Annotated in this window: 42 protein-coding genes; 18 read left to right on the forward strand and 24 right to left on the reverse strand. The window is 65.5% G+C overall.

Annotated elements, in window-relative coordinates; translation table 11 throughout:
- Positions 1–188 precede the first annotated feature (188 nt).
- A complete protein-coding gene (locus tag AC1RVW_RS01860; protein WP_493197690.1) occupies positions 189–2,210 on the forward strand; it encodes a helix-turn-helix domain-containing protein in 2,022 nt (673 codons plus the stop codon).
- A 21-nt stretch (positions 2,211–2,231) separates the two neighbouring features.
- Here the strand turns inward: AC1RVW_RS01860 and AC1RVW_RS01865 are convergent, their stop codons facing one another.
- Positions 2,232–3,197, reverse strand: coding sequence for a LysR family transcriptional regulator (locus AC1RVW_RS01865; RefSeq protein ID WP_106938486.1), 966 nt, complete (start codon positions 3,195–3,197; stop codon positions 2,232–2,234).
- Between the two features lie 88 nt (positions 3,198–3,285).
- On the opposite strand from AC1RVW_RS01865, the gene AC1RVW_RS01870 reads away from it, so the two are divergent.
- Genes AC1RVW_RS01870 through AC1RVW_RS01880 form a run of 3 tightly spaced genes read left to right on the forward strand, consistent with a single transcriptional unit; the run spans position 3,286 to position 6,760 of the window.
- Positions 3,286–4,494: a CaiB/BaiF CoA transferase family protein gene (locus tag AC1RVW_RS01870; protein WP_106937811.1), complete on the forward strand. Its 1,209-nt coding sequence runs from the start codon at positions 3,286–3,288 to the stop codon at positions 4,492–4,494.
- On the forward strand, positions 4,491–5,750 hold the full coding sequence (locus AC1RVW_RS01875; RefSeq protein WP_493197693.1) for a DUF1254 domain-containing protein: 1,260 nt from the start codon (positions 4,491–4,493) through the stop codon (positions 5,748–5,750). The genes AC1RVW_RS01870 and AC1RVW_RS01875 overlap by 4 nt, the downstream gene beginning before the upstream one ends.
- A 32-nt stretch (positions 5,751–5,782) precedes the next feature.
- On the forward strand, positions 5,783–6,760 hold the full coding sequence (locus tag AC1RVW_RS01880; protein ID WP_493197695.1) for a Bug family tripartite tricarboxylate transporter substrate binding protein: 978 nt from the start codon (positions 5,783–5,785) through the stop codon (positions 6,758–6,760).
- Positions 6,761–6,829: 69 nt separating this feature from the next.
- Here AC1RVW_RS01880 and AC1RVW_RS01885 read toward each other — a convergent pair whose 3' ends face one another.
- From AC1RVW_RS01885 to AC1RVW_RS01910, 6 genes are all read right to left on the reverse strand, one after another.
- Positions 6,830–7,717, reverse strand: a complete 888-nt coding sequence (locus AC1RVW_RS01885; RefSeq protein ID WP_493197697.1) for a LysR family transcriptional regulator — start codon at positions 7,715–7,717, stop codon at positions 6,830–6,832.
- A gap of 98 nt (positions 7,718–7,815) precedes the next feature.
- Positions 7,816–9,273 carry an efflux transporter outer membrane subunit gene (locus AC1RVW_RS01890; protein ID WP_106937807.1) on the reverse strand — a complete coding sequence of 486 codons (1,458 nt, stop codon included), beginning with the start codon at positions 9,271–9,273 and terminating at the stop codon, positions 7,816–7,818.
- Positions 9,270–10,253 (reverse strand): HlyD family secretion protein, encoded by a 984-nt coding sequence (locus AC1RVW_RS01895; protein WP_106937806.1) that lies wholly within the window; start codon positions 10,251–10,253, stop codon positions 9,270–9,272. Before AC1RVW_RS01895 ends, AC1RVW_RS01890 begins: the two co-directional genes overlap by 4 nt.
- A 20-nt stretch (positions 10,254–10,273) precedes the next feature.
- Positions 10,274–10,486, reverse strand: a complete 213-nt coding sequence (locus AC1RVW_RS01900; protein ID WP_081270312.1) for a DUF1656 domain-containing protein — start codon at positions 10,484–10,486, stop codon at positions 10,274–10,276.
- Positions 10,483–12,501, reverse strand: a complete 2,019-nt coding sequence (locus AC1RVW_RS01905; RefSeq protein WP_106937804.1) for an FUSC family protein — start codon at positions 12,499–12,501, stop codon at positions 10,483–10,485. Before AC1RVW_RS01905 ends, AC1RVW_RS01900 begins: the two co-directional genes overlap by 4 nt.
- Positions 12,498–12,635: a hypothetical protein gene (locus AC1RVW_RS01910; protein WP_155742628.1), complete on the reverse strand. Its 138-nt coding sequence runs from the start codon at positions 12,633–12,635 to the stop codon at positions 12,498–12,500. Before AC1RVW_RS01910 ends, AC1RVW_RS01905 begins: the two co-directional genes overlap by 4 nt.
- A 209-nt stretch (positions 12,636–12,844) precedes the next feature.
- On the opposite strand from AC1RVW_RS01910, the gene AC1RVW_RS01915 reads away from it, so the two are divergent.
- The gene (locus AC1RVW_RS01915; RefSeq protein WP_285414770.1) at positions 12,845–13,582 is read left to right on the forward strand and encodes a helix-turn-helix domain-containing protein; all 738 of its coding nucleotides are present in this window, start codon (positions 12,845–12,847) and stop codon (positions 13,580–13,582) included.
- A gap of 56 nt (positions 13,583–13,638) precedes the next feature.
- Here AC1RVW_RS01915 and AC1RVW_RS01920 read toward each other — a convergent pair whose 3' ends face one another.
- Both AC1RVW_RS01920 and AC1RVW_RS01925 read right to left on the reverse strand, forming a co-directional pair.
- Positions 13,639–14,418 (reverse strand): SDR family oxidoreductase, encoded by a 780-nt coding sequence (locus AC1RVW_RS01920; protein WP_106937802.1) that lies wholly within the window; start codon positions 14,416–14,418, stop codon positions 13,639–13,641.
- 26 nt (positions 14,419–14,444) lie between these two features.
- The gene (locus AC1RVW_RS01925; RefSeq protein WP_106937801.1) at positions 14,445–15,590 is read right to left on the reverse strand and encodes a PrpF domain-containing protein; all 1,146 of its coding nucleotides are present in this window, start codon (positions 15,588–15,590) and stop codon (positions 14,445–14,447) included.
- A 187-nt stretch (positions 15,591–15,777) separates the two neighbouring features.
- Here AC1RVW_RS01925 and AC1RVW_RS01930 point away from each other — a divergent pair, with 187 nt between their 5' ends.
- The 6 genes from AC1RVW_RS01930 to AC1RVW_RS01955 all read left to right on the forward strand — a co-directional run bounded on the left by AC1RVW_RS01930 (position 15,778) and on the right by AC1RVW_RS01955 (position 21,166).
- Positions 15,778–16,137, forward strand: coding sequence for a Zn-ribbon domain-containing OB-fold protein (locus tag AC1RVW_RS01930; RefSeq protein WP_081270307.1), 360 nt, complete (start codon positions 15,778–15,780; stop codon positions 16,135–16,137).
- A gap of 1 nt (position 16,138) precedes the next feature.
- A complete protein-coding gene (locus AC1RVW_RS01935) occupies positions 16,139–17,275 on the forward strand; it encodes a thiolase family protein (protein ID WP_106937800.1) in 1,137 nt (378 codons plus the stop codon).
- A 10-nt stretch (positions 17,276–17,285) separates the two neighbouring features.
- Positions 17,286–18,065 (forward strand): SDR family NAD(P)-dependent oxidoreductase, encoded by a 780-nt coding sequence (locus AC1RVW_RS01940; RefSeq protein WP_081270305.1) that lies wholly within the window; start codon positions 17,286–17,288, stop codon positions 18,063–18,065.
- A 20-nt stretch (positions 18,066–18,085) separates the two neighbouring features.
- The gene (locus tag AC1RVW_RS01945) at positions 18,086–19,276 is read left to right on the forward strand and encodes a CaiB/BaiF CoA transferase family protein (RefSeq protein ID WP_081270304.1); all 1,191 of its coding nucleotides are present in this window, start codon (positions 18,086–18,088) and stop codon (positions 19,274–19,276) included.
- A gap of 9 nt (positions 19,277–19,285) precedes the next feature.
- Positions 19,286–20,062, forward strand: coding sequence for an enoyl-CoA hydratase/isomerase family protein (locus AC1RVW_RS01950; RefSeq protein WP_081270303.1), 777 nt, complete (start codon positions 19,286–19,288; stop codon positions 20,060–20,062).
- A gap of 120 nt (positions 20,063–20,182) precedes the next feature.
- Positions 20,183–21,166: a Bug family tripartite tricarboxylate transporter substrate binding protein gene (locus AC1RVW_RS01955; protein ID WP_493197702.1), complete on the forward strand. Its 984-nt coding sequence runs from the start codon at positions 20,183–20,185 to the stop codon at positions 21,164–21,166.
- A gap of 113 nt (positions 21,167–21,279) precedes the next feature.
- Here AC1RVW_RS01955 and AC1RVW_RS01960 read toward each other — a convergent pair whose 3' ends face one another.
- On the reverse strand, positions 21,280–22,176 hold the full coding sequence (locus AC1RVW_RS01960; RefSeq protein ID WP_285414776.1) for an oxidoreductase: 897 nt from the start codon (positions 22,174–22,176) through the stop codon (positions 21,280–21,282).
- A gap of 86 nt (positions 22,177–22,262) precedes the next feature.
- Here AC1RVW_RS01960 and AC1RVW_RS01965 point away from each other — a divergent pair, with 86 nt between their 5' ends.
- Both AC1RVW_RS01965 and AC1RVW_RS01970 read left to right on the forward strand, forming a co-directional pair.
- On the forward strand, positions 22,263–23,141 hold the full coding sequence (locus AC1RVW_RS01965) for a MurR/RpiR family transcriptional regulator (protein ID WP_493197704.1): 879 nt from the start codon (positions 22,263–22,265) through the stop codon (positions 23,139–23,141).
- Complete coding sequence (locus AC1RVW_RS01970) at positions 23,141–24,001, forward strand: EamA family transporter (protein WP_285414777.1); 861 nt, start codon at positions 23,141–23,143, stop codon at positions 23,999–24,001. The genes AC1RVW_RS01965 and AC1RVW_RS01970 overlap by 1 nt, the downstream gene beginning before the upstream one ends.
- A gap of 138 nt (positions 24,002–24,139) precedes the next feature.
- Here the strand turns inward: AC1RVW_RS01970 and AC1RVW_RS01975 are convergent, their stop codons facing one another.
- The 14 genes from AC1RVW_RS01975 to AC1RVW_RS02040 all read right to left on the reverse strand — a co-directional run bounded on the left by AC1RVW_RS01975 (position 24,140) and on the right by AC1RVW_RS02040 (position 37,262).
- Positions 24,140–24,976, reverse strand: a complete 837-nt coding sequence (locus tag AC1RVW_RS01975; protein ID WP_234383115.1) for a LysR substrate-binding domain-containing protein — start codon at positions 24,974–24,976, stop codon at positions 24,140–24,142.
- A gap of 63 nt (positions 24,977–25,039) precedes the next feature.
- The gene (locus AC1RVW_RS01980; protein WP_081270297.1) at positions 25,040–26,281 is read right to left on the reverse strand and encodes an MFS transporter; all 1,242 of its coding nucleotides are present in this window, start codon (positions 26,279–26,281) and stop codon (positions 25,040–25,042) included.
- Positions 26,282–26,506: 225 nt separating this feature from the next.
- Positions 26,507–27,229 (reverse strand): ABC transporter ATP-binding protein, encoded by a 723-nt coding sequence (locus tag AC1RVW_RS01985; RefSeq protein WP_081270296.1) that lies wholly within the window; start codon positions 27,227–27,229, stop codon positions 26,507–26,509.
- Entirely contained in the window at positions 27,210–27,974 is a 765-nt protein-coding gene (locus AC1RVW_RS01990; protein WP_081270295.1) for an ABC transporter ATP-binding protein, read from the reverse strand. The genes AC1RVW_RS01985 and AC1RVW_RS01990 overlap by 20 nt, the downstream gene beginning before the upstream one ends.
- Positions 27,971–28,957: a branched-chain amino acid ABC transporter permease gene (locus tag AC1RVW_RS01995; RefSeq protein WP_493197708.1), complete on the reverse strand. Its 987-nt coding sequence runs from the start codon at positions 28,955–28,957 to the stop codon at positions 27,971–27,973. Before AC1RVW_RS01995 ends, AC1RVW_RS01990 begins: the two co-directional genes overlap by 4 nt.
- A 23-nt stretch (positions 28,958–28,980) precedes the next feature.
- Positions 28,981–29,850 (reverse strand): branched-chain amino acid ABC transporter permease, encoded by an 870-nt coding sequence (locus AC1RVW_RS02000; protein WP_493197710.1) that lies wholly within the window; start codon positions 29,848–29,850, stop codon positions 28,981–28,983.
- Between the two features lie 15 nt (positions 29,851–29,865).
- On the reverse strand, positions 29,866–31,044 hold the full coding sequence (locus tag AC1RVW_RS02005) for an ABC transporter substrate-binding protein (protein ID WP_493197712.1): 1,179 nt from the start codon (positions 31,042–31,044) through the stop codon (positions 29,866–29,868).
- Positions 31,045–31,125: 81 nt separating this feature from the next.
- Positions 31,126–31,767 carry an isochorismatase family protein gene (locus tag AC1RVW_RS02010; RefSeq protein ID WP_285414779.1) on the reverse strand — a complete coding sequence of 214 codons (642 nt, stop codon included), beginning with the start codon at positions 31,765–31,767 and terminating at the stop codon, positions 31,126–31,128.
- The gene (locus AC1RVW_RS02015; protein ID WP_081270290.1) at positions 31,764–32,807 is read right to left on the reverse strand and encodes a 2,5-dihydroxypyridine 5,6-dioxygenase NicX family protein; all 1,044 of its coding nucleotides are present in this window, start codon (positions 32,805–32,807) and stop codon (positions 31,764–31,766) included. The genes AC1RVW_RS02010 and AC1RVW_RS02015 overlap by 4 nt, the downstream gene beginning before the upstream one ends.
- 22 nt (positions 32,808–32,829) lie before the next feature.
- Entirely contained in the window at positions 32,830–33,825 is a 996-nt protein-coding gene (locus AC1RVW_RS02020) for an amidohydrolase family protein (protein ID WP_493197715.1), read from the reverse strand.
- A gap of 17 nt (positions 33,826–33,842) precedes the next feature.
- On the reverse strand, positions 33,843–34,358 hold the full coding sequence (locus AC1RVW_RS02025; RefSeq protein WP_081270288.1) for an aromatic-ring-hydroxylating dioxygenase subunit beta: 516 nt from the start codon (positions 34,356–34,358) through the stop codon (positions 33,843–33,845).
- Complete coding sequence (locus tag AC1RVW_RS02030) at positions 34,355–35,665, reverse strand: aromatic ring-hydroxylating oxygenase subunit alpha (RefSeq protein WP_081270287.1); 1,311 nt, start codon at positions 35,663–35,665, stop codon at positions 34,355–34,357. Before AC1RVW_RS02030 ends, AC1RVW_RS02025 begins: the two co-directional genes overlap by 4 nt.
- Before the next feature lie 29 nt (positions 35,666–35,694).
- A complete protein-coding gene (locus AC1RVW_RS02035) occupies positions 35,695–36,948 on the reverse strand; it encodes an NAD(P)/FAD-dependent oxidoreductase (RefSeq protein ID WP_493197717.1) in 1,254 nt (417 codons plus the stop codon).
- Positions 36,945–37,262 carry a non-heme iron oxygenase ferredoxin subunit gene (locus tag AC1RVW_RS02040; protein ID WP_081270285.1) on the reverse strand — a complete coding sequence of 106 codons (318 nt, stop codon included), beginning with the start codon at positions 37,260–37,262 and terminating at the stop codon, positions 36,945–36,947. The genes AC1RVW_RS02035 and AC1RVW_RS02040 overlap by 4 nt, the downstream gene beginning before the upstream one ends.
- A 354-nt stretch (positions 37,263–37,616) precedes the next feature.
- Here AC1RVW_RS02040 and AC1RVW_RS02045 point away from each other — a divergent pair, with 354 nt between their 5' ends.
- The 5 genes from AC1RVW_RS02045 (at position 37,617) to AC1RVW_RS02065 (ending at position 43,509) form a co-directional block, all read left to right on the forward strand.
- Complete coding sequence (locus AC1RVW_RS02045; protein WP_081270284.1) at positions 37,617–39,998, forward strand: xanthine dehydrogenase family protein molybdopterin-binding subunit; 2,382 nt, start codon at positions 37,617–37,619, stop codon at positions 39,996–39,998.
- Positions 39,995–40,846 carry an FAD binding domain-containing protein gene (locus AC1RVW_RS02050; RefSeq protein ID WP_493197720.1) on the forward strand — a complete coding sequence of 284 codons (852 nt, stop codon included), beginning with the start codon at positions 39,995–39,997 and terminating at the stop codon, positions 40,844–40,846. Before AC1RVW_RS02045 ends, AC1RVW_RS02050 begins: the two co-directional genes overlap by 4 nt.
- A gap of 5 nt (positions 40,847–40,851) precedes the next feature.
- Positions 40,852–42,075 (forward strand): xanthine dehydrogenase family Fe-S subunit, encoded by a 1,224-nt coding sequence (locus AC1RVW_RS02055; RefSeq protein WP_493197722.1) that lies wholly within the window; start codon positions 40,852–40,854, stop codon positions 42,073–42,075.
- On the forward strand, positions 42,072–42,878 hold the full coding sequence (locus tag AC1RVW_RS02060) for an alpha/beta fold hydrolase (protein WP_493197724.1): 807 nt from the start codon (positions 42,072–42,074) through the stop codon (positions 42,876–42,878). Before AC1RVW_RS02055 ends, AC1RVW_RS02060 begins: the two co-directional genes overlap by 4 nt.
- Positions 42,879–42,960: 82 nt before the next feature.
- Positions 42,961–43,509: a MarR family winged helix-turn-helix transcriptional regulator gene (locus AC1RVW_RS02065; protein WP_081270349.1), complete on the forward strand. Its 549-nt coding sequence runs from the start codon at positions 42,961–42,963 to the stop codon at positions 43,507–43,509.
- Positions 43,510–43,653 lie beyond the last annotated feature (144 nt).

A 43,653-nucleotide genomic window follows, 5' to 3' on the forward strand; every position in this document is an offset into this window, starting at 1 on the left:
GTGTGTCGCGGCCTTCCCGCTTGCTGCACGCAGTGTCCGCAACGGCGCTGCGCGGCACTATGTGCGCCGCGCACATCGATGCGGCTGCGCCGATGTGATCGCGTGGTGCCGCCCGTCCTCACAGCCCGCAGGGGCAGGGCTGCAACCCATGGGCATGGCGGCAGCGTTCTGCTAGCCTTCGCGGCCCTATGTCCTTACTGTCTCCCGAACGAGCCCGCGCGCCGGGGTCGCCGGCCGATGCAAGCGTCCATGCCGACGAGATCGCCGCCGAGCTGCTGGGCCTGCTGCACCGCAACGCGCCGGCCGAGGAATTCGCGGCGCGGCTTGCCGGCGTCGAGGCGCTGCCCGACGCGGTGCAGCGCAAGCCGGGCCTGGTCGAGCTGGTGCGCATGGCCATGGCGCTGCGCAACCGGCTCGAGGTGCACGAGCAGCGCGAGCGCGGCATGCTCGCCGTGATCGAATCCGCGCAGGACCTGTCGAGCCGCCTCGACCTGAACGGGCTGCTCAAGGCGATCGTCGGGCGCGCGCGCCACCTCATGGGCTCGCACCTGTGCTGGCTGACCATCTACGACGCCGCCAGCGGCGAGTTCCAGGTGGTCGTGGCCGACGGCGCCATCTCCGAGCGCACGGGCAAGATGACCGCGGCCCGCAACCTGGGCGTTGCGGGCATCGTGATGTCCACCCGCCTGCCGTTCTTCACGCCCGACTACCTGCACGACAACCGCTTCGCGCACGACCCGGTGCTGGACGACACCTTCCGCGCCGAAGGCGTGGCTGCGCTCGTCGGCGCGCCGCTGATGTGCGACGACAACGTGATCGGGCTGCTGTTCGTGGCCGACCGCTACCACCGCACGCACACCGCCATCAATGTGTCGATCCTGTGCACGCTCGCCACCCATGCGGCCGTGGCCATCAACAACGCCAAGGCGTTCGCGGAGGCCGCGGCGGCGCTCGAACATGCCGACCTGGCCCGCGGCGAACTGGAGCGGCACGTGCGCGACGTGCAGGGCGCGGCCGAGGCGCACGAGCAGCTCACGTCGCTGCTGGCCAAGGGCGCTTCGCTCGGCGCGCTGTGCCAATCGGTCGCGCAGCTGCTCGACGGCAGCGTGCTGGTGCTCGACGAGGCGTGCGAGGTCATCGGCCGTGGACGCGCCCCCGGCTATGCGGGCACCGCCGCCGACGCCTACGCGCCCCATGACGCGCACAGCGCGGCACTGGCGCGGGCGCTGCGCGAGAGCCGGCAGGCGGGGCGTTCCGTGGTGGCGTATTCCACGCAGGGCGAGCTGTGCCGCGTGATCGCAGTGCTCGGCGGCAGCGAGGTGCTGGGTGCCGTGCTGCTGTTCAGGCGCGAGGAGCTGCGCGACGTGAGCCTGCGCACCTTCGAGCGCAGCTCGAGCGTCATCGGCATCGTGCTGCTGTCGCAGGAGCGCGTGGAGGCGGGCAAGAGCCGCGAGGTGTCGGCACTGCTGCGCACGCTGGTCTCGCCGCGCCAGGACGAGCCCGCATTGACGCGCGACCGCGCGGAGCGCTTCGGCCTGGACCTGTCGCAACCGCTCTCCCTGACGGTGGTGGAAATGGCGCAGCCCCGGCCCGGCTTCTGGTCGCGGCGCCTGCGCGCGGGCGCGCCCGCCTGGGACCACGTGACGGACGAGATCGACGGTGCGCTGGTCCTCGCATGCGCCGCCACCAGAGCGCAGGACGCCGTGGAGGCGCTGTCGGCTTTCGCGCGCCGCGAGCTCGGCGACGCCTACCGCGGCGTGCTCTCGCGCCCGGTGCGCTCGGCGGCCGAGATGCCCGCCGTGTATGCGGCGCTGCGGCGCGCGCTGCCGGTGCTGGGCCGCCTGGGCATGCGCGGGTGCATCGTCGGGCAGAACGAGATGGCGCTGTACTCGGTGCTGTTCGAGACGCACGACGAAGGCAGCCTCCATGCCTTCCTGGACGCCACCATCGGCGCGCTGACGTCCCACGACCGCAAGCGCGGCTCGGAGCTCACGGCGACGCTGCTGGCCTACTTCGACTGCAACCAGAACGCCAAGACCACGGCCGTGCGCATGGGGATCCATGTGAACACGGTGCGCCAGCGTCTGGCCAGCGTCGAGGAGCTGCTGGGCCACTGGGGCAGCGCCAGCCGGGCGCTGGAGATCCACATGGCGCTGCGGCTGTGGAGCCTGGGCATGGCGCAGCCACGGCCGCAGGACGAGCCCGGCTGAGGCCGCAAGCGCGGTGGCGGGCTACGGCCTCGCGCCCGTTTTCTTCAGGGAACCGCTGACACGCCGGATGGCCTCGGCGAACGCACCCAGGACCGGCGGCCTCTCCATCCCGTCGCGCCGGAAGAACAGGCCGAATGACGGCAGGACCATCTTCGGCAGGACCTTCAGCCGTTGAACGCCGCCGCGGGCGACCTCGTCCGCAGCGTGCTCCAGGCGCACCGCGCACAGCAGCGAAGGGTCCTTGCGAAGCACGGTGCCGATCGTCACCGACGAGAGCGCCTCGATGACGGGCACGGGCGGCGTCGCGCCGCTGTTGAGAAAGGCGGTCATGAAGGCCTGCCGCACGAGGGTTTCCTTCGGCGGCAGCACCCAGGGGCCGGCCTGCAGGTCGGTCCAGCGCAGCCGGCGGCCGGCCACGCCCTCGTTCGCGCAGGAGGCGAGCACGCAGAGTTCGTCTTCCAGCAGCACCACGGGCTCGAGCATCGGAATCAGGTCGCTGGCGACGAGCTCGGGCGTGATGGCGCCGAAGACGCAGTCGAGCTCGCCGTCGAGCAGGCGGTGGATGAGTTCATGCACGCGGCCCTCGCGCAGCTGCACGGCGGCGCCGGGCATGCGCCGCCGCAGCTCGACGATGGCCGCCGGAACGGCCGCGGTCACCGAGGGTGCGCCCACGCGCAGCACCGCGGTGATCCCGCTTTGCATCGCGTCGACGTCCTCGGTCGCGCGGGCCAGCTCGTTGAGCACCGCGCGCGCCCTGAAGGCCGCGCTCGCGCCCAGCGCATTCGCATGAATGCCCTGGTGGCTGCGCTCGAAAAGCCGCGCGCCGAAGCAGCCCTCGATCTCGCCGAGCATCTTGCTGATCGCGGGCTGGCTCAGGTGCAGCCGCGTGGCCGCGCCGCGCATGGTGCGGGCTTCGGAAAGCACGGCGAGAAGCTCCAGGTGGCGCAGACGCAATGTGCGGATCAGGCGGTCGGTCTTGGTGTCCATGTCGCATCCGGTGGCATAGCTGTTCGTGATCACTACCTCACGATTATCGAATTTTCAAGAATCGGGGAAGGCGATAACGTTGCCTCCGATGAATGCAACGACCCAAGAGACATCCGGGCCCGCCGTGCCCCTGAAGAACGTGCGCGTGATCGACATGGGGCAGTACATCGCCGGGCCCGGCGCGGCCATGGTGCTGGCCGAGCTGGGCGCGCAGGTGATCAAGATCGAACCGCTGGCGGGCGACCAGGCCCGGCACATCGGCCGCTACGGCGAGTCGATGATCCGCGCGTACAGCCGCGGCAAGCAGTCGATCGCGCTGGACCTCAAGAGCGAGGCCGGGCGCGACATCGCGTGGCGCCTGATCGGCGGCTGCGACGTCGTGATCCAGAACCTGCGCCCCGGCGCCGTGGAGGCCCTGGGCCTCGGCCCGGCCGAGGTGCGCGCGCGGTTTCCGAAGGTCATCTACCTGTCGATCTCCGGCTTCGGCGACCAGGGCCCGTCGAGCGCGCGCCCCGGCTACGACATCGCGGCGCAGGCCGAGAGCGGGCTGATGTCGGTCACGGGCGAACCCGACCGCCTGCCGCAGAAGGTAGGCGTGCCGATCATCGACGCGGCCGCCGCGCACCTGGGCGCGCAGGCGGTGCTGGCCGCGCTCTATGGCCGCGCGCAGACCGGCGTGGGCGAGACGCTGCGCACCTCGCTGCTGGAGGTGGCGCTGCATCTGCAGGCCACCACCTGGTGCGACTACCTCGGCGGCGCCCCGGAGCCCACGCGCATCGGCGACGGCCAGCCCAACAACGCGCCGGCGGCGGAGGTCGTGCCCACGCGCGACGGGCACATCGTGCTGTCGGCCTACGCGGACGAGCATTGGGCGCGCTTTTGCCGCGTGGTGGGGCGCGCGTCGCTCGCGAGCGATCCGCGGTTTTGCACCAACGCCCTGCGCGTGCAGCACCGCGGCGAGCTTCGCGTGGTGCTGCGCGAATGCCTGTCTTCGTACACCAGCGAGGAATGCGTGGCGCTGCTGAGCCGCAACCAGATCGTCGTCGGCTTCGTTCGCAGCTACGCGCAGGTGCTGCAGAGCGCGGACGTGCAGGCGAGCGGACTGCTGGTCGATGCGCCAGGCGCCGACGGCCGGCGCTATCCCTCGCTGGCGCTGCCCTACCGGCTGGGCGATGCGCCGCGCGCCAATCCGCCGGCCGCGCCTGCGTGCGGAGCCGACACCGACCGGCTGCTGGCCGAGCTCGGCCTCTCGGCGGACGAGATCGCGGGCCTTCGCCGCGCCGGAGCTGTCGCATGACGAACGCCGCCATCCTCCGCGGTTGCGAAGACGTGGTGATTCAGACGCTGCCGCTGTTCGAGATGATGCGCATGCGCGCGGCGACCACCGCGCGCCGCCATCCGGTCCTCGGTTTCGCGGCGCCGGATCCGGCATCGGCCATGCGCTGGGTCAACCAGTTCACGCACACCCATCGCCGGCTCGGCCCGCAGGACAGGGAGGTCGTCAGCCCGAACAACGACACGGTCTACAGCAACGCCTGGCTGGACCTCTGTGAAGGACCCGTCGTCATCGAGACGCCGGACATGGGCGAGCGCTACTGGACGCTGGGGCTGCTGGATGCGTGGACCAACCCGTTCGCCTACGTCGGGCGGCGCACGACCGGCAACCGGCCCCAGCGCACGCTGGTGCATGGCCCCGGCTGGCGCGGCGCGGTGCCGTCCGGCATCACGCAGACCGTGGCCGCCCCCGGCGACGACGTGTGGCTGATCGGGCGCCACCTCGTGGAGGACGACGGCGAGGACGCCGCCCGCGTGCGCGACGCGCAACGCGCGATGAGACTCGTGCGACCGGACGGCAGCGATGCCGCCATGCGCGTGGACACATGGCTCGACGCACGCGACACCGGTGCGCCAGCGGCAGCGCCGTACCTGGCCATCGTGAGCGCCGCGCTGCGGCGCAATCCGGTGCCGGCCGGAGAAACCCTTGCATGGCCGCCCATGGAGGCCGAGCTCGCGACCGCGCTGCCCGCCGTGTACGAGCGGCTGCGCACCGGCAACCAGCCCCACGACCTGGGCGGCGGCTGGGCGATCCCGGTGATGGTGAAGACGCACTGGGGCGACGACCACCTCACGCGCGCGCGCATCGCCCGCAACTTCATCGGCGCGCTGGGCGTGGAGGAGGCGATGTATCCCACCGCCGAGGTGGACGCGCGCGGCGCGCCGCTGGACGGATCGCGGCGCTACGCGCTGCGCTTCGCACCGGGCGAGGGGCTCAAGGTGGGGGCCTTCTGGTCGCTCACGATGTACCGTCGCAGCGACTGCCTGTTCGTGGCGAATCCGATCGATCGGTATTCGATCGGCGACCGCACCCCGGGCCTGAGGCACGATCCCGACGGCGGCCTGGTCATCCGGCTGCAGGCCGACGACCCGGGACCCGGCGCCAACTGGCTTCCGGCACCCGCGGGCGAGCCGTTCTACGTCGTGCTGCGGCTCTACCAGCCGCATGCCGATCACCTGGAATTGCGGTTCGACTATCCGCCCATCGAGCCGGTCTGACATCCCAAGAAAACCCACGGAGACAAGAACACATGACAACGACCCGCAGACAACTTCTCACCGCAGCCGCGGCGGGCCTGGCGATGCCCTGGTGTCTGCCGAGCCAGGCGCAGGCCTGGCCGGCAAGGCCGATCCGCATGGTCTCGCCCTACGGCGCGGGCGGCTCGAACGACATCCTCACGCGCGTGCTCGGCGACTTCCTCGGGCGCAGGCTGGGGCAGGCCATCGTGGTGGACAACAAGGCCGGCGCAGGCACGCGCATCGCGAACGACTTCGTGGCCAAGGCACCGGCCGACGGCTACACGCTGCTGCATGCGGCCGCCCCGATCGCCATCGGCGAGGCGCTCTACAAGGACCTGCCGTACGACGTGCACAAGAGCTTCGCTTCGATCGCCAGCACGGCGATCGCACCCCTGTTCCTGGTGGTCAATGCCGATGCGCCGTACAAGACGCTTGCGGAATTCATCAAGCATGCGAAGGCGCATGCCAAGGGCGTGAGTTTCGGCTCGCCCGGCGCCGGCTCGGCGCCGCACCTGACGGCCGAGCTGCTGCTGCGCGCCGCTGAGGCGAAAGGCGTCGTCGTGCAGTACCGCGGCGATGCGCCCGCCTACACCGATCTGCTCGCCGGGCGGCTCGACGCGACGCTGACAGCCATCTCGACCGCCGTGTCGCATATCCAGGCCGGGAAGCTGCGGGTCCTGGGCGTCGCCAACGAAGAGCGCACGCCGCTCTACCCGGATGCGCCGACCTTGCGCGAGCAGGGGCTGCCGTCCGTCGTGGGCTACGGCTGGTACGGCATGCTCGCGCCGGCCGGAACGCCGGCTGCCATCGTGGCGCGGCTCAATGCCGAGATCAACGCCGCGGTGGCCGACCCGGAGGTCCGCCGCAAGGCCGAGGCAGCGGGACTGCAATTGCGCGGCAGCACCAGCGCCGAGTTCAGCGCGTTCATCGCCAGCGAGACGCGCAAGTGGGCGCAGATCATCAAGTCGGCCAATATCACGGCGGAGTGATCGACCTTCCGCGAGATCCAGCGATACGTGGCGGGCAACTGTGAATGGATGTGTCTCGGCGCTCCGCTTCTAGGTCGGATGGTCATGTGCGCTGCCCCCCATGCGCGTTTCAAGCAGCTTCAGCAGGGCTCGCAGGGCTGCGCTGTTGTGCCGGCGCTGCGTATACGCTGCGTACAGCCAGATGTCACGGGGCATGAATTCCTTGAGCACTGGGACCAGGCCGCCGCGTTCTGTGTGCGGCTGAGCCAGCAACGCCGGCACACACACCGCGCCGATGCCGGCGAGCGCCGCGGCGATGAGCGTGCTTGAGTCGTTGGCATCCATGCGTCCGTAGATCGGGAGGTTGTATGGTTCGCCATCAACTTCGAAGGGAATGTGCGGTGCGCCCGCCGATAGCGAGTAGGTGAGCACGTCGTGCCATCGCATGTCGTCGGGCGTCTGAGGAATGCCGCGCTTGGCCCAGTAGCCAGGCGTGGCGCAAAGCGTGAGTTCCACGCGTTGGAGGCGGCGCACGATCAGGTTCTCATCACCAATGCGCCCGAATCGAAGGGCAACGTCGACACCTTCCTCCACGAGATCGACCACACGATTGCCGATCTGCAGGTCGATATGGACATCTGGATAGAGCGTGAGGAACTCGCTCAGCAGGCTCGGAAAGTCGGTTTGCACGAGCCCATGAAGCCCCGCGACGCGCAGACGACCGCTTGGGCGCGAACCATGCGCCTGCAATTCGCTCTGCGTCGACTCGACCATCTCCATCAGCGGCGCGCTGCGAAGCTGGAGAAGCCTGCCAGCATCGGTCAATGTCACCGAGCGCGTCGAGCGGTTCAAGAGCCGCACGTTGAAGCGCGACTCAAGCGTCGCGACATGCTTGCTCGCGCTGGCCTTGGAGATTCCGAGCTTGCCCGCTGCGCGCGAGAAGCTGCCGACGTTGGCGACCTCCAGGAATGTCTTCAAGAGATTAAGCCCGTCCATTGACCAACCCGTCCCGCTCGGACGCACGCAGAGGAGTTTCCGTCTGCCTCATGTTTCGCTTCAGCAACGCCAAGGCGTGGCTAGCGCACGCCACTCACGGGGGCATCGTCGGTTTCCCAGCCGCCGCCCAGCGCCATGAACACGGCGACCTGGTCCTCTGCCAACTGGGCTGCCGACATTGCCAGAGCGGCTTCGCTGGCTGCCAGGGTGCGCTCCGCATCCAGTGATTCGAGCTGACCCGTCTTGCCGTTCACATAGAGTGTGCGGGCCTGCCGGGCGACGATGGCACTTTGTTCTTGCGCAGCCAGAAGCGCGTCATGACGTTCCAACTCGCGTGCGTAGGCATCCAATGCCGTTTCGACCTCGCGCAGTGCCGTCAGTACAGTCCCGTCGAAGCGGGCAGCGGCAACCCGGGTGGCCGCCTCGGCCTGCGCGATGCGAGCGCGGGCAACGCCGGCGTTGGGTAGCGTCCAGTTGATCAACGGGCCCAGGCTGTAGCTGAGCGTTTCCCGGTTTCCAAATCTTGCCAGGAAGCCTGCTGAGCTGGCCGAGAGACCCAGCGACACTTTCGGGTAGAGGTCGGCTGTTGCGACGCCGATCTGGGCAGTGGCAATGGCGACGCTGCGCTCCGCTTGGCGCACATCGGGCCTCCGGCGCAGCAGCGCAGCGCCGTCTCCTACCGGAAGCAGTCCTGCCACGCGCGGCGGTTGCTCGCATGCGGCCACCGCCGCAGGGAAGTCGCGAGGTGCCGCGCCGGTCAGCGTTGCCAGCCGGTACAACGCGCCTTGGCGCTGTGCCCGAAGCGGCGGCAGTGCAGCACGCAGTTGTTCCAATTGGCCTTGCGCACGTGCCATGTCGATTTCCCCCACCTTGCCCGCTTGTTGGAGCCGATCGGAGAGTCGCAGAGCCTCTTCCTGCAGATGAACCGACGCCTGCGTGGCGCGCAAGCGATAGCCGCTTGAACATGCTTGCGCATAGGCATGTGCCACGCCGCCGGCGACGCTCACACGTACAAGGTCCAACGCCGCCTGGGCGGCGCCAGAGCCGGCTTCGGCCGCTTCGATGGCGCGACGCAGTTGGCCGTACAGGTCCAACTGATACGACAAGGAAATGCCGGCGCTGTAGGTGCCGCGGCTGGGCGGTTCGCCGCCACGCTGCAGGAGGCTCAAGCCCGATACGTGCCCGAAGCCGGGACCCCCGCTGGCCGCGACCATCGGCTTCTCATTTCCGCGCGCCTCGGCCTCCAGCGCCCGGTAGCGTTCCAGGGTGGCCACGGCCTGCCGCAGGTCGGTGTTGTGTGCCAGCGCCTGTGTGACCAACGCGTCCAACTGCCGGTCGTCGTAGAGCCTCCACCAGCGTGGCGGCAGCGTCGTATCCGCCGCAGCGCCGCTCGCAGATCCGAAGGTGCCTGCGGAGGCGGATTGCGCCGAAGACAGGGGGGCGGGGGACACGTAGTCCGGCCCCACGGGCGGGAGGGCACAACCGGCGAGCAGTGCGCCTGCCGTGACGGCGGCAAGGAGTGGGGACATGGCGTTCATCCCCGGCTTTCTGAAGCCCGGGCCTTGGCATCCGTGGTCCGAACAGTCTCAAGTATTTCAACGGTGACCGTCTGGCCTGCCACCAAGCGGGTGCTCGCAGGCATCTGATCGAGCTTCACGCGTACCGGCACGCGCTGCGCAAGCCGCACCCAATTGAATGTGGGATTGACGCTGGGAAGCAGGTTGGTGCTGGTGCTGCGGTCACGGTCGGCGATCCCGGCAGCGATGCTCTCGACGGTGCCCTCGAGCGCCGCGTTGCCCATGGGCGTGACCCGCACGCGGTCGCCGTGATGGATCCGAGCCAACTTGTTTTCCTCGAAGTAGCCTTCGACATAGATGGAACTCGTGTCGACCAACGCCATCACGGGGTGTCCGGCGCTTGCGTAGGCACCCTGGCGCAGGTCGAGGTTGGTGATCAGGCCGGCGGTGGGTGCACGCACCTGGGTGCGTTCCAGGTTCAACGTCGCCGTGTTCAATGCGACCTGCGCCTGTCGCAATGCCGCTTCGGCCGCTTGAAGCGCGCTTTTGGCCTGGTCCACCTTCAGGCGCGACTGCTCGCGAGCTTCCAGCGAGATCAAATCGCCCAGGCCGGAATTGCGCTGGCTCTCGCGCTGCGCCTGAGCGAGTGTGATGCGCTGGTTGCCGATCGCGACGCGTTGCGTCGCGACGGCGGCCTGGGCTTGTTCCCGCGCCAGCTCGAAGCGGGCCGTGTCCACCGAGAAAAGCAAGGCGCCAGCGGCAACGGACTGGTTGTCGTGCACGGCCACGTTCGTGACGATGCCAGACACGTCAGGCGTGACTTGCACGACATTGGCCCGCACGCGTCCGTTGCGTGTCCAGGGGGCGAGTTCATAGTGGTCCCATAAGCGCCACCCCACCCAGCCGGCTGCGGCCACCATCAGCGCGGTGACCAACAGACGAACGACGGGACGGGCAAGACGCGAAGTCCAGGCAGGCAAGGGAAGGGCGTCAGATTTCATGGGTTGAAGCGGTCCGGATTTCAAGACGAGGTGGCGGTTGCGCCAGTGAGAGAAGCCAAGGCGCACAGCACCAGGACGTACAGCGCGAGGTCAAACAGGGCCGGGTGCCAGATCCATCGGTAAGCACCGACGAGGGCCAGCAGGCGCCGCGTTGCCCAGGAGCACGGCAGCGCGCCGCCTGCGACGACCAAGAGCCAGGGCAACTGCACGCCAAAAATGTTGACTTCGATCATGGTTGGAGCGTGGGGGGAGCGGTTGGAAAGAGGTTGCGTCGAAGGCCAACGAGTGCCGCAATGGCAGGCCGCTCGGTATCTGCAGTCAGCGCGCCTAGCAACAGCCGATCGACATGCGGCAGCAGCGGCGCATGACGCGGCGGTGCTCCCGCCACATGGGCGCGGAAGATGCGGGCCAATTCCCCGAAGAGGCGAGCGAGGGGTTCTCCAGGAAGGCTCCCGCGATGCCGCTGCAGTGCAGCGATGTCAGCCCCCATGCGCAGTTCGCGCAGCGCGCGGTGTGCCGCGACCTGGACCTCTTCAGGACCGTCGGGAGCGACGCGCGGCGCCAGCAGCGCAATCCTGTCGAGCATGCGTGAGCCAAAGGCGTGTCGGGTGGACGCGTGCTGCGGATGGGCGGCCAGATCGGCGAGGTCGTGCCATGCCGCACGGCGTATGCGCTTGGCTGTCCAGTCACGCCCCACGCTGCGCATGAGCGCGGTGACGCGGGCCGCGATCACCGCACCCGCGAACAGGGCCAGGTTGGAACTGATGAAGCTCACCCAATCGGCGGTGGCTGTGTCTTGAAGGGCGAGCGTTCCGGCGACACCGAAGAACATGCCAAGGGCCGACAGGGAACTGGCTGGTCGTGCCATGTAGCAGCCGATCACCAGAAACACAGGCGCGATGCACAAGACTAGCATGCCAAAGTCATGTGCCCAAGGCATGACAGCCAGGACACAAAAGGCCGACACGGGCAAGGACCACAACAGCGCCGTGATGAACTTGTGCATCGCAGGCACCGGATCGTCCATGGTGGCGAAGAAGCTGCAGAAGACGGCGGCGCTCATCGCCATGGCGGATCCCGAAGGCCAGCCCGTCGCGATCCACAGGACACACGATAGACAGGTGCCCGACACCGCAGTGATCGCCGAGCGCAGCGCGAGCCCTCTGTCCAGGTGGAGCGCCCCGCGAGCCAGGGCCGGGGTGCGCCGCAGGGGCACCGGGTTTCCGGCAATGCCGGCATCGATATCGTTGCGCAGCGTGGTGCAGGCATCCCAGTGCGCGACCAGATCCTCCAAGCGGGTTGCCAGATCGATCCGCAGCGCGAGGATCCACGGCGAAGCGGCCGGACCGTCCGCAATGGCGCGAAAGGCGGCGCATGCGTCGTCCACTCCCGCGCTCGTCGCGCGTGGGTCCAGCCAGCCCGAATGCTGCGCGAAGGTCGAGCCGATGTCATCCGGCACACCACCTGTGGCGGTGCACAGCGCTTGCAGGCAATCTTCAACCGCCGACAGCACCGGGGTGAGGGCGGTCACACGGTATCGCAGCGCGTCGATGGCGCCCCCGCTCCAGCGCAGTCCGGTGTCGAAGGGCACATGCGTGGAGAGCAGGCGCAGTTGCGTGATGTCCAGTGCCAGCCGCTGGCGGTCCGCCGGGATTCGAGGGTCCAGTCCTTTGGCGGGCGTCTCGCGCAGCAGGTCTGTGAGCCATTGCCGCGCATCGCCGAGTGCACGATCCATCACGCCAAGCAGGGACGGACCCAGGCCGTTGGGAAGCACGAGGCTGTGGACCCAACTGGCACACAGGATGCCCAACCCGATTTCAGTGACCCGTGCGACGGCTGTGTCGAACATCGCCGCGGGCGCTTCGACCAACGGGAAACCGATCAATGCGGCTGAGTAGCCGGCCAGCATGAAGACATAGGAACGCGCGCTTCGGTCCAGCAGCGAAAGATAAAGGCAAAGCCCCACCCACAGCGCCAAAGCCAGCGACAGGAGTTCCGGGGACCCGGACAGCGAGGGGACGAGCACCACGGTCGCTGCGCACCCTAGCAACGTGCCCAGGAAGCGGTAGAGAGCCTTGGAGCGCACATTGCTGGCCAGCGGGTGGGCTACGATGTAGGCGGTCATCATGGCCCAGAAGGGCCGAGGCAGCGCAAAGCGGCTCGACAGGTAGAGCGCAAGCATGGCTGCGGCAAAGCTCTTGAGAGAAAAGAGCAACTCCTGTCGGGAGAAACGAGGTCGCGCGATCATGCTGCGCCTCGATGAATCTCACGAGCACGCTTGCCTACCAAACAGTAGTGCGAGCCAATCAGCGCCAGGCCGATGAGAAGAATGAGGAGTGCCTGAACCGAAACCACTTCATTCTTATTGCGAATCATTTTCATGCGACGATGCTACTGAGCGGCATACGAGTCGAGAATTGCAAACTTGGACGAATGACTTCTCTTTTCGGCCATCGCTGAGGGGGATTGAGACCGAGCACTGATTCCAAGGCTGAAACAAGCCCGGCGGCGGGCGCAACATCAAATTTCCCAAGATGCGAAGAGCGGAATTCGGCGAGCCAGGCCTGGACTACGAGCCATCAGTACCCGTGATGGCGCTGCGCGTCGATGTCGCGGCGCAGGAGCGGGAGATTCCCGTGCACGAGCACCGATCCGGCCAGCTTGTGATCGCACTGCGCGGTGCGGTCTCTTGCGAAGTGCCCGGCGCGCTGTGGATGGTCCCGCCCCAGGCGGGCGTGTGGATTCCGGGCGGTACGCTGCACAGCAACCGAGGAACGGCGAACGCGCTGATTTTTTTCCTCTTCGTCGAACCTGGCGCTGCCCCCTTGCCTGCGAGTTGCTGCACCTTTCACATCAGCCCGATGCTCAGCGAGATGATCCAGTACCTCGCAGCATTGCCGCCCCTCTACGAAGCAGGCGGGCCGACCGACCGATTGGCGCAGGTGCTGCTCGACCAACTTTGCACGATGCCCACGGAAGCAATGTTCCTGCCGATGCCCGAGGACGCAAGGCTCAGAGAGATATCAACGGCAATGATGCGCGATCCCTCCGATCGCAGGACCCTGACGAACTGGGCGCGTGAACTGGGCATGAGCGACCGGACGTTGAATCGACTGTGCACCTCGCTGACAGGCCTGAGTTTTGGCCGCTGGCGACGCCAGCTGCAGATGATCGTGGCGCTGCGCGAGCTGTCCGGTGGTGCGACCGTCCAGCAAGTCGCCTATGACCTGGGCTATGAGTCGCCCTCTGCCTTCAATACGATGTTCAAGAAGGCTTTTGGAAAGCCTCCTGCGACCTACATCAGCGACCGTTTCCGGGTCGGCGGATGACCCGTCCTTTCAGGTCACTACATGGCCGGGCGCCAGCGGCCAACCCATGCACACACTTACCTGTAGGCTCGGGCGTGGGTCACGCCACCGTCCACCACCAGGGTCGAGCCCATCACATAGTCGCCTGCACGCGACGCCAGGAAGATCGCCGCGCCGGCGATGTCCTCTGAAGTGCCAATGCGTCTGGCGGGTATGTGTTCGGACAGCTCGTCGCCGCGGTCGCGCGCGTTGCGGTTCATCTCGGATGGAAACGCGCCCGGCGCAATGGCGCTGACCGCGATGTTGTCCTGCGCCAGGCGCAGCGCCATGCGCCGCGTCAAGTGGATCAAGCCCGCCTTGCTGGCGACGTAGGAGTAATTTTCCTGAGGGTTGAGCCCGATGCCATCGGTGGAGGCGATGTTGATGATCTTCCCCACACGCTCCTTGGCCGCGGCGCGCAGCGGCCCGGACAGCGCCTTCGTCAAGAAGAAGGGCGTCTTCAGATTGAGATCGACCACCTTGTCCCAACCGGTTTCGGGAAAGGCATCGAAGTCTTCTCCCCAAGCGGCGCCGGCGTTGTTGACCAGGATGTCCAAAGTGGTTTCATGCTGCGCGTAGGCGGCGGCCAGCGCCTGGCAGCCGTTGACTGTCGACACGTCGTACGGCAGCGAGACGCAATGGCCGTTCTTCGAGAGTTCCGAAGCCGAGAGATCGCATGCCGCAGCCTTGCGCGCGCTGATGTAGACACGTGCACCTTGCGCCAGGAATCCCTCGGCGATCATGCGACCGATACCCCGTGAGCCACCGGTGACGAGAGCCGTGCGGCCTCGCAAAGAAAAAAGATCTTGCGTCATCATTGCTATGCCTTGGCAGTCCGCTGAGGTCAACCAACATCGAGGAGAGCACGCCTCACATAGGCGGTCCCATCAAACAGCCGCCGAGCGGTTCGAGTGAAGTGAACTTCTTGCACCGACCATTCGTCTTCGGCAGTGCGCGCGACGCTCGCAAAAATTCCGATCACACCACTCGGATGGCCAATGCGGATGCGCGTCGGGCCGGCATGACTGCCTCGCGCCTCCGCCGGAATCGTCCCTGCGATCTGTGCTGCCACGGAAAGGCAGACTGAGCCACCGCCCGGAAATGCCTTGTGCATCGCCCCACCATGGAGAACCATGCGCGCCACCAAGTCGATTTCCGACGACTTGACGATTCGATCTCCGCCGAGGGTGCGGTAGTCCTGAGCTTCGCTGATGAGGATCTGGTAGGGCGTGAGGGTTCCTGACGCCGGCAGGTTGCAACGATCGGCGGCCCATCGTCTGACTTCCTCGGCCATTTCGTAGATATCAGAACTGAGCTGGCCGGGAAGCTCCGTGCCGGTGACGCCCAGATCCGCAGCGCGGATGAATACACACGCCGTTCCCACGTCGACGATCGAAACGGGTATTTCGCGACCAAGTTTGGAGACGTAGACCGAATCGCGTGCCTGCCCGGTGGGAAGCAATCGGCCCGTCGTGGCACCGCTGGTACCCGAGTAATCCAACGCGACCTCGGCGCCCTTGGCGGGCACCCCATCCACTTCGGTGTCGCCTTCCACGCGCGGCTCGCCGTAGGCACATTGCACCACCATGCGCAGAATCTTGCCGGTATTGGTGTTGTGCACTCGCACGGTGGTGGCGGGCTCCTGCACGGGAATCAGCCGCTCCTGCAGCGCGTAGACCCCGGTGGCCGATGAAATGTTGCCGCAGACGATCTCGAAGCTCACGCTGGGCTGATCGATCCCGATCTGCACAAAGGTGTAGTCGATGTCTGCGTCGGGTCGTGACGGCGGCCCAATGATTGCGCATTTGCTCGTGAGGATGTCGGCGCCTCCAAGCCCGTCGATCTGGCGCACGTCCGGGCTGCCGAACAGAGCCAGAAGGAATCGCTGCAGTTCCTGCGGATCTGCGGGCACGTCACGCCGTGCGAGAAAAACAGCCTTGCTTGTGCCGCCGCGCATCAAGGTCACTGGAACGCTGATTTGTTCTTTCATTCATTCAGTATGCGCGTGCGCAGGGCGTGCGTCCTTGCAGTTCGGCTGCTCTGGCTTTAGCAGAACTACACGCTTCGCACGCTTTAGGAAGGCTAAAGAATGCGCAGCACAAATCCAATGACGGGGCGGCCCTGGGTCACCAAACTTCCGGTTGCCGTGGCCATCGCCACCGGAACAGGAGACACCTTTGAAGATCATCAAGCGCACGGATTCGCACTTCCGTGACACCCCCGGCGGCATGGTGCTTGTGGCCACACAGGCAGGCGGTCAGCCCCCCCAGTTTCCGCCGATCGAGTTCGTCCACCACGACCAGCCGATCGAGGAAATCGAGCTCGGCCCGACCGGGTCCCTCTACAGCTTCACGGTGGTCCATCCCGGCAAGGACAAGCCTGCCTACGCACTCGCAATGGTCGACTTCGAGTCGGGCGTTCGCGCCTTCGGGCGGCTCTTGTTCGATGGAAGCCCGCCTGCGATCGAAAGCAGGGTGCGCGTGGTGCCCTTCGCATTGCCGGACGGCACACCCGACTACGCCTTCCAGGAGCAATGAGATGAAGCAACCACTGATCACCGGCGTGGGCATCACCGACTTCGGCCGCTTCCCGGAGCTCACCGAAGAGGCCATGGTCCAGTCGGCCATTCTTGGCGCCCTGGAGGATGCCGGCACGCGGCTTTCCGAGGTACAGGCGTTCTACTGCGGCAACGCGCTCGGCGCCATGTTGCCGGGGCAGCGGGCACTGCGTGAACTGCATGCGCATGGGGGCGCCGTCTACAACGTGGACAACGCCTGCTCCAGCGGCGCGACCGCACTGAATCTCGCATTGCAGGCGCTCAAGGTCGGGCAGTACGACACCGTCCTGGTGTTCGGCATGGACCATCTGAGCGCGCTCGGCGGCGGGCCGTTGCAGCTGAGCCAGCAAGACTGGAACAATCGACGGGGGATGATCATGCCTGCCCTGTACGCTATGCGCGCGCGTCGCTACATGCACGACCACGGCCTCAAGGTCGAGACGCTTGCGGACATTTCCGTGAAGAATCGCAAGCACGGCGTTCTCAATCCTATCGCCAAGTTCGCGAAGCTGGCCACCCGCGAGGAAATTCTTGCGTCCCGCCCTGTGGCCGAGCCGCTCACGCTGCTGCAGTGCTGTCCCGCCGTGGTCGATGGGGCAGCGGCCCTCGTGCTTAGCACCAAGCCCTCCCAGGGCGTTGCCAAGCCAGTTCAGGTCTTGGCGTCAGTGGTGCAGTCCGGCTTGTTCGAAACCACGCCCGTCGATATGACGGAGGCCGAGATCACGGCGCGTGCGGCCAGGCTGGCCTATGAGCAGGCCGGTGTGGGACCGCAGGACCTCAGCCTGCTGGAAGTGCACGACGCCTTCACCATCTCCGAATTGCTCTACTACGAAGCGCTGGGGCTTTGCGATCGCGGCGACGCGGCAGAGTTGCTGCGCAGCGGTGCGACGACTCTGGGCGGACGGGTCCCTGTCAATCCGAGCGGCGGCCTTCTTGCCAAGGGGCATCCGCCCGGCGCGACCGGCGTCGCACAGATCGTGGAGGTCTGCGAGCAGTTGCAAGGCCGTGCGGGCGCCCGGCAAGTGCAGGGGGCGCGCATCGGCCTCACGCAGGTGACTGGCGGCGGCATCTGGGGGGTGGATCACGCCGCCTGCTCCATCCATATTCTTTCGCTCTGAACAGGTCGACATGAACCAGACAAACTCAACCACGCCTGCCTCTTTGCAGGGCCTCGTTGCCGTCGTGACCGGAGGGGCGAAGGGCATCGGCCTTGGCATCGCCCGCGAGCTTGCGCAGGGCGGCTGTCGCATCGCGCTGTGGGACTTCGACGACGAAGCCCTGCAAGCGGCCAAGAGCAGCCTTGCGAGCGAGGGTGCCGATGTGCAGACCTTCAAGGTCGACGTGAGCTCCGTGGAACAGGTGGAGTCGACCGTGGCCCAACTGCTCGCATCCCATCAGCGCATCGACATCCTTGTCAACAATGCCGGCATCGGTGGAGACAAGCTCGTTTCCAAGATGGACTTGGCCTTCTGGAGCCGCGTGATCGAGGTCAACCTCCACTCGCAATTCATCTGCTCGAAGGCCGTCCTGGCGCAGATGGCGGAGAACCGGTTCGGACGCATCATCAATATCGGCTCGCGTGCCTGGCTGGGCAATCGCGGCCAGGCGGCTTATTCCGCTTCCAAAGGCGCCGTGGTAAGCCTGACCCGCTCGCTGGCACTCGAATATGCGCGCAAGGGTGTCACCGTGAATGCCATTGCGCCGGGCATCGTCGAAACGCCGCTGTTCGAGACTCTCACCGAGGAAGTGCGGCAGAGTCTCCACAAGACCGTGCCGATGGAGCGCATCGGTCAGCCTGAAGACATCGCTCGCGCTGTCCGGTTTTTCGCGGAGCCCGGTTCCAGCTACGTCACCGGCCAGCTTCTCTATGTCTGCGGCGGCCGCAGCTTGAGCAGCCCGTCTGTTTGATCAAGATGGGTGCCTGAAAAATGCTCGCTAATTCTCTCGAGGGCCTGAGGGTCATCGACTTCACCCAGGTCATGGCGGGCCCGAGCTGCACCCAGTACCTGGCCGACCTGGGCGCCGACGTGGTGAAGGTCGAGGCACCCTCGGGCGATCTCTCGCGCGCACTCTCGCCCTGGGTCCATGGCGAAGGCGTGGCCTTTCTCGCGCTCAATCGGAACAAGCGCAGCATCGTTCTGGATCTCAAGCAGTCGGCGCACCGGCTGGTAGCGTCGCGTCTAGTCGCCGAAGCCGATGTCGTGGTCGAGAGCTTTCGCCCGGGTGTTATGACCCGGTTCGGGCTGGACTACGCCGAGGTATCTGCCGAGAACCCGCGGTTGATCTACTGTTCCGTCTCCGCGTACGGTCAGCAGGGGACCGCGAGGGACCTGCCCGGTGTGGACGGCGTGCTTCAAGCCGTGAGCGGCCTCATGAGCGTCACCGGCGCGCCTGGCGGGCAGCCGTGCAAGGTGCCGGTGCCCGTCGTCGATCTTGTCACGGGTTCGTTCGCGACCATCTCGATCCTGGCCGCGCTCGCGCTGCGCCAACGCACGGGGTCGGGCCAGCACGTGGAGGCAAGCATGTTTGCCAGTGCTATCGCACTGCAGCATGTGAGTTTCGCGTCCTATTTCGCCGACGGCCATGTGCCCGGCCCGCAGGGAAACGCAGCGCCTTACTCGACGCCCAACGAGGCCTTGCGTTGCGCCGACGGGTGGATCATGGTGGCGGCCTATCACCCCGCACGATGGCTGGCGCTGTGCACGGCCATCGGTGCACCTGAGCTCGCATCGGACCCTCGCTTCGCCGAGAACAAGAATCGGCTGCAGCACCGCGAGGCGCTGCTGCGCCTGCTCGAAGCACGCATGCTCGCGCACCCGCGTGCCTTCTGGCTCGAGCGGTTCGCGGCCGTGGACATCATCTGCGGGCCGATCAACGACTATGCCGAGGTCGCGCAGTCCGCACCCTTCGTCGAAGCGGCGCTCACCGAGAACCTGCTGCACCCGGTCGCAGGTGCGTTGACGCTGCCGCGTAGCGTCATCGGTGCAGTGGGTGAGCGGCCTAGAGCGCGACGGGCCGCTCCGACGCTTGGACAGCATACGCGCGAGGTGCTAGACGAGCTGGGCATGCCACCAGAAGACATCGAGGCGATCATCGCCGCTGACTCTCCATTGAACTGAGACAAAACCATGCCCATCGTCAAGACAGTCCAGGATGGCGTGGCCATCATCACCCTGAACCGGCCCGAAGCCATGAATTCCATCGACCCGGAATCCAACGAGCAGCTGCTCGCGATCTGGGACCAGGTCTCGAGCGACGAAGAAGTCCGCGTAGTCGTCCTGACCGGTGCGGGCGAGCGTGCGTTTTGCACAGGTGCAGACCTCAAGAAAACGATGCCGCCTGCCGACAGCGCAGCCCGGCAGGTCTTTCGCGCCGGCACCCGACATTCCAATTTCGGCACGCTGCAGACCGACAAGCCTGTCATCGCCGCGATCAACGGCTATGCCCTCGGCGGTGGCCTGGAACTGGCGTTGCTTGCGGACATCCGCATCTGTTCCGACAACGCGCAGTTCGGCTTGCCGGAAGTGCGCGTCGGCAGCATCCCAGGCGCCGGGGGCACGCAACGCCTGATCCGCGCGGTAGGCCAGTCGGATGCGATGTGGATGCTGCTCACGGGCGAACGCATTGATGCCAACGAAGCGTTGCGGATCGGCCTGGTCAGCAAGGTGGTTCCCCTTGCCGCGCTGCAGGAAACGGCGATCAACCTGGCGCGAGCAATGGCAGCCAATGCGCCATTGGCGATGACCGCCGCCAAGCGTCTGGCGATGACCGGACGGGAGCTGCCGCTTGCCGGTGGACTGGAACTGGAGCGACAGGCGTTTGGCGTGCTCAGGGACAGCGAGGACCGACTGGAGGGGCGCCGTGCGTTCGCCGACAAGCGTGCGCCGGTCTTCCGGGGTCGCTGACTTTGCCTCGCACAAAGGGCGCAGGCGTCGTGTGTTGCTGAGCGCTCGAGTACCTCGAGTGGCCTCGTGCCGACGTCGCGACAACCGACGTGACCCTACCGAATTTCCCTGGAGCAGCTCTTGAACAAACCAAGTACCGCCTGGCGCTACAGCCTCGCACTCATCGTTGCCGCGGCTTTCGGCGCGCCGTCTGCCATCGCGCAGTCGGCCAGCCAACCGCCCGCCAGGATTCTGGTGGGCTTCTCGCCTGGCGGGACACTCGATGTCGTCACACGGGCGCTTGCGGATCAGCTGCATGAGCCGCTCAACCGCACCGTCGTGGTGGAGAACAAGCCCGGCGCCGGCGGAAAGATCGCGATTGATGTGTTGCGTGCCGCCCCGGCCGACGGAAGCGTGGCCATGTTGTGTCCTGACTTCCTGCAATCGATCTATCCATTCGTCTTCAACAAGCTCAACTACGCTGCGCAGCGGGATATCCTGCCGGCGTCGACGGTGGTCGAGTTTCCGATGGCGCTGGCTGTACCAGCGTCCTCGCCCGTCAAGACCTTTGCTGAATATGCCCAATGGGTGCGCACTCATCCTGAGCATGCCAACTTCGGCCATGCCGCATCGGGAGGCCCGACCCATTTCTTGGGTTTGCAGATCGCCAAAGTCATCGGGACCCCCCTACGGGACGTGCCGTTTCAGGGCGCTGCGCCGATGATCGTGAACCTCGTAGGCGCCAATGTCGCAGCGGGAAGTTCAACTTTCGGGGACTTCGCACAGCACCACAACGCCGGCAAGCTTCGCGTGCTGGCGGTGACCTCTGCGCAACGCTCTGCGCTTCTACCTGATGTTCCTACGTTCGGCGAGCTGGGCCGAAAGGAGCTCACCTCAGTTGGCGTATTGGCCGTATGCCTGCCTCCTGGAACGCCTGCCGCCGTTGTCTCCGAATGGAGCACTGCGATCCGAAAAGCCGTTGCAACCGAGCAGTTCGCCCGCAAGATCCGCACGCTCGGCTTTGTGGAGACGGGAAGCTCGCCGGCTGAGGCCCGAGCCAGGTTCAGCGAAATGCAGGCCTTCTGGGAACCCGTGGTCAAAGCATCGGGGTTCAAAGCAGACTAGCCCGTGGGCCGTGGCGGCTCGTGATCGCACACTGGCTGTGCAGCGACCCGACCGAGCGTTGCGGCGTCGGCGCCAAAGAGGAAGAGGCGCGCCCGTGCGCTCGTTGGCCGGGATCAGCCAGGGCCGTCGCTCGCGGCCGCGAGGAGCGGCACCAGGACATCGCTGATCGGCGTCGGGATGCCACGAGCGCGGCCGCGACGCGCGATGACATCGTTGCGCACATCCCATTCCAGCGGCCGGCCGGCCTCGCGATCCGTGAGGATGGAGGTGCCCATGTCTGCGGGAGATGCCTGGAACTTGTCGAGGATTTCCCGCGGCACCTCGTCACCGAGTTGCGCGCCTTCGGCGCGGGCCACGGCCAGGCATTCCCGGAGATAGGCGAGGGCCAGCTCGGCGATGTCGGAGCGGCCGAACATGCCGGAGCGCCGGTGCGTGAGCGCCATGAGTCCGGCCACCGCGTTCTGCAGCAGCTTGCGCCAAGCCAGCGCGTGGAAGCTCGCCGACACTTCGACGCGGCACCGGGTGTCTTGCAGCATCTCGGCCACCACGCGGGCGTCCGACGTGTCCGGCAGGCTGAGGCGCATCTCCCCACGCAGACGCACCGAGCCATCGGGTTGCGCCTGTGCAGGGAACCACACGACCGCGGGAACGATTTTCCCGTGCGAGGCCTGGCGGGCGACGCGCTCCACTTGCTCCACGCCGTTTTGCAGTACGCACACCACCGTGTCCTGGCCGCACAACGCGGCGAGCCATGCGCCGGCGGCCTCGATCTGTGTCGTCTTGACCGCGAGAAGCACGAGGTCGACGGTGTGCCCGATCTGTGCGGGATCTACCCGGACCGGGCCGGGGACCGTCACGAGGCGATCGCCATCTTCCAACGTCAGGCGCTCGCGGAGTGTGCGGCCGCATAGCAACGGCGTGCGACCGACTTCGTGCAGGGCCACCGCGACGGCGGTGCCGATGGCCCCCGGACCCACAACGGCGATGGATGAATCGCTCGGTGCACTCATAAGACAGGCTCCTTTGAATTGCGTGTTCGGTGCCGTGCTTAGCAGGCTTGCACGGTCCGCGGTTGCTATGTAACATATTACTTAAGATGAATGATAATGGTAATGGAGTTTCAAGAGAAGCGCGATTGGTGCAGTGGATCGGAAGCATCCAGGCGCGCAGTGGCGACCTGGCCGCAAGCGAGGCCAAGGTGGTCGAGCTGCTGCTTGCTGATCCCTTGTTTGTCGGGGTGAGCACGACCGCCCAGGTGGCCGCCCGCGCCGGGGTCTCGCCGCCAAGCGTGGTCCGTGCCGCGCGTGCGATCGGGTTCAGCGGGTTCACCGAACTCAAGATCGAAATCGCTCGTGCACGCGGCACCGCGCAATTCTTCGCGCCCCCTGAGGTACTCGCGGTCGGTGCGACAACGGCCGCGGTGCTCGAGGCCTCGATCCGCGCAGGTGCCGACGCGCTGACCGCGCTCGGCGGTGCCATTGAACTGGCCGCGCTCGACCAAGCGGTGAGCACCATCCAGCGCGCGCGCCAGGTGATCGCATTCGGCGCCGGCCCGTCTGCGACGGTCGCCGCCGATGCGGTGTTCCGTTTGCGCGCGGTCGGCGTGACGACCATTGGTATCCAGGATCACCTGTCGGCGATGATCGCCACGCGCCTCCTCGGCCCCGGTGACGCCGTCATCGCCGTCAGTTCGACCGGACGCACGTCGACGACGCTGGCCATCGCCGACGCGGCGTCTTCTGCCGGCGCCTCGCTGATCGCCGTCACCAACCAATATGGCACGCCCCTGGCGACTCTCGCGGACGTCGCGCTGGTTGTCGGCGGCGCACCGCTGCCGGCCCAGATGGCTGCGGCTGGAAGTCGGTTGGCGCAGCTCGTGGTGATCGACGCACTGGTCGCGGCCCTCGCGTTGCGCGACCCGCAGCGCGGCCGCCGTGCGGAAAGGGCGGGCATCGACCTGCCCGATATCGGCTGATGCCGCCCGGCACCGTCGCGATGGTCCTCGCGGCAGCGGTCGCCCACGCGGCATGGAACCTGGCATCGAAGTTCAAGCGCGGTGATGCCGTGTTGTTCGTCGGCGCCTATACCTGTGCTTCGGCGCTGCTGTGCGTGCCGATCAGCCTTGCCTTCGGCGCCGGCGAGCAGCAGATGCTGGACTGGCGACTGTGGGCGGGTGCCACTTTCTCCGCCGTGTTGCACACCGCCTACTCGCTCACCTTGCAAGCCGGGTACGACCGCGCCGAGCTGGGCGTGGTCTATCCGGTCGCGCGTGGCACCGGACCGGTACTGACGATGCTCTTCGCGATCCTGCTTCTGGGTGAACGGCTCAGCACCGACGCGATGTTCGGCGCGTCGCTCGTCGTGGCAGGCATTCTCGTGGTCACTGGCAACCCGCTCAGCCGCGCAGGCCGCCGCCCGGTCCAGGGCTTGATCTGGGGGGCTGCGACGGGGGCGACCATCGCTGCGTATACGCTGTGGGACGGCTACTCGGTCATCGAACTGAACCTGGCGCCTGTGAGCTACTACGCCGCCACGCTGCTGGTGCAAAGCCTGATCCTGGCGCCCAGCGTGTTGCACCGACGCCGTCGCGCTCGCGCGGCCCTCCGTGCCGACGCCTTGCCGATCCTCATCGTGGCGGTGTTCTCTCCGCTCGCGTACATCCTGGTTCTCACCGCCATGCTCAAGGCGCCGGTGGCGCTCGTCGCGCCGCTGCGCGAGTCGTCGATCGTCATCGGCTCGCTCGTCGCGTGCATATGGTTCCGCGAGGGGCATCTCGCGCGCCGTCTCGCCGGCGTCGCGGTCGTGATGGCCGGAATCGCGGTCATCAGTCTTTGACGCTGTCTTCGAAGGGGCGCCGCGCGCGGTGGCAAGGTTTCATGGGCGATGACAGGTTGTCCGCCGCGACTGTCAGCGTGCTGAAAAGTGTTGCCGACGCGCAGGGAGGGCAGTGCGGCGCGCTGCCTCGCATCGCTGTTATCGGACGGAACGGATCCAGTTTCTGAAAAGCCTCACGGGGGCCTCTGCCGCTTTCAGCGGATCGCAGACCAAGTAGTAACCAGACTCCGTCCTGGCGACGTGATCCACGGCAACGACGAGCCGCCCGCTGCGCAGGTCCTCGTCGACGTAGGCGCGCTGGGCGATAGCAATCCCCAATCCATCAGCCGCAGCCTGGTAGCACAGCGCAGCATTCGCCATCGTGATTCCATGCAGGCTTGGGGAATCCACAAGTCCAGCCGAACGGAACCATAGTGACCAGGCTTCCGGGCGCATCATCGAGTGCAGCAGGTTGGCTTGCAGCAGGTCTTGAGGCGTAGTCAAATGCCCGGCCAGATTAGGTGCGCAGACGGGAAGAAATTCGTCGTCGAAGAGGTGGTCCAACTCGACATCGGCCCACTCTCCCATGCCATGACGGATCGCGCAATCAGCGCCCTCGAGCCGGATATCGTCGGCCATCGCGATCGTCGAAATCTCGAGATCGATGTCGGGGTATTGCGCGTAGAAACCGCGCAGGCGAGGTACCAACCAACGGATGGCAAGGCTCGGCGTCACTTTCAGGCGCAGCCGCTTGTCCGTCTGGAGATCGCCCACGTCAGCGAGCGCATCGTTCAGGCGGTCGAACGCGTCCGAGACGCGGTGGGCCAGTCGTCTGCCTACCGCGGTGAGCTCGATCTCGCGGCCAGATTTCTGAAACAGCTGCGCGCCCAGCCCGACCTCCAGCTGCTTGACTTGCTGGCTGACCGCACCGGGCGTCACATGAAGCACCTGAGCGGCGCGCGTGATCCCCTTGGCGCGGCACACTGCATCGAACACGCGCAGCGGGCCTAGGAGCGCACGGAGACTGTGCATCGTGACCAAAGTGAAGGCGCAGCGAACTCAGCGCTCGCCCGGACCCGCCGCTGCGGCCGTGCCGCTCGCGTGCCTGGCGGCCGGACGGTCCGTGAGGCAGAGCATTGCGGCCGCGACCAGCAGCCCCGCTGCCAGACAGAGCCACGAGACATAGCTGCCGGAAATGTCAAAGAGCCGTCCCGCGAGAAATGGCCCGATGCCGGCGCCGATGGCCACCGTGGCATAGACGCCCCCGAAGAGGGTGCTGTAGAGGTTCAGTGGGAATTTTCGGCTCACCAGATAGGCTGCGAGATCGAACTCTGCGCCGACCGCGAAGCCTGTCATGAGCAACCCCGGAAGCACCAGCGCCGGTTGGCCGGTTGCCAGAAGCAGCATGCCGGTGGCAGACAGCATGAAGAGCGTCGCTGACAAGCGCGCGGCATCGAACACGTCCAGAAGAAAGCCGGTGACGATCCGACCGACGATGACCGCGACGCCAAGGATGCTGGCGAGACCGGCGGCACGGTTCGGGGAAAGCCCCAGGTCGGTGAGCATTGGAACGACGTGCACGATCGTGCCGAAGATGCCGACCGAGCACAACAGGAAGACCGCGGCGATGCGGAAGAAGTGCGGGTCGGCCAGCGCCTTCAGATTATGTCCGGCTGAGGCACGGCGGCCCTCGTCTGCAGGGGCCGCATCCGCGCTCCGCAGGAAGTAGGCGATCAACGGCAAGAGTACAAGGACGACCGCCGCAAGGCCCAGGTAGGTGGCGCGCCATCCGAAATGGGTGATGGCCGGCGTGACGATCAGGGGAATCAGGATAGCCCCGACGCCCGTTCCGGTGATGGCGATGCCCAGCGCCAGTCCGCGTTGCCGAGAGAACTTGCCTACGAGGATCTTCGTGAAGGACAAGGGCGAGGTCGCGCCACCGAGCAGTGTCAAGACCGTGACCAGCGCCAGAAAACTGGCCAACCCTTGTGTCCAAACGCCCAAAAGCAGGAACGAGGTGGATAGGCCCACAAGGGAGAGCAGGGTGACGCGTCGCGCGCCGTACCGGTCGATCACCTGTCCGATGAACGGCGCCGCGCATCCGAGCAGCACGCTGCTGATCAGCGAGCCCAGGGACGCAGTGCCTCGGGTCCACCCGAACTCGGCGGCGAGCGGCTTCAGAAACAGACCTGAACTGTAGAAGTACAGCGATGAGACGCCGCTGGCCAAGCCAAGGAAGCAACCCAGGACGTAGCGCCAATGCTGCCGCAGTTCTGAAGGTGAACGAGGAGAGGGCGTCATGTGCGGATCCTTATGACGAAGTGAATGTGAACGGTGGAATGGCGCGGTCGTTACGCACGCCGAGAAGAACGTGCAGCAGCCTTGGCCTACACCGCGATCGAACGGAGCCGGTCGATCGGTGGCTTCAGTGCTTGACCGCGCCGAGTCATCAAAGATGCGCATTGCTGCACGAGCGTGGACCTTCCTTTTGGAGCGAATCGCGTTGAGCCACCGGCGAGTTCGTCTTCAGCACTTCTGGATGCCGATGGTGCGGTTGAGCAATGCCTCTTCGCCACTCAGCACCGCCGCAGACCCGGCGTAGGCGGTCAGTCCGCGTTCCAGCACGATCACGTTGTTGGAGAACTCGAGAACGACATCCACGTGCTGCTCCACGATGATGCAGCCCACGCCGAGCTGATCACTCATCCGGACGATGGCATCCATCAACTCCTCGCGCACCATCGGCGCCAGGCCTTCGAGCGGTTCGTCGAGCAATAAGATTCGCGGCTGCCCCACGAGTGCGCGTGCCACCGACAGCATTTGCTGCTCGCCGCCCGACAGCTGCGTGCCTCCGTTGCGTCGGCGCTCTTTGAGCCGAGGAAACAGTGCATAGATCGGTGGTAGGGCGACGCTTGCCGAGCGCCCCTGCAAGCCGGACAGCAGGTTCTCCTCGACTGTCAGCGAGGGGAAGATGTCGCGGCTCTGCGGAACGTAGCCGAGGCCGGCGCGCGAGCGTGCATAGGTGCTCGCGTTGCTGATGTCGGCGCCGCCGAAGTGGATGTGTCCCTTCATCAGGTCGGCCAGGCCCATGGCGGTCGCGAGCGTGGTGGTCTTGCCGGCGCCGTTGCGCCCGATCAGGCCGAGTCGCTCGCCTTCGCGCACGCTGAAGCTGAGATGCTCGAGCACCGGCAGGCCGCCATAGCCTGCGGTGACGTCGTCGAACCGGAGTTCAGTGGTGGGCTGGGGCATGACCGTCTCGTCCGAAATAGATTTGCTTGACTTGCTCGTTGGCAGCGACTTCCTGTGGCGTTCCTTCGACCATCACCGCACCGGCGACCAGCACGATGATGTGCGACGCGAACCGGAACACCAGGTCCATGTCGTGCTCGATCAGCAGTACCGACAGATCCTTCGGCAGGCGCGCAATGGCTTCCATGATGCGGCCGCCTTCGCCCTGCGGCACGCCTGCGCCCGGTTCATCGAGCAGCAGCACCTGGGGCCGCATCGCGAGTGCCAGGGCAATTTCCGCGAGCCGTTGTTCTCCCAGTGCCAGTTGTCCCACCACACGGTTCGCATACGGGTGCAGGCCCAGCATGCCGAGCGTCTCGTCCACATCCTGCTGTACGCGCGCGGAACGCGAAGGCGAGGGCCACCACTGCATGGAGGCCCGATGCCGCTGCAGCACCGCGACCTTGACGTTGTCCGCCACGGTCAGTTCCTTGAACAGGCGGCTGATCTGGAACGTGCGGACGATGCCATTGCGCACGCGAGCGTACTGCGGCAACTGGACGATCGAGCGCCCGTCCAACTGGATGTCGCCCGACTGCGGGCGCAGGGCGCCGCTCAGCAGGTTGACCAGCGTCGTCTTGCCGGCGCCGTTGGGGCCGATCAATGCCGTGCGCGCGCCGTGGGGAAGCGACAGCGAGACGTTCTGCGTGACCGCGAGGCCGCCAAAGGAGTGACTCAGGTTGTGCGTCTGGAGCCGGTGAGTCATCGTGCCACCCCGCTACGGCGAGGCTGCCGGGCGTACGCCACGGCGCGGTCGAACAGCCCGATCAGCCCCTCGGGCAACACGATGAGGACGACGATCAGCATCGACCCGATGATGAACAGCCAGTGGTAGGGGTTCAGGGTCGATGCGATGTGATGAATGGTCATGTAGGCGACGGTGCCGAGCACGGCGCCCGACAGGCGGCGTGTTCCGCCCAGAACGATCATGACGACGACGCCTGCCGACGTCGAGAAGTCAAGCATGAAGAGATTGGCGACCTTGCTGGTCTGTGCCGTCAATGCGCCCGCCAGCCCCGCCACAATGCCGCCGACGGTGTAGACCGCCAGCAGGTGCAGGTAGACGCGGCCCCCCAGCGCCTGAACCCGTCCAGGGTCCTGGCGGATGGCCTTGGCCGTCAGGCCGAAAGGCGACTCCACGAGGTTCCTCAGCAGGAAGTACACGAGCACGAGTGCACCCAGGGCATAGAAGTAGCCCGTGTAGCTCAGGAAGCTGAACTCCCAGATGCCGAACAGCGGCGCGATGTTGAAACCGGCAAGGCCGTCGTCGCCGCCTGTGAGCCACCTCGCCCAGTTGGCCAGTTCGAGCAGCAGTTGGGCGACCGCGATGGTCAGCATGACCAGCGTGAGTTTGGTCGACCGCAGCATCACTGCGCCGCTTAGCACCGCGATCACTCCGCCGCCGAGCCCGCCGAGCAGCAAGCCGGCGATCGGGTCTGCCGTCAGGTACAGCGCCGTCCAGCCCGCGACGTAGGCGCCACTGCCGTACAGCGCGGCCTGGCCCAGGGTCGCAATGCCGGCCTGCCCCAGTACGAGACTCAGAGACAGCGCGAAGATCGACATGGTCGCCATGTTGGTCAGCAAGCCGAGGTCATGCGGAAACAGCACGAAGGCCAGCAGCCCCACCAGCAGCAGCACGAGTTCTCCGCGCAGCTGCATCCATGGGCGGGCGCGAGACGGTGCGGGCACTGCCCGCGGCGCAGTGACCGTGTTCATGCGTGCCTCCCGAACAGCCCTTGCGGCCGAACCAATAGGACGATGATCATCGTGAGGAAAAACGCAGCCGATGCGAGCTGCGGGACCATGTATTTCATCGAAGTTTCCACAATGCCGAGCAGCAACGCTGCGAAGAATGAGCCGAAGAGATTTCCGTTGCCCCCGACGGCGACGACGGCCAGCAGGATCACCAGGTACTTGGACGCGTATGTCGACTCCATGGGCAGAAGTTCTGCACCAGCGATGCCGCCCAGTGCCGCAAGCGCTGCGCCCATCACGAAGGTGGCTGCGTAGATCTTCGTGGTGTCGATGCCGATCGCGCGTGCGATGGGCGCGTTGTCGACAGCGGCGCGCACCCGGATGCCGAAGGAAGATCTGTCCACCGTCAGCCAGAGCACGCAGACGACGACGAGCCCGCAGCCCACGACGATAAGCCGATGCCGCGGAATGGAGCGGAAGCCCAGATCGACCGTGCCGTTGAAAAGCTCGGGCAGCGCCACGGATGTCACGGTGGAGCCGAACATCAGGTTCGCCGCAGCCGTCGCCAGGAACATCAGCCCGATCGTCACCAGCATCTGGTCGAGATCGTCACGTCCATAGAAGCGCCGCAGCAGGATGCGCTCGAACAGCAGCGCAACAAGCCCGACCAGGGCGATGGCCAGCAGGAATCCCAGCCAGGCCGGCACCCCCAGGCGTTGCGGAATGGTGGCTGCAAAGAAGCCGCCGAGCATCGCGAAGGCGCCATGCGCCAGGTTCACCACCCGCATGAGGCCCATCGTCATCGACAGGCCCACTGTGATCATGAAAAGGATCATCGCGTAGGCGATCCCGTCGATCAGAATGCTGCTCAGGAGCGAGAGAGACATGCTGCAGGCTCTGCGTTACTTGGACACGTTCTGGGTGCGGCCGTAATCGGGCTGCATCTCGAACGTGCGGAATTCGCGGTTCACGAAGCGCCCTGACGGGTCTTTCTCGACCACGCGCATGTAGACGTTTTGCACGAACTCGCGGGAAGTCGGGTCGATCTTCACCGGGCCTCGCGGACTCTCCCACGCGTACCCCTTGGCGCTGGCGAGCGCCTTGACCCCATCGCGCTGCCCATCGGTGGCCTGGACCATGCGATAGATCACGTGGAGGCCGTCGTAGGCGTTGGCGAGCTGAACGGTCGGAATAGCCTTAGGTGCAACCTCGCCGAATGCCTTGATGAGGGCGTTGTTCAGCGCCGAGTTGTGCGTGACCGAATAGAACATGCCGGTCTCGATGCCGAGAAGCTCTGGGCCGATGGCCCGCAGCTGGTCCTCATCGGTCTCGGCGGTGCCGAGAAAGCGCACGCCGGCAGTTCTGAGGCCGGCCTCGTTGTAGGCCTTGACCATCGCATAGGTCGAAGGGCCACCCGGGGCGAAGACGTAGAGGGCATCGGGCTTGAGCGCCTTCACGCGCTGCATCAGCGGACCGAAATCGGTTGTCTTCAACGGCGCGCGGATGGCCTCGAGCAGCTTGCCGCCGCCGCCGATGAAGGCCGTGGTGAAGGATTTCTCGGCGTCCAGGCCAGGACCGAAGTCGCTAACCAGCGTGACGACATTGCGGACGCTTTTCTCGAGAGCGTACTTGGCCACGGGCACCGCCATCTGCGGCAGGGTGTATGAAGTGCGCAGCAGGAAGTCAGACTTGTCGAGCAGCGACGACGTGGATGCGTTGAAGATCACGACCGGTACTTTGGCCTCCTGCGCTAGCGCAGCCACGGCCAGGGTGTCGGGCGTGAAGTAAAGGCCAGCGATGTACTGCGCACCTTCCTTGACGATCAGTTCCTGTGCCAGCGCCTTGGCCTGCGCAGGGTTGATCTCGGGAAGGTCGCGGTAGACGACTTCGATCGTGTGCTTGCCCACGGTCGTGCCGTTGAGCTTCTGATAGGCCTTGGTCGCACCCTCCCAGGTTTGCCCCACGACCGAAAACGGCCCGGACATCGGCGCGATGACGCCCACCTTGATGACGTCGGCACGGGACTGAAAGGAGATCGTCGCGAGGGAAACCGCCAGGGCGGCAACAAATTTGATGGTCATTGTTCTATCCAGGTAGTGGGGCGTGGCCGGTGCAGTGAGCACCGGAGGGTCGCATGAGTTGGCGGAGCTCCGAACGGCGTATCAGACCGGCGCGATGTCTGCTGCCTTGCCGGTCGCTTCGAGGGCGACGTCGCGGGCCATCAAGGTCGCGTATTTCTGATTCATGTCGAACAGGTTGGCGTCGTGGGCCTGCAGCGAACGGTCGCCCACGCAGTCGGTCACGACGAGCGGGCGGAACCCGTGGCACATCGCGTCGACCACGCTGGCGCGCACGCAGCCGCTTGTCGTGCACCCGGCAATCAGTAGCGTGCGTACGCCGCGCAGGGACAACCAGGCGGCCAGCGAAGTCCCAAAGAAGGCCGAGGGGCTGGTCTTGCGCAGCACCAGTTCCCCGGCCTCCGGCTGCAGTTGAGGCACGATCTGGCTTTCCGGCGCATCCTCACGCAAGGCAAGGATGGGGGGCACCTTGAGCGCGAAGATGTTGGCGTCGGCACCATCGTCCTGGTACACCACCCGCGTGTGCACGATCGGCCATTGGCGCTGTCGCGCTTTGTCGAGAAGCCCGCGTGTGCTTTCGATCGCGTCGGCGATGTTGCCGCCACCGAAGGCGAGCGGATCGGCGAAACCATTGACGAAGTCGATGATTAGCAGGCCGTAGGGCGCCAGCGGCGCGACGGCATTGCCGAATCCTTGCTTCTGGTAGATAGCCTGATCGAAGCTCATTGGAATGCCTCGTCGATCACCTTGCCGTCGCGGACCACGACGGTGCCGTCCAGCGCCACCGTGCAATTGCGCAGCGGAATGTCGAGGTGGCAAGGCGTGGTGCGGGAGCCACCAGCCTCGTTGTTCGGGCCCAGGGAAAACAGGAAGTTACCTTCGAACGCGCGCGCATCTTGACCAGTTGTCGCCTCGCGGTCCATCAGCGACAACGTGTGCCAGTAGCAACGGGGCTGCATTCCCCAGCCGATGTGCGCGATAGCGTAGGCTTCGGGATCCTTGTAGGCCTCCATAAACTCGCGCAGCATGGCGGCATCGACATCACCTTCAATGCTGCGCACGAAACCGTCGCGCAAGTTCAATGTGATCTTGTCCGAGACGTAGTTCCTCTGTGGCAGTAGGATGTCGCCGCGATCGATCACGATGGTTCCGTCGCTGCCGCCTTCGTTGGCGAAAGTGAAGAGGAAGCCGCTCGGCCAGTGGTCCCAGCGCCCGGGTTCCTCGCAGAAACCGTACTCCGTGATGACGGGAAATTCGCCGAGCTGGAACGTCACATCCGTTCCAGCCGCCGACGTCACGTGCATCTTTTTAGCCTTTTTGAGAAGCTTCGATGCATCCAAGACGCGCTTGCGATCGTCCTCAGTAGGAATCGCTCGCACCAGTACCTCGGGCGGCTCCGCGACCAAAAGAATCTTTGTTCCGGACTCTAGAATTTCCAGTTGCTCTGGAGAGAACAGGAGAACCATCAAGTCAAGGACGAGATCGCTATTTTTCATTGCAGCGAGCGCGACTGGATTGTTCGTGAGCGGTGTTTCACCCAGGTAGTTCATCCGGTCGCGGCTGGTTGCTTTCTCCGCGTTGATGGGTTGCAGCTCGATCCGGGTCACGATCGCGCCCGCGGCCTGCGCGGCGATCGTCGCCGTCTGGAGTGTCTGCGGGTGTGTGTGGGGGCCGCACAGAATGGAGACGGTCTGGCCGCGCTCCACTTTACTGAGCTTCAGGACTTCGTCCCACGCCCTGATCATCTGATAGTCGCTGACTGCCATCTTTTTTCCTTTCGAGTGAGTGTCAGAACTGAAGCAGTGCCAGGTCGTCCGGGCTGCCCAGCTTGAAGAGCCGGCGCGCATTGCCATGGCACACCTGTGCCCGCGTCTTGTCGTCCAGCGGGGCGGCTTCGATGAAGTCACAGGCCTCGGCGGTCGACTCGTAGGGGTAGTCCACCGAGAAGAGCACGGCCTGTGCCCCGAGCTCGCCAATGGCGCCCAGCAACGCCGGTGCGGAGCACACGCCCGACGTGGTGATCAGGATGTTGCTGCCGATGTACTCGCTGGGCTTGCGCGCCAGCGTGATGCCCGATGGATACGCGGCGAAGCGGCTGTCGATGCGCCAGCGCTGGTACGGCAGGGCCTCGCCCATGTGGCCCAACACCAGGGTCAAGCGCGGGAAGCGGTCGAACACCCCGCCGAACAGCAGGCGCAACGCATGGCCCGCTGTCTCGACGCCCCATCCCCAGGCTGCGCCCTGGAGCACCGGCATGCCTTCGAGCAGAGCCGGTGCTTGGCTGAACGCGTTGGGATGCAAGTAGATGGGTACGCCTAGCGCCTCTGCGCGCTCCCAGAACACATCGAATGCGGCACCTTCGTAATATCGGCCGAGGGTGTGGCCGTTGATCATCGCGCCCTTGAAACCGTGTTCGACCACGGTGCGCTCCAGCTCCTTGGCCGCGGCGGCCGGATCCTGCATGGCCACGTGGGCGAAGGCACCGAAGCGCTGCGGATGGCGCGAGACACGTTCGACAAGGAACTCGTTGTTCTCGCGCGCCCGGCGGATGGCGGTGTCGCGATCCACCTCGGCCTGTACGCCGGGCATGGTCTGCGATAGCACGACGTACTCGATGTTGCCTGCGTCCATTTCCGAGAGGCGCTGGTCGTCGAAGTCGGTCAGCCGAGCGTCGAGCTTGGCGACGAATGCGGAGGGAAGCGCCCGCGTGTAGGGGGAGGAGTACGCGTCGAACCCTGGGGCCGAGAAGTGCTCTTCCAGTGCGATTTTGGGAGTTTGTTTCATAGTCTTCCTGGGTGGCCTCAGACCGGGTACGCCAAGGCGGTGTCGAGAATTTCGGTGTCGTGGATCACTTCACGGCTGGCAAGCAGCAGCCGGTCGCCTTCGCGCACGAAGCGGTCGTGGTAGACCCCGGCCAGATGCACCGTCGATGGGCCCTCCACAAGGGTCTGCATGAGGATGAAGGGCGTCTGGGAACTGATCGTGTTTTCCGTCTCTTCCAGTACGCGGGCAATCCCCAGCACATGCAGCATGTGCCGCGGCGCGAACATCTGCGAGTGCGCGACGGCGAGGGCGCGGTCGATGATCATGTCCAGGCCTTCGCAGTAGATGAGTCCCACGGGCATGTTCAAGAGCGCGTTCTGGCGCGATGTCACGCGGTACGTCGCTTCCTGGCTGAAGAAGTCCGGCCAGCGTTCCACGTCGTTCGCATCCAGGACCGCGCAGTACTCGACGTGAAACGACTCGATCTCGGCGCGCAGTTCGGCCGCGCGTCGCGGCGAGATGGTGGTCTTGGCGTAGGCGAGGCGATCCTTCATGCTGCTTTCTCCGCGACACGGACATCCATCACGTCCCGGTAATACTGGTAGAGGGAGCGGATGCAGGACTCGGAGATGAGATTGCGTGTCGTGCCCTGGTGGCCGGCATCAAGCTTCACGACGTTGTTGTCCGTGGAAGAATTGCGCAGGCCTTCCTGCACGAACTTCAAAGCCTCGTTGTCCTCGAGGCCCAGGAAGCCGGCCGGGCCCATGAGGTTGCCCTGGCGAAGGCGGTGCCGTGTCATCTCCGGCGTGTCGTCCTCGTACCCGAACATCGTCCACTGCATCACCATGCTGTTCGGGCCGTTCGGAATGATCTGGCGCACGCCCATCGTGTTCATCTGGCGCTGCACGATGAGGTTCGGCCACATGGTCATCATGTTGGCGGACCAGGGCGACTTGAACTCTCGCACGTAGTCGAGGAACCGTTCGTCGCGCAACCGAAGGTTGTCGCTGAAGGAGCGCATCTGCGCCTTGTCGTCGTCGGCGACCGTAGCGTAGATCTCGTCCGGCTTGGCCGACGCCATGAAGCCGTGCCGGCCATGCACCTTGTCCGCAAAGACGATCGACTTGATGCCGGGGACCAGCAGACCGAACACCACGAGAAACGAATGCAGCAGCGTCGCGTGGTACGGATCCTTGAGGTTCTCGTGGTACATCTTCCAGTTACACGGGAGCTCGTTGCGGCAGTAGCCGAGAATCTTTAGCTTCTTGCCCGAGAACGGAACGTCGAACTCCTCGACGATCTCCTTCGTCATGTACTCCTCCAGCGGAGGGGTCTTGTCGGAGTAGGTGGCAAACACCACGCCGTTGCGGGTGGCTACGCGCAGCTGGCGGGTGCCGTGGTCGGCGTTCTTAAAGTCCGCCGGCATGCCGCCCACCTTGTTGATGCCACGCTTGAACGGGACCCCCTGCAGGTTGCCCTTGAGGTCGTATGACCACTGGTGGTAGGGGCAGACGAACTCCTTCGTGTTGCCCTGGCTGGCGCGACAGAACTCCGCGCCGCGATGGGCACAGCGGTTTTCGAAGACGGAGATCGTGTCGTCCTCCGCGCGCACGATCACGACGGCCGTGGCGCCCACATAACCACGCTTGTAGTCGCCGGGGTTGGGAATCTCCGCTTCCAGGGCGACAAAGTTCCAGGTGTCCCCCCGAAAGATGCGCTCGATCTCCTGGTCATAGTTCGCCTGGCTGGTGTAGACCCAGTCCGGAATGTTGTTCATGGCGTCCGCGGGCCAGACGCATTGCTCCAAGGGCGGATTCTTCCGGGCATTCGTGATGCCGATGACCGCCTGCGATTGATACATGAAAGCTCCTTAGCTTTGAGAGAGGTGGTTTAAGTGGTGGTCGCGACGTCGGCTTGCATCTGCTTGGCCCATGTGCGAAGGTTGGTAGCGTCCAGTGCGAAGTCGTCCCACTGCACGCGCCGCCCGCGTTCGAAGAGCGGGCGAACGGCCCGCAGATCGGCGCCTGCGTTGATTGCGACGCCGTGCACCGGCACGCCGTCCCGATGGCCGATCCATAGCACCTTGTCGTTGGCCGGGCTACCACGGCGCACGTATTCCAGATCGCTGGCCGGCAGGCCCAGCATCTGGATGTTGTGTTTGCCCTGGTCAGTCCAGAACCACGGCACCGCGGGTGCGGGAAGAGGCAGGCCGAGCATGGCGGCAGCGGCAGTGCGCCCCTGCTCGTTCGCGTTCTGCCAGGATTCAAGGCGCGTCGGCGCCGCCTGTCCGGCACGGCGCTGGCTGGTGCAGTCGCCGCATGCGAACACGTGTGCGTTGCTCGTGCGGCAAGACGCGTCGACCAAAATGCCGCTGCCTGCTGCCGTCTCCAGCCCCGCATCGCGCGCCAGCGCGTCGTTCGGAGACAAGCCGATGGCGATGACCACCTCGTCCACTTCGAGATCGCCGGTGCTGGTGCTCAAGCGCAACCGGCCTTGCGGCAATGAATGGACGCCACTGCAGGAAGCGCCGAGCAGGAGCCTGGCGCCCGCTGCGTGCAACTTCGCTTCGATCCATTCAGACGCCTGCGGCGGCACGAAGCGATCTAGCAGTGATGGCGCGCGTTCGAGCACCGTCACCGAGGCGCCCGCGGACAGCGCCGAGTTTGCGACCTCGAGGCCGAGGAATCCACCGCCAAGAACCGCGACCTGCGGCTTTGCCTGGAGTGCGGTGCGCAGCCGATGCGCGTCGTCCAGCGTGCGGATGTAGTGCACGCCCGCGCGGCCGGCCGGCACGCACGCCAGCGTGGTGGCCTCACCGCCGGTGGCGATCAGGCAGGACTCGTACGCGAGTATCCGCCCGTCCGCAAGACGGACATGTTGCCGCTGGAGATCCAGTGCAACCGCTTCGCTGCCGCTCAGCAGTTCGACGTCGCTGCGTGTCCAGGCGTCGTCGGTGAGCACGTCGAGCCTGGGCGCCTCCGCAGCCACCAGGACGGCCTTCGACAACAGAGGGCGCTCATACGGCCTGTGGCGCTCCCGGCCCACCATCGTGATGCGCCCGCTATAGCCGTGCTCGCGCAGGGCATGTGCCGCAACGGCCGCCGACTGGCCCGCACCGACGATGACGATGCCGCGCGATGTCATTTGCCAGCGGGCGACAGCACGTAGATGTGATCGCCCTCCCGCTTTACGGTGTGGGTGCGCAGGTCCACGGTGGCCGGCGCGCACATCGCCTTGCCCGTGCGAATGTCGAAGCGGGCCTGGTGCAGCGGGCATTCGACACAACCGTCTTCCACGTAGCCCTCCGACAGCAGCGCGGTGGCATGAGTGCACATGCTGTCGGTGGCAAAGAATTCGTCGTCGATCCGGTACAGCGCAACCCCATAGCCAGCGACATCGACGGTCTTCGCTTCATCGTTGCTCAGCTCTTGCGCCGAGGCGACCTTGATCCAATCCATGGGCTTCTATCCTGTCGTTCAGAGAACTGAAAAAAATACTCAGTGAACTGTCATATTAGGGCGGCCGAATTCTTTTTTCAAGTGCGGGTTTGTACTTGTTGGACTTGCACCAGAGTGGACGGAGATGCCTGTATGACAAGGTCGGAAACAGTGCGTATAGGCGCTAGAGTGCACCGAATCAGGGAGATGGATGGATCAGGGTTTTCATCATCAACCACCGTCTTCACGCGCGTGACAAGCAGGCCTATAATTATGAACGTGTACTGTCACAAATACGCATGAAGTCCTGACCTCGGACGATGCCGCACATCCCGAGCGGCGCCCGGGAACGATCAGTCAAGCAGAAGGAAACGCATGAACCAGGCAGACATCCCGGCGAGAGTTCTTAAGCCCGAGGGCATCGGCGCCCGTGTGCCTCGCAAGGAAGACGCGCGCCACATGGTTGGCAAAGGCAATTTCGTGGGCGACTTCGTGCTGCCTGGTCTGCAGGAGGTCGCCTTCCTGCGCAGCCCGCTGGCGCACGCCACCATCACGGGTGTCGAGATTCCGCAGGAGCATGCGGGGAAGATCTTCGTGCGCGAGATGATGACGGACGCGGCGGACATCGGTTCGCCGTCTTCGCTGCCCACATACCAGTACTCGGCCTTGCCGCCGCTGGCTTCGGGCAAGGTCCGGCACGTGGGAGAGGCGATCGCCATGGCCGTTGCGCCAACGCGTGCAGTGGCAGAAGACCTGCTCGAAGAGGTTCAGGTTTCCTATGACGAGCTGCCCGTCTACCACGGCGCCGAGTCTTCTCTTGCGGCGACGGGAGACTTCCTTCATCCTGGGTGGAAAGACAATGTCTTTCTCACGCTGCGGGCCAATCGCGACTTCGATGAACTTGCCGCGAAGGCGGAGGTGAAAGTTAGTCGCACCGTCGAGCTGTCGCGCCAGTGCATCGTGCCGCTGGAGGGAAAGTCGGTGCTGGCCTACTGGGACTTCCAGGCCGATCAACTTGTGGTCGTAAGTGCGACGCAGGTTCCGCATTTGCTGCGCGTCGGCATCGCCCAGCACCTCTCGATGAACGAGGAGGCGGTGCGTGTGGTGTCCCCCGACGTGGGAGGCGCCTTTGGCTATAAAGGGCAGCTGTACCCCGAAGATCTGTGCATTGCCTGGCTGGCCAAGACGTACCGAACCCCATTTCGCTATCTTGAGGATCGGCGCGAGCATCTGATCGTCGGTGCCAACACGCGGCAGCATCACTACAAGCTCACTGCCTACGCGGACCGCACGGGCAAGCTCCTGGCGTTGGACGCTGTCATCACCATCGACGGCGGCGCCTATTCGTACTATCCGTTCTTCGTGGGCCTGGAGCCTGGTCAAGCGATCGGCAACCTGCCCGGTCCGTACACCTTCCGTGGCTACCGATGCGAGACCTTGTGTGTCGCGACCAATAAGCCGGGCTTCATGGCTTACCGCGGCGTGGCGCGCACCGGCGTCTGTTTTGCAATCGAACTTCTGATGGATGCCGTGGCGCGCGAAGTGGGCCGGGAACCGTGGGAGGTTCGCATGGACAACCTCGTGCCGGCCGATGCCATGCCCTACGTCAACGTGGCCAACAAGCACTTCGACAGCGGCGACTTTCCCGCGAGCCTTCGCCGCGCCGTCGAGATGGTCGGAGTGGCTGCCGTGCGTGAGCGTCAAACCCGGGGAGAGCCGGACGGACGCCGGATCGGGTTCGGCACGGCCACTTATACCGAGCAGTCCGCGCACGGCACGACGGTGTTTGCCAACTGGGGTCTTCCGGTGGTGCCCGGTTTTGATCAGGCGGTGGTGCGGATGACCGCGGACGGCGGGCTCGAAGTGCGCGTCGGCGTGCACTCGCATGGCCAGGGCATGGAGACCAGTTTCGCGCAGATCGCCAACGATGTGCTCGGCATTCCCGTTGCGCGTATCCGGGTCGTGCATGGCGACACCGCGCTCACGCCCTTCTCATCGGGCACCTACGCATCCCGGGCGACCGTCATGTCGGGAGGCGCCATCGCGACCGCGTGCAAGGAACTGCTGCCCCGCATCCAGTCGATCGCCGCCTATCTCATGGGCGTGGATCCGCAGACCGTCGCGTTGGTGGAAGGGTTCGCCGTGGCCGGAGAAAAGTCGATTCCGCTGTCCCAGGTGGGTGGCGCGTGGTACCTCACGCCGCAGGACCTGCCCGAGAACGTGCATCTTGGTGGCCTGGAGGTTTCGCGTGCGTACAAGCCCAAAGTCGACACCGGTACCTTTACGTATGCGACCCATGCCGTCGTCGTCGCGGTCGACACGCAGACAGGCGAGGTCGAGATCCTCGACTACGTCGTGGTCGAGGATTGCGGCACCATGGTCAATCCGATGATCGTAGAGGGCCAAACCATCGGCGGCATCGCGCAGGGCATCGGCACCGCGATGTACGAAGAGAGCCCGTACGACGACCAAGGCCAGCCGCTGGCTTCTACGCTGGCCGACTACATCCTGCCTGGCGCCACGGAAGTGCCTCGCATCCGCATCGAGCACTTCGAGACACCGTCGCCTCACACCGAATTCGGCGCGAAGGGCGTGGGGGAGGGAGGCGCCATCGCGCCGCCCGCGGTGATCTTCAACGCCGTGAACGACGCATTGCGAGGCACGGGCGCGGCCGAGGTGCTGATGACGCCTCTGACACCGCGGCGCCTGCTCAAGGCCCTCGAGAGCGCGAAGCCGCAACAGGAGCTCGTCAAATGAAGGCCGCGAAATTTGAGTACACGCGAGTGCTCGGCGTGGATGAGGCGATCGAGGTGCTGGCCAAGGGCGGCGGCATGGCAAAGGCGATGAGTGGGAGCCAGTCCTTCGGCCCGATGCTCAATTTGAGACTTGCGCGACCGGCGCAGGTGGTTGACATCGCCGGCATCGCAGCGTTGCGCGCAGTCAGTCGCAAGGGCGAGTGGATCGAGATCGGTGCGGCAGTCACACATGCCGAGATCGAAGATGGCGTGCACCCGCCGCTGGCGGCGCATCCCATGCGTCAGGTCGCGGCCGGTATCGCCTACCGGGCGATCCGCAGCCGCGGCACTGTCGGAGGTAGCCTGGCGCATGCAGATCCTGCCGCGGACTGGGTGGTCACGCTCGCCGCGCTCGGTGCACGCATCGTGCTCAGGTCGCCGCGCGGCGAACGCACGATCGAGGCGGATGGCGTGATGCTCGGAGCCTATACGACTGTGCTCGAGTCCGATGAGTTGATCGTGGCCGTCCACGTGCCGTGCGAGACGCCGGCCACGCGCTGGGGTTATCACAAGGTCTGCCGCAAGCCTGGCGAATTTGCCGAGGCCAGCGCCGCGGTGTATTTCGATGTTTCGCGCAACCGTGCGCGCGTGGTGCTGGGGGCGGCTGACGGGCCGCCGATCCTGTTGAACGAATTCGCGGCGGAAGTTGCAAGCAAGGGCGCGCAAGCCGCGAAGCGCGACAAGGTGGGCGCGGCCGTAGGCCGGGCGCTGCCTGATCGCGACGGCATCGACCGAAAGCTCTTCACGGCCTGCGTCGAGCGCGCCCTGGCGCAGTCGGGTGTTTTTTCCAACCACAAGCCAGCGGAGTAACAGACTTGATCCCCATCGCTATTCAGGTCAATGGCCGCGGCTTCAGCCGGCACGCGGAACCACGGACGCATCTTGGTGACTTCCTGCGCGACGAACTGCGCCTGACAGGTACCCATCTTGGCTGCGAGCATGGCGTTTGCGGCGCATGCACGGTGCTCGTCAACGGCCAGCCGACGCGCTCATGCATCACCTTCGCCGTGGCGTGCGAGGGCCAGGAAGTCACCACCATCGAAGGCTACGACGATGATGCGGTGATGCAGCGGCTGCGCGCGGCGTTCACGCGGCATCACGCGCTGCAGTGCGGCTTCTGCACACCCGGAATGCTTACCACGGCGCGCGACATCGTCCTGCGTCTGCCCCAGGCCGACGAAGCGCGCGTGCGCCTCGAACTCTCCGGCAACCTGTGCCGTTGCACCGGCTACCAGGGCATCGTGGACGCCATTCTCGATGTGCTGCAGCAGCAGCGCGACACCCCGGACGCACAAGTCGAAAAGCTGCGGCATGCACTGAGTGCCCCGCGAACTGTTGCACCGCGCCCGGCCACGGCGCCGAGCCAGGCGCAGCCGCTCGCGGTTGCCGCCGCCAGGCAGGCCGCGGCGGAATCTGCGGCGTCCGCGGAGATGGCAGAGGTCGATCCCGCCGCGATGGCCAAGGCCAAGGCCAAGGGCAACGCCATCGAAGTGCATTTCGACGTGCCTTATCCGGAAGACCAGGTGTGGAAGTTCATGGGAGACCTGCCTGCGGTGGCCTCTTGCCTGCCCGGTGCGACCATCGACTCATACGAAGGAGAGCGTGTCAAGGGCACCATCGCGATCAAGTTCGGTCCGATGTCGGCGGCATTCGCAGGCGCTGCGCGGCTGGAGCGCGACGACGCCGCGAGGCGCGCGGTCCTGCGCGGTGCCGGCCAGGACAGCCTGAGCAAGTCACGCACCCAGGGCGACATCACCTATCGGCTGGAAGCCCTGACGGCCGACAGCACCCGTGTGCACGTCGACATGATCTATGCGCTGCAGGGTCCACTCGCGCAGTTCTCGCGCTCCGGACTCGTGAAGGACTTCGTGCGACGCATGGTCGCAGACTTCGGAAAGCAGATCACGCGAAGGCTGGGCGGCCAAACGGTTGTGACCGACGAGCCGCAACCCACGGTGTCTGTCGCCGGGATGATGTGGAGCGTGCTCTGGAACCGCTTCCGCGGCTTGTTCGGCAAGCCGCCGAGGGCGTCCGAATGAGTTCCTTTCTTCTTGGCTATCACGTCCGTGCGAACGGGGTGCGGCTGCATCTTCTGCGCTATGGAGGGCAGGGTCCTCGCCTGCTGCTGTTGCCCGGCATCACGAGTCCCGCCATCACCTGGGGCTTCGTCGCAGAGCGGTTGGCTCGCCATTTCGATGTTCATGTGCTTGATTTCCGGGGGCGAGGCCTGTCCTTCAGCGCGCCGGGCATGGTCGCGAGCCTCGATGCCATGGCGGCCGATGTGCTGGACCTGCTGAACGTGCTGCAGTGGTCGTCGGTGACGGTGCTGGGCCACTCGATGGGTGCCCGCGTGGCGATTCGAGCCGCTGCGCGCGATCCGGGACGGACGGCGAGGCTGCTGCTCGTCGATCCGCCGGTGTCCGGCCCGGGCCGGCGTGCTTATCCGGTTCCGCTGGCCTGGTATGTCGATTCCATCCAGATGGCGCTCATGGGCATCACGGCCGAAGAGCTTCGCCCCTATGCACCCACGTGGACGGACGACCAATTGCGCCTCAGGGCCGAATGGCTCCACACCTGCGACCCGGATGCCATCGTCCAGGCGCACGCCGGCTTCCACGAGGACGACATCCACGCCGATCTCCCCCAATTAAAGACGCCCGGGCTTCTGATGGCGGCAGGCCGGGGAGGGGTGATGCTGCCGGAGGACCTTGCCGAGATCGGGTCTCTTGCGCCCGGGTTGTCGCAATGCACGGCGTCGAACGCCGGGCACATGATCCCGTGGGATGACGAAGAAGATTTCTATCGCTTGCTCGGCGATTACCTGAAGCTCGATCTGCGTTAGCGCAATCTGAAGCGTGTCTTGCTCCGTTTCACAGACAGGGGAGTCGATAAACTCGTCGGCTGACACCTTCAGCGATCTCGAGATAATGACAAAGCGTTCCCCCGCTCAAAAAAAGACGGTCGGCTCAGCCGATGTGGCAAAGCATCCGATCCTGGAGCCGTTCAATCCATTGCGCCAGGTCATGTGGCGCCGGCCGGGTTTCCTCATCCGCAGGCTGACGCAGATCGGACAGGCGATCTTCTTCGATCTCTGCAAGTCGGAAAGCATCACACCGCTTCAGGTCGGCATGCTGACGGCGCTTTCGATGAACCCCTGGCTGGATCAGAAAGCGATCGGTCGGGAACTGTCGCTCGACCGCACGACGACTGCAGAAGTGCTCAAACGTCTTGGTGACAAGGGCTTGGTTGAAACCCGCGTCAATCCGGACGATCGCCGGTCAAGACTCTCGGTGATCACGACGGATGGGCTCAACCTGATCAACGATCTGCAGGAAAGCATTCACCGCTCCCAGGAGTTGCTGATTGAACCGCTGTCGCCCGAAGATCGCGCCGAGTTCATGAGGCTTCTGGCACAGCTCGTCGATGCGCATGAAAAGAAGGAAAAGATGGATAAAGAAATTGGAGCCGGCTGATCGGACGATCCGCACGCGACTTGTTTTCACCGAGTAATTTGGAACTGCTTTTAGAGGCAGCAATGAGATGAGCTACACCGCCCCCATCAAGGACATGCTGTTCGACATCGAGCACCTGGCCAACATCGGCGAGATCGCCAAGCT

This window comes from Variovorax sp. MPBD4-3 (genome assembly GCF_058809745.1).

Excerpts from the sequence above, each read along its gene's own strand:
- AC1RVW_RS02045 (WP_081270284.1), top strand. The coding sequence starts at position 37,617 with ATGAACCAGGCAGACATCCCGGCGAGAGTTCTTAAGCCCGAGGGCATC.
- AC1RVW_RS02030 (WP_081270287.1), bottom strand. The coding sequence starts at position 35,665 with ATGTATCAATCGCAGGCGGTCATCGGCATCACGAATGCCCGGAAGAAT.
- AC1RVW_RS01905 (WP_106937804.1), bottom strand. The coding sequence starts at position 12,501 with ATGATCGCGCGACCTCGTTTCTCCCGACAGGAGTTGCTCTTTTCTCTC.
- AC1RVW_RS01990 (WP_081270295.1), bottom strand. The coding sequence starts at position 27,974 with ATGACTCACCGGCTCCAGACGCACAACCTGAGTCACTCCTTTGGCGGC.
- AC1RVW_RS01945 (WP_081270304.1), top strand. The coding sequence starts at position 18,086 with ATGCTCGCTAATTCTCTCGAGGGCCTGAGGGTCATCGACTTCACCCAG.
- AC1RVW_RS02020 (WP_493197715.1), bottom strand. The coding sequence starts at position 33,825 with ATGAAACAAACTCCCAAAATCGCACTGGAAGAGCACTTCTCGGCCCCA.
- AC1RVW_RS01960 (WP_285414776.1), bottom strand. The coding sequence starts at position 22,176 with ATGAGTGCACCGAGCGATTCATCCATCGCCGTTGTGGGTCCGGGGGCC.
- AC1RVW_RS02050 (WP_493197720.1), top strand. The coding sequence starts at position 39,995 with ATGAAGGCCGCGAAATTTGAGTACACGCGAGTGCTCGGCGTGGATGAG.
- AC1RVW_RS01860 (WP_493197690.1), top strand. The coding sequence starts at position 189 with ATGTCCTTACTGTCTCCCGAACGAGCCCGCGCGCCGGGGTCGCCGGCC.
- AC1RVW_RS02000 (WP_493197710.1), bottom strand. The coding sequence starts at position 29,850 with ATGTCTCTCTCGCTCCTGAGCAGCATTCTGATCGACGGGATCGCCTAC.
- AC1RVW_RS01935 (WP_106937800.1), top strand. The coding sequence starts at position 16,139 with ATGAAGCAACCACTGATCACCGGCGTGGGCATCACCGACTTCGGCCGC.
- AC1RVW_RS01965 (WP_493197704.1), top strand. The coding sequence starts at position 22,263 with ATGAATGATAATGGTAATGGAGTTTCAAGAGAAGCGCGATTGGTGCAG.
- AC1RVW_RS01950 (WP_081270303.1), top strand. The coding sequence starts at position 19,286 with ATGCCCATCGTCAAGACAGTCCAGGATGGCGTGGCCATCATCACCCTG.
- AC1RVW_RS02025 (WP_081270288.1), bottom strand. The coding sequence starts at position 34,358 with ATGAAGGATCGCCTCGCCTACGCCAAGACCACCATCTCGCCGCGACGC.
- AC1RVW_RS01875 (WP_493197693.1), top strand. The coding sequence starts at position 4,491 with ATGACGAACGCCGCCATCCTCCGCGGTTGCGAAGACGTGGTGATTCAG.
- AC1RVW_RS02040 (WP_081270285.1), bottom strand. The coding sequence starts at position 37,262 with ATGGATTGGATCAAGGTCGCCTCGGCGCAAGAGCTGAGCAACGATGAA.
- AC1RVW_RS02005 (WP_493197712.1), bottom strand. The coding sequence starts at position 31,044 with ATGACCATCAAATTTGTTGCCGCCCTGGCGGTTTCCCTCGCGACGATC.
- AC1RVW_RS01895 (WP_106937806.1), bottom strand. The coding sequence starts at position 10,253 with ATGAAATCTGACGCCCTTCCCTTGCCTGCCTGGACTTCGCGTCTTGCC.
- AC1RVW_RS01880 (WP_493197695.1), top strand. The coding sequence starts at position 5,783 with ATGACAACGACCCGCAGACAACTTCTCACCGCAGCCGCGGCGGGCCTG.
- AC1RVW_RS01980 (WP_081270297.1), bottom strand. The coding sequence starts at position 26,281 with ATGACGCCCTCTCCTCGTTCACCTTCAGAACTGCGGCAGCATTGGCGC.
- AC1RVW_RS01900 (WP_081270312.1), bottom strand. The coding sequence starts at position 10,486 with ATGATCGAAGTCAACATTTTTGGCGTGCAGTTGCCCTGGCTCTTGGTC.
- AC1RVW_RS02060 (WP_493197724.1), top strand. The coding sequence starts at position 42,072 with ATGAGTTCCTTTCTTCTTGGCTATCACGTCCGTGCGAACGGGGTGCGG.
- AC1RVW_RS01925 (WP_106937801.1), bottom strand. The coding sequence starts at position 15,590 with ATGAAAGAACAAATCAGCGTTCCAGTGACCTTGATGCGCGGCGGCACA.
- AC1RVW_RS01940 (WP_081270305.1), top strand. The coding sequence starts at position 17,286 with ATGAACCAGACAAACTCAACCACGCCTGCCTCTTTGCAGGGCCTCGTT.
- AC1RVW_RS01915 (WP_285414770.1), top strand. The coding sequence starts at position 12,845 with ATGGCGCTGCGCGTCGATGTCGCGGCGCAGGAGCGGGAGATTCCCGTG.
- AC1RVW_RS02010 (WP_285414779.1), bottom strand. The coding sequence starts at position 31,767 with ATGAGCTTCGATCAGGCTATCTACCAGAAGCAAGGATTCGGCAATGCC.
- AC1RVW_RS01865 (WP_106938486.1), bottom strand. The coding sequence starts at position 3,197 with ATGGACACCAAGACCGACCGCCTGATCCGCACATTGCGTCTGCGCCAC.
- AC1RVW_RS01910 (WP_155742628.1), bottom strand. The coding sequence starts at position 12,635 with ATGAAAATGATTCGCAATAAGAATGAAGTGGTTTCGGTTCAGGCACTC.
- AC1RVW_RS02015 (WP_081270290.1), bottom strand. The coding sequence starts at position 32,807 with ATGGCAGTCAGCGACTATCAGATGATCAGGGCGTGGGACGAAGTCCTG.
- AC1RVW_RS01970 (WP_285414777.1), top strand. The coding sequence starts at position 23,141 with ATGCCGCCCGGCACCGTCGCGATGGTCCTCGCGGCAGCGGTCGCCCAC.
- AC1RVW_RS01890 (WP_106937807.1), bottom strand. The coding sequence starts at position 9,273 with ATGAACGCCATGTCCCCACTCCTTGCCGCCGTCACGGCAGGCGCACTG.
- AC1RVW_RS01920 (WP_106937802.1), bottom strand. The coding sequence starts at position 14,418 with ATGATGACGCAAGATCTTTTTTCTTTGCGAGGCCGCACGGCTCTCGTC.
- AC1RVW_RS02035 (WP_493197717.1), bottom strand. The coding sequence starts at position 36,948 with ATGACATCGCGCGGCATCGTCATCGTCGGTGCGGGCCAGTCGGCGGCC.
- AC1RVW_RS01870 (WP_106937811.1), top strand. The coding sequence starts at position 3,286 with ATGAATGCAACGACCCAAGAGACATCCGGGCCCGCCGTGCCCCTGAAG.
- AC1RVW_RS01985 (WP_081270296.1), bottom strand. The coding sequence starts at position 27,229 with ATGCCCCAGCCCACCACTGAACTCCGGTTCGACGACGTCACCGCAGGC.